The sequence below is a fragment of the Rheinheimera aquimaris genome (assembly GCF_020531985.1).
Lineage (GTDB): Bacteria > Pseudomonadota > Gammaproteobacteria > Enterobacterales > Alteromonadaceae > Alishewanella > Alishewanella aquimaris.
This window is the reverse complement of the sequence record NZ_JAJAVQ010000007.1, coordinates 57,672-115,342: the sequence shown is the minus strand read 5'-3', so window position 1 is coordinate 115,342 and position 57,671 is coordinate 57,672. Positions and strand designations below refer to the sequence as shown.

The 57,671-nt window shown below is 50.9% G+C and carries 52 protein-coding genes (2 of these 52 cut by a window edge); 25 read left to right on the top strand and 27 right to left on the bottom strand.

Annotated features, from left to right (window positions below; translation table 11 throughout):
• The 4 genes from LHL18_RS18845 to LHL18_RS18830 all read left to right on the top strand — a co-directional run.
• Window positions 1–54, top strand: partial view of a heme biosynthesis HemY N-terminal domain-containing protein gene (locus tag LHL18_RS18845; protein WP_226768243.1) — the final stretch only. 1,026 nt of this gene lie to the left of the window's left edge; 54 of the gene's 1,080 nt are visible here — the last part of the coding sequence; the start codon falls outside the window, past its left edge; its stop codon occupies window positions 52–54.
• Complete coding sequence (locus tag LHL18_RS18840) at window positions 35–559, top strand: DNA-deoxyinosine glycosylase (protein ID WP_134058901.1); 525 nt, start codon at window positions 35–37, stop codon at window positions 557–559. Before LHL18_RS18845 ends, LHL18_RS18840 begins: the two co-directional genes overlap by 20 nt.
• A gap of 340 nt (window positions 560–899) precedes the next feature.
• Window positions 900–2,294, top strand: a complete 1,395-nt coding sequence (locus tag LHL18_RS18835; protein ID WP_226768242.1) for a pre-peptidase C-terminal domain-containing protein — start codon at window positions 900–902, stop codon at window positions 2,292–2,294.
• Window positions 2,295–2,392: 98 nt separating this feature from the next.
• Window positions 2,393–3,100, top strand: coding sequence for a hypothetical protein (locus LHL18_RS18830; RefSeq protein ID WP_134058895.1), 708 nt, complete (start codon window positions 2,393–2,395; stop codon window positions 3,098–3,100).
• On the opposite strand, the gene LHL18_RS18825 is transcribed toward LHL18_RS18830, so the two are convergent.
• Window positions 3,101–3,511 (bottom strand): acyl-CoA thioesterase, encoded by a 411-nt coding sequence (locus LHL18_RS18825; protein ID WP_230819667.1) that lies wholly within the window; start codon window positions 3,509–3,511, stop codon window positions 3,101–3,103.
• Window positions 3,512–3,674: 163 nt separating this feature from the next.
• On the opposite strand from LHL18_RS18825, the gene LHL18_RS18820 reads away from it, so the two are divergent.
• The gene (locus tag LHL18_RS18820; protein ID WP_226768240.1) at window positions 3,675–5,006 is read left to right on the top strand and encodes a TonB family protein; all 1,332 of its coding nucleotides are present in this window, start codon (window positions 3,675–3,677) and stop codon (window positions 5,004–5,006) included.
• Window positions 5,007–5,112: 106 nt separating this feature from the next.
• Complete coding sequence (locus LHL18_RS18815) at window positions 5,113–6,465, top strand: TonB family protein (protein WP_226768239.1); 1,353 nt, start codon at window positions 5,113–5,115, stop codon at window positions 6,463–6,465.
• 15 nt (window positions 6,466–6,480) lie between these two features.
• Here LHL18_RS18815 and fre read toward each other — a convergent pair whose 3' ends face one another.
• From fre to ubiD, 3 genes are read right to left on the bottom strand one after another with little or no spacing between them, the layout of a single operon-like run.
• On the bottom strand, window positions 6,481–7,188 hold the full coding sequence (gene fre / locus LHL18_RS18810) for an NAD(P)H-flavin reductase (RefSeq protein WP_226768238.1): 708 nt from the start codon (window positions 7,186–7,188) through the stop codon (window positions 6,481–6,483).
• Between the two features lie 27 nt (window positions 7,189–7,215).
• Window positions 7,216–7,494 carry a 2Fe-2S iron-sulfur cluster-binding protein gene (locus tag LHL18_RS18805; protein ID WP_134058883.1) on the bottom strand — a complete coding sequence of 93 codons (279 nt, stop codon included), beginning with the start codon at window positions 7,492–7,494 and terminating at the stop codon, window positions 7,216–7,218.
• Window positions 7,491–8,981: a 4-hydroxy-3-polyprenylbenzoate decarboxylase gene (gene ubiD, locus LHL18_RS18800; protein ID WP_226768237.1), complete on the bottom strand. Its 1,491-nt coding sequence runs from the start codon at window positions 8,979–8,981 to the stop codon at window positions 7,491–7,493. Before ubiD ends, LHL18_RS18805 begins: the two co-directional genes overlap by 4 nt.
• 141 nt (window positions 8,982–9,122) lie before the next feature.
• Here ubiD and LHL18_RS18795 point away from each other — a divergent pair, with 141 nt between their 5' ends.
• From LHL18_RS18795 to LHL18_RS18785, 3 genes are all read left to right on the top strand, one after another.
• Window positions 9,123–9,749 carry a class II aldolase/adducin family protein gene (locus tag LHL18_RS18795; RefSeq protein WP_226768236.1) on the top strand — a complete coding sequence of 209 codons (627 nt, stop codon included), beginning with the start codon at window positions 9,123–9,125 and terminating at the stop codon, window positions 9,747–9,749.
• 148 nt (window positions 9,750–9,897) lie between these two features.
• Complete coding sequence (locus tag LHL18_RS18790; RefSeq protein WP_226768235.1) at window positions 9,898–10,608, top strand: EAL domain-containing protein; 711 nt, start codon at window positions 9,898–9,900, stop codon at window positions 10,606–10,608.
• Between the two features lie 114 nt (window positions 10,609–10,722).
• On the top strand, window positions 10,723–11,898 hold the full coding sequence (locus tag LHL18_RS18785; protein ID WP_226768234.1) for a cystathionine beta-lyase: 1,176 nt from the start codon (window positions 10,723–10,725) through the stop codon (window positions 11,896–11,898).
• 43 nt (window positions 11,899–11,941) lie between these two features.
• On the opposite strand, the gene LHL18_RS18780 is transcribed toward LHL18_RS18785, so the two are convergent.
• A complete protein-coding gene (locus LHL18_RS18780) occupies window positions 11,942–13,399 on the bottom strand; it encodes a pectate lyase family protein (RefSeq protein WP_226768233.1) in 1,458 nt (485 codons plus the stop codon).
• A gap of 305 nt (window positions 13,400–13,704) precedes the next feature.
• Between LHL18_RS18780 and LHL18_RS18775 the strand changes: the two genes are divergently transcribed.
• The 3 genes from LHL18_RS18775 (at window position 13,705) to LHL18_RS18765 (ending at window position 17,835) form a co-directional block, all read left to right on the top strand.
• A complete protein-coding gene (locus tag LHL18_RS18775) occupies window positions 13,705–14,538 on the top strand; it encodes an ion transporter (RefSeq protein ID WP_226768232.1) in 834 nt (277 codons plus the stop codon).
• 408 nt (window positions 14,539–14,946) lie between these two features.
• Window positions 14,947–16,473 carry a DUF1800 domain-containing protein gene (locus tag LHL18_RS18770; RefSeq protein ID WP_226768231.1) on the top strand — a complete coding sequence of 509 codons (1,527 nt, stop codon included), beginning with the start codon at window positions 14,947–14,949 and terminating at the stop codon, window positions 16,471–16,473.
• Window positions 16,474–16,485: 12 nt separating this feature from the next.
• Window positions 16,486–17,835, top strand: coding sequence for a DUF1501 domain-containing protein (locus tag LHL18_RS18765; RefSeq protein ID WP_226768230.1), 1,350 nt, complete (start codon window positions 16,486–16,488; stop codon window positions 17,833–17,835).
• A 5-nt stretch (window positions 17,836–17,840) separates the two neighbouring features.
• On the opposite strand, the gene LHL18_RS18760 is transcribed toward LHL18_RS18765, so the two are convergent.
• Both LHL18_RS18760 and LHL18_RS18755 read right to left on the bottom strand, forming a co-directional pair.
• Entirely contained in the window at window positions 17,841–18,551 is a 711-nt protein-coding gene (locus LHL18_RS18760) for a VC0807 family protein (protein WP_134058858.1), read from the bottom strand.
• A gap of 64 nt (window positions 18,552–18,615) precedes the next feature.
• Window positions 18,616–19,359, bottom strand: a complete 744-nt coding sequence (locus LHL18_RS18755) for a LytR/AlgR family response regulator transcription factor (protein ID WP_226768229.1) — start codon at window positions 19,357–19,359, stop codon at window positions 18,616–18,618.
• Window positions 19,360–19,667: 308 nt separating this feature from the next.
• Here LHL18_RS18755 and LHL18_RS18750 point away from each other — a divergent pair, with 308 nt between their 5' ends.
• Together LHL18_RS18750 and LHL18_RS18745 are read left to right on the top strand one after the other, a co-directional pair.
• Window positions 19,668–22,178 carry a TonB-dependent receptor plug domain-containing protein gene (locus LHL18_RS18750; protein ID WP_226768228.1) on the top strand — a complete coding sequence of 837 codons (2,511 nt, stop codon included), beginning with the start codon at window positions 19,668–19,670 and terminating at the stop codon, window positions 22,176–22,178.
• A 129-nt stretch (window positions 22,179–22,307) separates the two neighbouring features.
• Window positions 22,308–23,753, top strand: a complete 1,446-nt coding sequence (locus LHL18_RS18745) for a diguanylate cyclase (protein WP_226768227.1) — start codon at window positions 22,308–22,310, stop codon at window positions 23,751–23,753.
• Here LHL18_RS18745 and LHL18_RS18740 read toward each other — a convergent pair.
• The 3 genes from LHL18_RS18740 to LHL18_RS18730 are packed head-to-tail and all read right to left on the bottom strand — an operon-like array spanning window position 23,750 to window position 25,458.
• The gene (locus LHL18_RS18740; RefSeq protein WP_226768226.1) at window positions 23,750–24,229 is read right to left on the bottom strand and encodes a CC0125/CC1285 family lipoprotein; all 480 of its coding nucleotides are present in this window, start codon (window positions 24,227–24,229) and stop codon (window positions 23,750–23,752) included. The genes LHL18_RS18745 and LHL18_RS18740 overlap by 4 nt on opposite strands.
• Before the next feature lie 12 nt (window positions 24,230–24,241).
• A complete protein-coding gene (locus LHL18_RS18735; protein WP_226768225.1) occupies window positions 24,242–24,979 on the bottom strand; it encodes an anti-sigma factor in 738 nt (245 codons plus the stop codon).
• On the bottom strand, window positions 24,976–25,458 hold the full coding sequence (locus LHL18_RS18730) for an RNA polymerase sigma factor (protein WP_226768224.1): 483 nt from the start codon (window positions 25,456–25,458) through the stop codon (window positions 24,976–24,978). The genes LHL18_RS18735 and LHL18_RS18730 overlap by 4 nt, the downstream gene beginning before the upstream one ends.
• Before the next feature lie 127 nt (window positions 25,459–25,585).
• Here LHL18_RS18730 and LHL18_RS18725 point away from each other — a divergent pair, with 127 nt between their 5' ends.
• Window positions 25,586–26,935, top strand: a complete 1,350-nt coding sequence (locus LHL18_RS18725) for a S8 family serine peptidase (protein WP_226768223.1) — start codon at window positions 25,586–25,588, stop codon at window positions 26,933–26,935.
• On the opposite strand, the gene LHL18_RS18720 is transcribed toward LHL18_RS18725, so the two are convergent.
• Entirely contained in the window at window positions 26,915–27,850 is a 936-nt protein-coding gene (locus LHL18_RS18720) for a surface lipoprotein assembly modifier (protein WP_226768222.1), read from the bottom strand. The two genes, LHL18_RS18725 and LHL18_RS18720, sit on opposite strands and share 21 nt — an antisense overlap.
• A gap of 50 nt (window positions 27,851–27,900) precedes the next feature.
• Window positions 27,901–28,551 (bottom strand): hypothetical protein, encoded by a 651-nt coding sequence (locus tag LHL18_RS18715; protein ID WP_226768221.1) that lies wholly within the window; start codon window positions 28,549–28,551, stop codon window positions 27,901–27,903.
• Between the two features lie 193 nt (window positions 28,552–28,744).
• Between LHL18_RS18715 and ppc the strand changes: the two genes are divergently transcribed.
• Complete coding sequence (gene ppc, locus LHL18_RS18710) at window positions 28,745–31,375, top strand: phosphoenolpyruvate carboxylase (RefSeq protein WP_226768220.1); 2,631 nt, start codon at window positions 28,745–28,747, stop codon at window positions 31,373–31,375.
• Between the two features lie 178 nt (window positions 31,376–31,553).
• A complete protein-coding gene (locus LHL18_RS18705; protein ID WP_226768219.1) occupies window positions 31,554–32,471 on the top strand; it encodes a DMT family transporter in 918 nt (305 codons plus the stop codon).
• Here the strand turns inward: LHL18_RS18705 and LHL18_RS18700 are convergent.
• The 6 genes from LHL18_RS18700 to LHL18_RS18675 form a co-directional block, all read right to left on the bottom strand.
• A complete protein-coding gene (locus LHL18_RS18700) occupies window positions 32,468–33,790 on the bottom strand; it encodes a mechanosensitive ion channel family protein (protein WP_226768218.1) in 1,323 nt (440 codons plus the stop codon). The two genes, LHL18_RS18705 and LHL18_RS18700, sit on opposite strands and share 4 nt — an antisense overlap.
• A gap of 160 nt (window positions 33,791–33,950) precedes the next feature.
• Window positions 33,951–35,222, bottom strand: coding sequence for a peptide-methionine (S)-S-oxide reductase MsrA (gene msrA, locus LHL18_RS18695; RefSeq protein WP_226768217.1), 1,272 nt, complete (start codon window positions 35,220–35,222; stop codon window positions 33,951–33,953).
• A gap of 93 nt (window positions 35,223–35,315) precedes the next feature.
• Complete coding sequence (gene ltaE, locus LHL18_RS18690; RefSeq protein WP_226768216.1) at window positions 35,316–36,398, bottom strand: low-specificity L-threonine aldolase; 1,083 nt, start codon at window positions 36,396–36,398, stop codon at window positions 35,316–35,318.
• 28 nt (window positions 36,399–36,426) lie between these two features.
• Complete coding sequence (locus LHL18_RS18685) at window positions 36,427–37,521, bottom strand: acyltransferase family protein (RefSeq protein WP_226768215.1); 1,095 nt, start codon at window positions 37,519–37,521, stop codon at window positions 36,427–36,429.
• Window positions 37,497–38,144, bottom strand: a complete 648-nt coding sequence (locus LHL18_RS18680; RefSeq protein ID WP_134058833.1) for a GDSL-type esterase/lipase family protein — start codon at window positions 38,142–38,144, stop codon at window positions 37,497–37,499. The genes LHL18_RS18685 and LHL18_RS18680 overlap by 25 nt, the downstream gene beginning before the upstream one ends.
• Window positions 38,145–38,207: 63 nt before the next feature.
• Entirely contained in the window at window positions 38,208–40,451 is a 2,244-nt protein-coding gene (locus tag LHL18_RS18675; protein ID WP_226768214.1) for a TonB-dependent receptor, read from the bottom strand.
• Between the two features lie 220 nt (window positions 40,452–40,671).
• Here LHL18_RS18675 and LHL18_RS18670 point away from each other — a divergent pair, with 220 nt between their 5' ends.
• Window positions 40,672–42,738 carry a protein-disulfide reductase DsbD family protein gene (locus LHL18_RS18670; RefSeq protein ID WP_226768213.1) on the top strand — a complete coding sequence of 689 codons (2,067 nt, stop codon included), beginning with the start codon at window positions 40,672–40,674 and terminating at the stop codon, window positions 42,736–42,738.
• A 39-nt stretch (window positions 42,739–42,777) separates the two neighbouring features.
• Complete coding sequence (locus LHL18_RS18665; protein ID WP_226768212.1) at window positions 42,778–43,377, top strand: redoxin domain-containing protein; 600 nt, start codon at window positions 42,778–42,780, stop codon at window positions 43,375–43,377.
• Here LHL18_RS18665 and LHL18_RS18660 read toward each other — a convergent pair.
• The 3 genes from LHL18_RS18660 to mtnK all read right to left on the bottom strand — a co-directional run bounded on the left by LHL18_RS18660 (window position 43,374) and on the right by mtnK (window position 47,254).
• On the bottom strand, window positions 43,374–44,288 hold the full coding sequence (locus LHL18_RS18660) for an exo-alpha-sialidase (RefSeq protein WP_226768211.1): 915 nt from the start codon (window positions 44,286–44,288) through the stop codon (window positions 43,374–43,376). The genes LHL18_RS18665 and LHL18_RS18660 overlap by 4 nt on opposite strands.
• Before the next feature lie 53 nt (window positions 44,289–44,341).
• Window positions 44,342–45,895 (bottom strand): EAL domain-containing protein, encoded by a 1,554-nt coding sequence (locus LHL18_RS18655; RefSeq protein WP_226768210.1) that lies wholly within the window; start codon window positions 45,893–45,895, stop codon window positions 44,342–44,344.
• Window positions 45,896–46,054: 159 nt separating this feature from the next.
• Window positions 46,055–47,254 carry an S-methyl-5-thioribose kinase gene (mtnK, locus tag LHL18_RS18650; protein WP_134058816.1) on the bottom strand — a complete coding sequence of 400 codons (1,200 nt, stop codon included), beginning with the start codon at window positions 47,252–47,254 and terminating at the stop codon, window positions 46,055–46,057.
• An 88-nt stretch (window positions 47,255–47,342) separates the two neighbouring features.
• Here mtnK and mtnA point away from each other — a divergent pair, with 88 nt between their 5' ends.
• The gene (gene mtnA / locus LHL18_RS18645) at window positions 47,343–48,374 is read left to right on the top strand and encodes an S-methyl-5-thioribose-1-phosphate isomerase (protein WP_226768209.1); all 1,032 of its coding nucleotides are present in this window, start codon (window positions 47,343–47,345) and stop codon (window positions 48,372–48,374) included.
• A gap of 824 nt (window positions 48,375–49,198) precedes the next feature.
• Here the strand turns inward: mtnA and LHL18_RS18640 are convergent.
• The 5 genes from LHL18_RS18640 to LHL18_RS18620 all read right to left on the bottom strand — a co-directional run bounded on the left by LHL18_RS18640 (window position 49,199) and on the right by LHL18_RS18620 (window position 52,898).
• Window positions 49,199–49,726: a tetratricopeptide repeat protein gene (locus LHL18_RS18640; RefSeq protein ID WP_134058809.1), complete on the bottom strand. Its 528-nt coding sequence runs from the start codon at window positions 49,724–49,726 to the stop codon at window positions 49,199–49,201.
• Between the two features lie 140 nt (window positions 49,727–49,866).
• On the bottom strand, window positions 49,867–50,775 hold the full coding sequence (locus LHL18_RS18635; RefSeq protein WP_134058806.1) for a LysR family transcriptional regulator: 909 nt from the start codon (window positions 50,773–50,775) through the stop codon (window positions 49,867–49,869).
• A 267-nt stretch (window positions 50,776–51,042) separates the two neighbouring features.
• On the bottom strand, window positions 51,043–51,585 hold the full coding sequence (locus LHL18_RS18630; RefSeq protein ID WP_226768208.1) for a 1,2-dihydroxy-3-keto-5-methylthiopentene dioxygenase: 543 nt from the start codon (window positions 51,583–51,585) through the stop codon (window positions 51,043–51,045).
• A gap of 2 nt (window positions 51,586–51,587) precedes the next feature.
• Window positions 51,588–52,262, bottom strand: a complete 675-nt coding sequence (mtnC, locus tag LHL18_RS18625) for an acireductone synthase (protein WP_226768207.1) — start codon at window positions 52,260–52,262, stop codon at window positions 51,588–51,590.
• Between the two features lie 3 nt (window positions 52,263–52,265).
• Window positions 52,266–52,898: a methylthioribulose 1-phosphate dehydratase gene (locus tag LHL18_RS18620; protein WP_134058796.1), complete on the bottom strand. Its 633-nt coding sequence runs from the start codon at window positions 52,896–52,898 to the stop codon at window positions 52,266–52,268.
• A gap of 132 nt (window positions 52,899–53,030) precedes the next feature.
• On the opposite strand from LHL18_RS18620, the gene LHL18_RS18615 reads away from it, so the two are divergent.
• From LHL18_RS18615 to LHL18_RS18605, 3 genes are read left to right on the top strand one after another with little or no spacing between them, the layout of a single operon-like run.
• Window positions 53,031–54,149 carry a methionine aminotransferase gene (locus LHL18_RS18615; protein ID WP_343835485.1) on the top strand — a complete coding sequence of 373 codons (1,119 nt, stop codon included), beginning with the start codon at window positions 53,031–53,033 and terminating at the stop codon, window positions 54,147–54,149.
• On the top strand, window positions 54,137–54,949 hold the full coding sequence (locus LHL18_RS18610) for an amidohydrolase (protein WP_226768205.1): 813 nt from the start codon (window positions 54,137–54,139) through the stop codon (window positions 54,947–54,949). The genes LHL18_RS18615 and LHL18_RS18610 overlap by 13 nt, the downstream gene beginning before the upstream one ends.
• A complete protein-coding gene (locus LHL18_RS18605) occupies window positions 54,949–56,106 on the top strand; it encodes an MFS transporter (protein ID WP_226768204.1) in 1,158 nt (385 codons plus the stop codon). Before LHL18_RS18610 ends, LHL18_RS18605 begins: the two co-directional genes overlap by 1 nt.
• On the opposite strand, the gene LHL18_RS18600 is transcribed toward LHL18_RS18605, so the two are convergent.
• Window positions 56,065–56,568, bottom strand: a complete 504-nt coding sequence (locus LHL18_RS18600; RefSeq protein ID WP_226768203.1) for a YgjP-like metallopeptidase domain-containing protein — start codon at window positions 56,566–56,568, stop codon at window positions 56,065–56,067. The genes LHL18_RS18605 and LHL18_RS18600 overlap by 42 nt on opposite strands.
• Before the next feature lie 134 nt (window positions 56,569–56,702).
• Here LHL18_RS18600 and LHL18_RS18595 point away from each other — a divergent pair, with 134 nt between their 5' ends.
• Together LHL18_RS18595 and deoA are read left to right on the top strand one after the other, a co-directional pair.
• Window positions 56,703–57,128: a cytidine deaminase gene (locus tag LHL18_RS18595; RefSeq protein WP_134058784.1), complete on the top strand. Its 426-nt coding sequence runs from the start codon at window positions 56,703–56,705 to the stop codon at window positions 57,126–57,128.
• Window positions 57,129–57,131: 3 nt separating this feature from the next.
• On the top strand, window positions 57,132–57,671 hold the 5' portion of the coding sequence (gene deoA, locus LHL18_RS18590) for a thymidine phosphorylase (RefSeq protein WP_134058781.1). The gene runs 774 nt beyond the window's last position; only the first 540 of its 1,314 coding nucleotides appear in the window; it begins with the start codon at window positions 57,132–57,134; its stop codon lies beyond the right edge, outside the window.

Here is a 57,671-nt window from a genome sequence, read left to right as displayed (position 1 = left end):
CAGGCAGAACTGGCATGGAGTAAAGCCCGCCAGTATGAACCGCATTTTGGCTGATACCATTATTACCGGGCTGCCGCCGCTTAGTCATTGCAGAGCCCGGGTGTTGATACTGGGTAGCATGCCTGGGGCGGTTTCGCTAAGCCAGCAGCAATATTATGCCCATCCGCGCAATTTATTCTGGCCGATTATGGCAACATTAGCTGGCGTTAATCCCGATTTGCCTTACCCGGAAAAAACACAGGCGCTGATTAACAGCGGTGTCGCTTTGTGGGATGTGATTGGCAGCTGTCAACGTAGCGGCAGCCTCGATAGTGCCATTCGCGATGAGCAGGTGAATGATTTTGCGGGCTTTTTTTGTGGTCATCCGCAGCTGGCGGCCATTGGTTTTAATGGCGCCAAAGCCTGGCAGAGCTTTAAACGCTATGTATTGCCGCTGCAGATCGTACCGCAGCCTGTTCATCTTATTACCTTGCCTTCAACCAGCCCGGCGCATGCAGCAATGAGCTTTGACGCCAAACTGGCACAGTGGCAGCAGCTTAGGCCTTTCTTGTCTGATTAGTGCAGTACACACTCAGTGTTCGCTTGCGGCACTGATGACAGAAAACCATTAATTTACTTGACAGAATTGCCGTTGCCACCAATATTGATTATTCATTAACCTGTCACATGATGATGCTATGGCAACATGTTTATGCAGTGCTGAATATGCTCAGCTGTGGGTCGCCCGACCTGCGAATCTGCATGCCTGTGCCACCGATTACCACTTGTCTGAGTGGTTTGACGAGTAGAAAAACTCCCCGCGGTAGTTAACATCCGAATTTTTCGTCCGGCATTTTGCTGTCCGAGAAACCACGGCCGTTAGGCCATTTCCTATAACAATACAAAAGCAGGAAGTAAAAATGAAAGCACTAAGTCTATTAGGCGTAGTTGCGTTATTGCTATGCGGCAATGCGCAGGCCTGTTTGCAACAAGAAAGTGAAAGCAACAATAGCGAGAGCAGTGCCGATGGCCCGCTATGTAGTGGCGTAGCGGTGCAGGCGGCTATTGGCAATCGAACCGATCAGGACTGGTATTACTTCGATACCGGTGCCACCGGTAATATCAGTATCAGTTTAAGTCATGGCAGCAATGCGGACTTTGACTGGTTTTTATACCGAGCCAGTGGCAGCTATATTGCCTCTGGCCAGAGTAGCAGTAATCCGGAAACCGGCAGCTATGTTGCTTCACCGGCCGGGCCTCACTTTATTAAGGTAACCCGCTACAGTGGCACCGGTAATTATCAGTTAGCGGTTAATTTTGCCGGCTCGGACAGTGGCGGGGGTGGCACCGATCCTGATCCGGAACCCGAAAACTGTAATTATGGCCCGAGACCATCAAAGCCCGGCGGTTTGTCTGCAACGCTGGTAGGCAACAACAGTGATGTTTGTGTCAGCCTGAGCAATCCTGCCGTATTGCTGATGGGCGGTGGTACAGACGTTGACGCGGCTTTTGCTAACCGTATTAAACCGCATATCAAAGGTGGTAATGTAGTGGTGTTGCGCACCTCAGGCACCGATGCTTACAACAGCTATTTACAGGGCCTGACCAACGCCGCTTCAGTAGAAACCCTGATTGTAAACACCCGCACTAAAGCTAACAGTGACTATGTAGATTGGGCTATCCGCAGTGCCGAGTTTGTGTTTATTGCTGGTGGTGATCAGTCCGATTACCTGAACCAGTGGCAAGGAACTAAAGTGCAGGATGCGCTGATGCATGTGTACAACAAAGGTGGTGCAGTGGGCGGAACCTCGGCGGGTAACCATGTGCTGGGTCAGTTTATTTATGACCCCGATGGCGTACTGGGCGCAATCAGTTCTGAGGCTGTAACCGATTTCTGCCATGAAACGGTAAATATCAGCACGAACTTCCTCAATATACCGCTACTGAGTGGCATTATTACCGATACACACTTTAAGCAGCGTGATCGTATGGGCCGCTCAGCGGTGTTCCAGGCCAAGCTGGGCAGCACTGGCCGGGTTGTAGCAGTGTCAGAGGCAACATCATTGTTTATTACAGCAGATGGTAATGCTGTGGTCGATGGCAGCCATGAGGTTTACGTACTGCGAGCTGACAGCCAGACCCAGTACCAGCAAATCAGCTGTGGTCAGCCGGTGATTATTAATAACCTGCTGCGCTACAAGCTATTACCGGGACAAAGCTACAATCTGCTGAACAACAGCACAGCACTAAGCCCGGTCCGCTTAAGCATTGATGGGCGTAGTGGCAGTTTCTACACACCGACCAGCCCTTATTAAGTGATACCCCGGTGTTGCCAAATAGCAGCACCGGGGAATTTTTTGTCGGCCTGTGGGTCAGATACGAACTTCAGCTCCGCAGATGCAGGGACAGCGTGTTGGCCGGTGTGATTGGCAGATGTCGACTCTTTTTCCGCTTATATGGCCGTGCGCTGCTATTCGCTTCGCTGCTGCACGCTTTGGTATTGCTGGCGCTGACCCAGGTGCCGTTTAAGCAAAAGCGAGTGCAGGTTGTGTCTGAGCCAATATCCTCCTATCTATACCGGTCTGTTACGCCAGAACCGGCTGAGCCTGAGTTAGCCGTGCCTGCAAAGCTTCAGCGCTCCGAACCCTCTGCCGGCCAGTTACAGGCCACAGCTGCGCGACCAACACAGGCCGCTGTAAAGTCAGCTGATTCTAAGAATATGCCGGCGCCGAAGCCGACAATGGAGGCGGGGACTTCAACAGCGGTTCTGGATGTTGAGCCCGGCATTGCCAGCAGGGCGCTGGGCCGTGCAGCTATGGCAGATCCGTCAGCTATCGAACGCTCTGCCCAAGCCAGTTACCAGCAGTTTTTGCAGGCGCAGCAACAAGGCAAAATCACAGTAGAAGGCCGCTACCAGCAAAGTACTGACCCGGCTGGGCAGGTACTGGCACAGCTTGATGATGGCAGGCAGATTATCCGCACTAGAGATGGATGCAAAATCGCTGATCCGACAAAAGATGGCTTTGACGGGTTAATGGCCACAAGAACAGTACCTTGTGGCGATAAAGCAAGCAGCGCCGAGTTATTAAAGCAAGCGCTGGAAAAGCACAGCAAACGCTGATTAGTTTTCTGAAATATGTTGCTCTAACCGCGCTTTCAACTCGCCTTCTATTGATACCGCTTTACCCGTTTTCTGATCCAGGCAGACAAAGGTAACCTGCGCGTCAGCGGCCAGCGCATCTTTACCGGCAATGCGTACTTCCTGACTAACTACAGCGCTTTTACCACCTACTTTACTAAAGCGGGTATATACCTCCAATGTATCGCCCATAGTGGCGGCTACACGGTAGTTAATATTGATATTAACAATCACCCAGGCCAAGCCATGTTTGGCAAACCACTCAATGTCACCGCTATCTTCCAGATAGCCCCAGCGTGCTTCTTCTAAAAACTCCAGATAACGGGCGTTATTAACGTGTTGATAAATATCTAAATGGTATCCGCGGACTTTAATCAGGGTTTTATGTGTCATGTTAATCATTCTGTATTTACTCTGGTGCGGCAATTCTGGCACATAACAACTGGCCAAACCAGTAGTTGCAAATACCATGTTTGAAGCATTTTTGTTATGGTATTGTTTTGTAAATGGTTTTGTGGGTTAATTTTGCAACCAATAAAGATAAAAGGATTTTACGATGCGCTACTTGTTGATTTTGGCATTGCTTTTTTCTGTCACGTCGAAAGCCGATATGATCGAAGCTTTGCGGGCATATGAGGAAAAAGACTTCGTCAAAGCGAAAGCGGAGTTCGCCGATTTACTACCGTTGGGAAATGATATTGCAGCTTATAACTTAGCTGCTATGGCGCACCTGGGACAAGACACTGCAAGTACAGAAACAGAAGCAATTGCACTTTTTAAGTTCGCTGCTTTTCTTGGGCACCCTAACGCCGGCAAGTTGGCGGAAAAGCTCAGCTTGAAATTATCTGATGAACAGAAAACACAAGTTGAAACTAAATTTAAGCTTTTACAGGAACAGCTACAAATTGCTGTCGAACCGATAGAAGTCCCTGCAGATTTTTCATTTATAAATCCAATACCAGTCAGGGCAAGGGCTGCAGAGTATCCATTTCAAGCAAAAGAAGCTGGCTTATCTGGTTTTAATATATTGCGTTATTTAGTCGACGGCGAAGGTAAAGTCCAGGTTGTTGATGTTTTGCATAGCTATCCAAAAGAGCGGTTTGACTATGCCAGTGTAAAAGCGCTCAGAAAATGGCGATACGAGGCGACAGGTGAAACAAGAATAATGCATATGCAGTTTATTTATATTTTGGATGACGGCGCTTCATTTAATAAGGCTATAAGGCTTATGGATGAAGGCAAAATTTGGGATTACGCTATGCTGGGATCTGCCGACCATCAGCAGGCGATGGGAAGCTTGTTGTACATAATGCACAATCAGAGTGATTACAAGTTTCTGATAGAAAGAGGTGGTGACTTGGCTCTGCAGCGCCCTGATTTTTCATATATTGAACCACGTATGACGCCCCAGTTTAGATTAAAAGCACTGAGAGGCATAGCTATAGTGCGAACTGACGATCAGGGAGTAATACATGAGATTGTTCAGGGCAGTGAACTTATATCACCGAAAGCCAATGAACTGCTGAAAATGCAAATAGAGAAAGTCGATAGGGCTGGTTTGTTTTTTATTGGCCGTTTGCCTGATGCTCCCGATTACGAAAAAATCGTCGTAACGCCAGTCGCCAAAATACCTCAGAACTACACAGCTAGTTATTGGTGGAATCTTGCTGCGAGGTCTGGAGATGAAAAAGCACAAAGATTCTTAGCAGCTTTTGATGATAAATGGCGAGAGTATATGGTTTCAAAAGGTGACGTTTCGTCGATGACTTGGCAAGGTGCAAGTTACATCATCGACGGTAATATCAAAGAGGGCAATAGGCTGCTGAATAAAGCTGCAGAAACTGGATACCGTTCTGCTCAGGAGCTGAAAGCATTTTTCCAGCCCTGAATCATCACCTTTAAATGTTAAAACAATCAGGTTTCTTTATTTATACATATTTTTAATATATTGTTTTGGGTAAATCTAGTAACAGGTTACTGAGCAAGGACAAAGCATGAGAAACTGGATGTTGTTAGCATTATTTGGCTGTGCAACGGTGCAGGCAGATATGCTTGATGCACTAAAAGCCTATGAACAGCAAAATTACACCGAAGCCAGGCAGCAGTTTGAGGTTTTACTACCGCTTGGCAACGAGCTGGCTGCATTTAACTTAGGTGCTATGGCATATCAGGGCGAGGGCCAGGACAAAGATCTGGTTAAAGCAATAGCGCATTTTATGCTTGCTGCTGAGTTACAGCATCCTCAGGCGAAAGACTTGCTGGCAACACTAGCTGCTAAAGCAAACGAGTCGCAGCTGGAGCAGGCGACACATCATTATGAGCAGCTACAGCAGCTGCTGGTGATTAAAGAGCTTGCTGCGGGCACAGATAATGATACCGAAATGCCTGAACCGGTTAAGCGGGTGGCTCCGGAATATCCCAAAAATGCGTTAGCTAACGGTGTTTTCGGTTATGTTAAAGTTCGTTTTCTTGTAAACGAGCAAGGTGAGGTGACAGCTGTCGATACGCTTGATGCCTACCCTGAACATATCTTCGAGCAAGCAACGATTCGGGCAGTCAAGCGTTGGCGCTATGAGCCCAGCGACAAGAAGCATTTGCAGCATGTGCGGCTGGATTATTCCATGAATGGCGGCGTTAAGCTTTCTGCTGTTGAAAACGTTATGGAAAAGCACAAACTTTGGGAGTATGCGGTAGCAGGGGCGCCTCAGTATCAGTTTGTGTTAGGTACTCTACTATCTTTGATTGATGTACAAAGCGCTAACAGCTTTTGGTACGACCCTGAGTTGCCCTTGGCTGCACAGCCTGATTTCAGCATTTATAAAGATCGGGCCCGTTTGAGAGCGAATTTTAATGGATTTTGGGGCAGTGCCGTTGTCCGGGTAGCTAAGGACGGCACCATAACCGAGCAAATCAATGCTCAAGTTGAGCAAAAAAGCGAGATAGCTGACCTGACCGGACTTACGTTAAAAGGCAAAGTTGAAGCAGATGTGTACCGTATAGAGCGAATATCTGTTAACGGAGTGTCCAAAGTGTTTGCTACGCCATCCATTCAAACATCGCGTTCAATGTCTGGTATGTTCTGGTGGGAGCAGGCAGCGAAAAATGGCAACCTGGATGCGCAGCGTGTAATGGCGGCCTATGACCCGCAATGGGAGAGTTACCTGCTAACTCAACAAGATGCTGAGGTAATGGCCTGGACCGGCACCCGCATGATGCTGGAAGGTCAACATGAACAAGGTATGCAGTTTTTGGAACAGGCTATTGCCAAACACTACGAGCCAGCCGAAATGCTGAAAAAGCAATTCAACTGGCATAAAACCCGGAAGACACCAGACGAGCGCCCTTAACGGGCGCTGTCATTTTCAGATGTAGGCAAATGCATCACCGAACAGCTGTTCGCGGTGCGCGCCTTGTTCAATAAACGCATCCCGCACTACGCCGGCCATAGCAAAAGGTCCTGCGACATAGATGTCGTAAGCTTCAAGCGAAACAAAATCGTCCAGTACTGCCTGATGCACCATACCGCTGCGGCCATGCCAGTTATCATCCGGATGTTGTACTACCGGGATAAAGCGGTATTTGGCATTTTGCGCTGCCCATTGCTGCATTACGCTGGCGTGATATAACGCATTTTGCTCACGTACACCCCAGTAAACAAATACCGGGCGGTCAAGTGCGGCAGCAGCAATACTTTGTGCAATGCTGTAGATGTATGAAAAGCCGGTACCACCTGCCAGCAGAATAACCGGTTTGGTACTGTCTGCCCTGAAATGGGCATTGCCTAAGCCTACCTCTGCTTTCACTGGTTGTTTTAACTGGTATTGCTGCATCAGGTGCGCAATAGCCTGGCTGGCATATTGATCGGCAACAGCGCCGCCGATATGCAGTTCGATTTGTTTATCGCCCGGCATACTGGCTATCGAAAATGGTCTTTTGTCGCTGTCGCTCAGGCAAAGCTGCAAGTACTGACCGCTGGCATAGCTAACCGGCTGCTGCGGCGTCAGCAGTATCCGGTTTACTGTAGGGGTTAAGGCTTCAATTAAATCAACGGTACAGGAAGTTATTGTCATAATGCTCTCAGCGATGGCTGTTTCGGGTTAGCCACGGATAAAAGGATGGTGTAACACCAGATCAGTACAAGGATAGGCAAGACAACAGTAAGTAAACTGCTGTTGCTTGTCCAGTTCAGTTAACGGTTGTGGATCATCATAACGGACTTCACCACTTTTCAGTTTGCAGACACAACTGGTACAAACGCCCTGCCGGCAGCGGTTGGGGAAGTCAATGCCACAACGCAGCGCGGCCTGCAGAATAGTTTCGCCCTCGTGTACAGCGAAGCTAAGCTGTGCCGGCGCTATGGTCACTAAATGGCTCACGGCTGCTGTTCCTTCAATGGCAGTGTAATACCAAGGCTATCCCAAATATTGTCTACACGGGCTTTTACTGCGGGCTCCATTACTATCGGTTCGCCCCATTCGCGGCTGGTTTCACCCGGCCATTTGTTGGTAGCGTCCATGCCCATTTTTGAGCCAAGGCCGGACACCGGAGAGGCAAAGTCCAGATAATCGATCGGTGTGTTTTCGATCAGTGTGGTATCACGTGCCGGGTCCATACGTGTGGTAATGGCCCAGATCACATCTTTCCAGTCACGGGCATTGACGTCGTCATCGCACACAATCACGAACTTGGTGTACATAAACTGGCGTAGAAACGACCATACCCCCATCATTACCCGTTTGGCATGGCCAGGGTACTGCTTTTTCATGGTCACGACAGCCAGACGATACGAGCAACCTTCCGGCGGCAGATAAAAGTCGATAATTTCCGGAAACTGCTTTTGCAGGATCGGCACAAAGACCTCATTCAATGCTACACCCAGAATCGCTGGCTCATCTGGCGGCCGGCCGGTGTAGGTACTGTGATAAATCGGTGCTTTGCGCATCGTAATGTGGGTCACCGTAAAGACCGGAAAGTTATCCACTTCGTTGTAATAACCTGTATGGTCACCGTAGGGGCCTTCGGGTGCCATCTCACCGGGCGCGATATAACCTTCCAGCACAATTTCGGCACTTGCCGGTACTTGCAGATCGTTACTGATACATTTGACTACTTCGGTATTATCACCGCGTAGCAAACCGGCAAACGCATACTCAGATAAGGTATCCGGCACCGGTGTCACAGCGCCCAAAATGGTTGCCGGATCAGCGCCCAGCGCTACTGAGACAGGATAATTTTGTCCCGGATTAGCTTTTTGAAACTCAAGAAAATCCAGCGCACCGCCGCGATGTGACAGCCAGCGCATAATCAGTTTGTTTTTGCCCAGCAACTGCTGGCGGTAAATACCTAAATTTTGCCGTTCTTTATGTGGCCCCCGGGTGACCGTTAAACCCCAGGTTATCAGGGGGGCGGCATCGCCAGGCCAGCAGGTCATAATGGGCAGTGTGGTTAAATCGACGTCATCGCCGCTTAATACAATCTCCTGACAAGGCGCTTTTTTCACCTGTTTGGGTGACATATTCAGTACCTGCTTGAAAATAGGCAGTTTGCTAAAGGCGTCTTTTAAGCCTTTTGGCGGTTCTGGTTCTTTTAAAAAAGCCAGTAGCTTACCTACTTCGCGCAGTGCCGATACATCTTCCTGCCCCATACCCAACGCGACGCGCTGCGGTGTGCCAAACAGGTTGGCCAGTATTGGCATAGTGTGGCCTTTGACGTTTTCAAACAGCAACGCCGGGCCACCGGCACGTAAGGTGCGATCAGCAATTTCGGTGATCTCCAGCACCGGGTCCACTTCAGCTTTCACCCGGACCAGATCACCACGCTGCTCTAACTGGGCAATAAAATCGCGTAAATCGTTATATTTCATGCTTGCCATCAGGCCTTGTCAGTTAATGCCGGCTATTATACAGCTCTGTGCCGCCCTTACCAGTTTTGGCCTGCTAAGCGGCTGGGGTGCGGTGTCATAGCGTTTTATACTATTGGAGTTTTACTTACAGCAGGTTATACGATGACAGAGCAGGAAGGGGTCATAAAATTTCAGCTGGATTTCACCCGGCAATCGGTACTGCAACCGTCTGACACAGTAGAAATTAGCAGCTGGCGCACCGTGATGTTGCAACTTGGTATGCTTGGTCAGACGCCCCTGCGTTACGACAATTACGGCTTTGGTAATATCAGTCAGCGCTGTGGCAGCGGCAATCAGTTTATTATCAGCGGTACCCAGACCGGTGGCATTCAGGCGATGACAGCATCGGACTATGCTTTGGTAACCAGCTGTGAACCTACCCGTAACTATATTGCTGCAGTCGGCGAAACCAAACCGTCGTCAGAGGCGATGACACATGGTCAGCTGTATCAGATCGACAGAAGTATTAACTTCGTCATCCATGCCCATTGTCCGCAAATATGGCAACAGGCCAGCAGCTTACTGCTGCCTCAGACCAGCGCTGAAGTACCTTATGGTACTGTCGCTATGGCCGGGGAGGTAGCGCGCTTATTTCGGGAAACCGACGTATTACAACAGGGCGTATTCACTATGGCAGGCCATGAAGATGGTGTGGTGGCTTTCGGTGCAAGTGCGTCAGAAGCTGCGGGACGGGTGATTAACTGTTATGCCAGAGCGCTTAGCAGATAAAAGCGTTAATTGAGCGGCAAAAAGCTGGTATCTATTGAATATCATCGCTAAAGTCAGTCACATGTTTGGTTTAAAGTGACAGGCCCAGATGCATTTCCCTGAGACGATAAAACAGCAAACTTGTAGTGATTGTTTAAGCGGACAGTCCTTGGGTTTTCAGATCCGTATGGCGTTTCAGCCAATCATCGACTGGCTGGACAAAAGTATTTACGCCTACGAAGCCTTGGTGCGCGGGCCGCAAGGCGAGGGCGCCGGCTGGGTATTTCAGCATATTAATGAAGGTAATAAGTACTACTTTGATCAGGCTTGCCGGGTAAAAGCGATACAAACAGCTGCGCGGCTCGGCTGCAATAGCTTTTTAAGTATAAATTTCTTACCCAACGCAGTGTATAACCCCGAAACCTGCATCAAAGCCACGATTGAAGCTGCCGATCTGTATGGTTTTGATTTGACCAAGCTGATTTTTGAAGTAACCGAAGGCGAGCAGATCCCAGATAAAGCGCATTTAAACCGCATTTTCCAAAGTTACTCTAAACGGGGTTTTCAAACCGCGATCGATGATTATGGGTCTGGCTTTGCTACTCTGGACTGGCTGATTGAATTAAAACCAGACATTCTCAAGCTTGATATGCAGCTTATCCGTGATATTGATCAGCACCCGGCAAAACAGTTTATTGTTGAGCAAACCGTGGCTCAGTGCGAATTGCAGGGTACCAAAGTGCTGGCAGAGGGCATCGAAACGCGTGCAGAGCTCGATTATCTTACATCAGTAGGTATTCGCTATCTGCAGGGCTACTATTTTGCAAAACCTCAATTGGAAACATTGGCCCAGACAGCCGAACTTAGTGGCCTGCAATAAACTGCATCAACGCCAGCGTGAATATTAGTGCTGGTAACACAGCACAAGCTTGATGTAGTATGGATGTCCAGATGTCTATTGTCCATGACGTATTCTTGTTAATGTGGAAACCAGATGAAAAAAGATACCCGGCTTATCCACGCTGGTCGCGCAAAAAAATATACTGGTACAGCTGTTAATCCTCCGCTGGTACGCGCATCAACCATAGTGTTTGATACCTTTGCCGAGCTAAAACATGCCACCCTGAACCGCGGTAACCGGGTGCCGTTTTATGGCCGGCGTGGCACCGATACGCACTTTGCGTTGCAGGAAGCAATGTGTGAGCTGGAAGGGGGCGCTGGTTGCGCGTTGTACCCTTGCGGGGCGGCCGCGGTGAGTGGTGCTTTACTGACATTTTTAAAACAAGGTGATCACCTGTTGATGGTTGACAGTGTGTATGAACCTACCCGGGCGCTGTGCGATAAAGTGCTGGCGGGTTACGGTATAGAAACGACCTATTATGATCCGCAAATCGGAGCCGCTATTGCAGGGTTAATTAGGCCGAACACCAAAGTCATTTTTCTTGAATCCCCCGGCTCTCTAAGCTTTGAAATGCAGGATATCCCCGCCATTACCTCAGTGGCCCAGCAACATAATATTGTTACTATTTTAGATAATACCTGGGCGTCACCCATTTTATGCCAGCCGTTTGCTTTGGGGGTGGATGTGTCCATTCAGGCGGCGACGAAGTACATTGTCGGCCATTCCGATGTGATGCTGGGTACGGCAACGGCTAATGAAAAGCACTGGCCCGCGCTTCGTGAACACAGTTATTTAATGGGGTACTGCACCTCGGCGGATGATGCCTACGCGGCGCTGCGAGGCCTGCGAACCTTGGCTGTGAGGTTGAAGCAGCACGAGCAGAGTGCACTGACGGTCGCACACTGGCTGGCTAAGCGGCCCGAGGTTGAAACTGTGCTGCACCCGGCCTTACCACAACACCCGGGACACGATATTTTTAAGCGCGATTTTTCCGGTAGCAACGGTTTGTTTTCGTTTGTATTAAAGCAGGGCAGCCAGCGGCAGGTTGAGGCCCTTATTGAAGGGATGACGCATTTTAAAATGGGCTTTTCCTGGGGTGGCTACGAGAGCTTAATTACCGCTACCATGAAGCTGCAAAACCTGCGTAGTGCCACAGCCTGGCCCTACAGCGGGCCGCTGATACGGCTGCATATTGGTCTGGAAGATGTAGAGGACTTAATTGACGATTTGGATGCAGCTTTTGTTCGTTTTGCTAATGCTGCAGACTAGCGGATCATGCCGTTAGCCTGCAGTTTTGTGCTTGCTATACAGATCAGAAACTACACTTATTCGCACCGGCATTTGCCAGTACATGGGCTTTTACCTCTGCGGTTGGTAGCAGGCTGAAACTGTAAGGTAAATTTAACACCGCCGTTGGCTGTACATTCGGCCCGGCGATAACACCATCGCTGGGGTAGTCCTGCCAGGTGATGTTGCTGAAGCTATTGCCACGGGTATCCCAGTAGCCAATAGCGCTGGAGTAAAACGACACTATTGGATTTTTTGCATTTTCAAACACGTTATTTTCAATGCGGATAACAGCACCCATACGGCTGTTGATGCCGGTATCCTGAATCTCGTTGTAGTAATTGTTGTAAATATGCCCCTGACCGAACCGGAACAGCGGCAAGCGCGAATTTACCCTGTACCAGTGGTTATGGTGAAAGGTAATACGGCGATCATAGTTGTCAGAATCGCTGTTACCCCACAGTGATGTTTTCCAACTGTCGTGCAGATAGTTATAAGAGACCGTGACGTTATCAATATCCTTCTTACCGCTTATCAGTTCGTCGTAGTAATCTTTGCCAACATTGAGGCTGTTATAGACCTCATTATGATCAATCCAGATATTGCTGGCAGGGCCTTCAATGGTAATGGCGTCTTTGTCACCGGTATTAACATAGCGCAATGTCAGATTACGGATGATCACATTGTTAGCGCGGAAAATTTTAATACCGATACCGTCAAACAAAGCATTACCGCCGACACCAATAATGCTGACGTTATCCATGTCTTTGATATCAAACTTACTGACTCCACCTGAGTTAGCTGGTGTAATAGTACCGTTTACCCGGATGGTCAACGGCCGGTTTAAATCGCGGTTCTGCAATGCTGACACCAGCTGGGCGCCCGTCGTTACTGTGACGGTAACGGCATTGTTGCCAGCACCGCCTGTGGTACCGCCGTTTAATGAAGCGTAACCTTGTGGTGATGCGGCACATGACGTTACGGGCCCCGGTTCAACGGGGTCGACCGGGTCGGTTGGATCCGGAGGAGTATTGCCTCCGTCCTGGTAAACTTCAAATTCAGCAATTCTGGCGGCGCTGCTGGCGCTGACGATATTCAGATTAAGTTTGCTGGTGTTTACTGTGGCAAAATCGATGGTTTTAACGCTGCCCAGGGCATTGCCGCTGGCCAGTACTGCACCATTGTCATTATTAACCAGCTGCCAGCTGTTCACGGCATTTCCCAGTTCCCTAACCACCACCCGGCTGGCATTTACCGGGCTGCTCCATTTTACTGACACACGTTGGCCATTATTGGCTGGCGCCTGCCAGTAACTTTGCATGTCGGCATCTCTAACATTGCCATAGCTTGTGCCGCTGGCTTTGCCTGAACCATCAGCGCCGGCGCCGGGCCCGGTAATAGCCAGATTATCAGCCTGTGCCTGAATGCTAAACGCTATTGCGGCAGCGAGCACTGAGTAACATAAAGTATTGCGATATTGCATTTGCCTTATCCTCTGTTGATTTATTTGTTGTACTGGCCCGCTCATTGCGGGCAAGGGTAAGGCTGCTACATCGTCAGGCGACAGGCTATTCCATATCTGGAAGTGACAGCGGATATCAGGTTTTTCTGAGTTGACGTTTCTATCGTATTGAAAGTAATGCTTAAATTCATACGGATAAATGATATGTAATAAATTTATCAGCTGTCTTTGTGTGACGAAATCGCGGCGCAGAGCATTGATCTGTTATCTGGCTGGCTTACAATAGCGGCCGCATATCGTAGTAGGGCGACAGTTCTGAGGCCAGTATGAATAGTGACACCATTGTAACAGCAGTGCCTGTGCGGCAACGTTTACAGCAGTTTATTGAACACGGCACGGTGCAGCGTATGCTGCTGGCGTTAATCCTGCTTAATGCGTTTACGTTGGGCCTGGAAACATCAAACGCAGTAATGTCGCTGGCCGGAACAGCTATTCATCTGCTGGACAAAGCCATTCTGGCCATTTTTGTGCTGGAAATACTGGTACGGCTTTATGTGCACCGGCTGGCTTTTTTCAAAGATGCCTGGAGCGTATTTGATTTTGTGGTGGTGGGTATAGCTTTGCTGCCAGCCAGTGGACCATTCTCGGTATTGCGGGCACTCAGGGTACTGCGTGTGCTGCGGGTGCTTACTTTTGTTCCTTCGATGAAGAAAATTGTCGGTGCACTGATGCAATCGCTAAACGGCATGCTATCGATAGCCATGGTGCTGGGTCTGGTGTATTACGTGGCAGCCGTCATGGTGACTAAGTTGTTTGGCGCGGCTTTCCCTGAATGGTTTGGCAGTTTGGGGGCGTCGCTGTATACATTATTCCAGATCATGACGCTGGAAAGTTGGTCAATGGGCATAGCCCGCCCGGTCATGGAGCAGTTCCCCTACGCCTGGCTGTTTTTCGTACCTTTTATTCTGATCGCTACTTTCACCATGCTGAATTTATTTATTGCAGTTATTGTGAATGCCGTACAGAGCATGCATGACGCCGAGCATAAAACTGAGCAGGATGCCGAAAAAGCCACACAGCTGCAGCTTTTGCAGCAAATGCAACAACTTAAACAGCAACTGTCAGAGGTGCAGCAGCAGCTGCGTGACAGAAGTAATTAACACTATATTTATATTCCAAAAAATTATAAAAAAAATAGGTGAATACGCGGTTGTTTTTGTTCAATTATTTTTATCCACACTGTTGTGGTCTATTTTTGCTCTTTTTGTCTAAAATTTATTCAGTATACTTGCCGCCCACCCCGAACCGGCCCTGCAGTCCGAGCTGGTTCGGGATGTCGTTTTTCATTAAAGATGGAGGCAGATCCTGTGATAAGAGGCTTGCTGCTGACTGCAGTACTTTTGTTAACAGCTTGCGGTGGTTCCGACACTGCCGCACCTACCAGTGTGACACCACCTCCGGCGTCTCCCGCTCCTGTTGAGCCGGCGCCTACGGAGCCGGTAGACCCTGTCCAACCGCCACCTGAAACACCGCCGCCCGCGCCGCAGCCACCGTTGCCTGAAGGCAGTATGTCAGCTCAGCAAGCCGCGCGGCTGCTGCAACAGGCCACTTTTGGCCCGACAATGGCAGATATCAATTACGCAACAGGTCTGACGGTGCGGCAGTGGTTAGATAAACAATTGGCGCTGCCAGCAACACTGCATATGCCGAATGTGCCTGACGTGATAGAAAAGAGCCACCCGTCGCATTACACGCGGGTCGAAGCCTGGCTGCAAATTGCACTGACCAAACCGGATCAGCTGCGTCAGCGCGTCGCCTTTGCGCTCAGTGAAATTCTGGTGACTTCTATGCATCATCCAAACCTCGATACAGAGCCGCTGGAGCTGGCCAATTACTACGATATCCTGGTGCGTAATGCTTTTGGCAATTACCGTGACATGCTTGAAGAAGTGGCAAAATCGCCGGTGATGGGGGTTTACCTTAGCCATATGAGCAATGAAAAACCTGACCCGGCACGCAATATCCGTTCTGATGAGAATTTTGCCCGTGAAGTGTTGCAATTATTCACTATTGGCCTGGTGCAGCTAAATGAAGATGGTACAGAAATACTGGACAAACAGGGTAACACCATTCCCAGTTATGACCAGAATACTATTGAAGCCTTTGCCCGCGTATTTACCGGCTGGAGCAGTCCGGGTGAATACTGGAACCGCAAAAAAAAGGACCTGCTCAATCCTATGCAGGCGTTTGAAGAGTATCACGACACAGCACCGAAAAAATTACTTAATAATGTGGTGTTACCCGCTAACCAGACTGCACAGCAAGACCTGACTGCAGCGCTGGATAACATCTTCCAGCATCAGAATGTAGCGCCGTTTATCAGCAAACAGTTAATTCAGCGGTTGGTGACGTCAAACCCGTCAACTGAATATGTCGCGCGGGTCAGCCGGGTGTTTAATGATAACGGCCAGGGTGTAAAAGGCGATCTGGCCGCCGTGGTGAGCGCGATTTTGCTGGATGATGAAGCCCGTTACAGCCGGCCTTATCAGCAGGCTAATTTTGGTAAATTACGTGAGCCACTGCTGAAAACGACGCACTTGTGGCGTGCACTGGGCGCAGATTCAAGCAGCGGCCGCATCCGTACAGTAACAGTTGAAGATACGCATGGTCAGGCACCGCAGCAAGCGCCATCAGTATTTAACTTTTTCCGGCCCGACTACTCACCAAGCGGTGACTTGCAGCAACGAGGGCTTAGCGCGCCTGAAGCGCAGTTACTGACGGATGATTTGCTGCTGGAAACACAAAACCTGTTTCATTCTGCAATTAACCTCAGTATCAAAGAACAGGTAACGGAGCCGGATGAAAGACATATGTTGCTGGCTTTTAGCGACCTGGCGCAGCTGCTTACAGCAGAGGGGACAGAGGCATTGTTGGATCGCTACAGTCTGTTATTTTTCGCCGGTGACATGCCAATGCAGTTGCGGGACTTGCTGCGGGAGTCAGAAGCGCAATTGCAGCAGCTTAGCGCTGTGCAGCGTGCGGCAGCCTTATTATACCTGGTATTTATTTCACCAGACTACGCAGTACAGTTATAGAGGAGAAGTAGTATGACTTTAAAGACCAGACGTCAGTTTCTCTCCCTGTGTTTACGCGGTTGCCTTGGTGCCGCATCGTTATCGGCGCTACAGATGCGGTTTATGCAGTCTGTGCTGGCAGCTGAGCAGCAGCCCTTTGCCGACTACAAAGCGCTGGTATGCGTGTTTCTGGTTGGCGGCAATGACTCGCTGAACATGCTGATCCCAATGGGCGGAGACAGTCTGCAGTTTTATCAGCAGGCCCGGCAGGATTTAGCTGTCGCAGATGCGTTGCCACTTAGACCCTTACGCGAGGTGGAAGATGGCATTGGCTTGCACCCGTCAATGTCTGCGCTGCTGCCTCTCTTTGAGCAGCGCAAGCTTGCTGTTGTGTCTGCTGTGGGATCACTGGTGCAGCCTACCACTAAGGCTGAGTATTTGTCGGGCAGTATTATCAAGCCGCAGCATTTGTTTTCGCACAATGACCAGCAGGATACCTGGATGCGGGGCCGTGAACCGCAGATCATCAGCCGTGGCTGGGGTGCGCAAATGCTGGAGCTGCTGTATCAGCAACCTGACTTCGCCAGTTGTATCAGCCTGGCGGGCAGCAATCTGTGGCAAAGCGGCGAGCTGATTAGCCCGTTTGGCCTGACGCATGGCGGCGTGCCTGAGCTGCAGGCTACGCGGCGCAGTGATGTCAGGTCAAACGTATTACGTCAGGCCACTCAGGCATTGCTGACAGGACAGACACACCCTTTAGGCTCGCACTATGCGCAGCTGAACAATAATGCTATTGAACGCAGTGCCATTATGCGTCAGGCGCTGAAGCTGGCGCCGGATTTCAGTGATGTATTCCCATCAGGCAATACACTCGCGGCGCAGCTGAGGAAAGTGGCGCAAATTATCAGCGCCCGGGATAGTCTGAATGTTGGCCGGCAAGTGTTTTTTGTCCGTATGGGTGGTTTTGATACCCATGGTGACCAGCAGCGCTTACACCCGATTTTACTCGGCCGGGTGGCTGAGGCTATGGCCGCGTTTCAGCAGGCGATGGATGACAGTGGCAACAGCAACAATGTGACCAGTTTTACCATGTCGGATTTTGGCCGTACCTTGAGCACCAATGGCGATGGTACCGATCACGGTTGGGCCGGGCATCAACTGGTGATGGGCGGGGCAGTCAAAGGCGGTGATATTTTCGGTGCTGTACCGCAGCAAAAACTGGGCGGTGAACGTGATGTCGGTGCCGGTCGGATTATTCCGGAATTTGCCAACGAGCAATATTTCGCTACGTTGGCGCAGTGGTTTGGTTTATCAGCAGCGCAATGCCTGCAGTTATTCCCTAACCTGAAAAACTTTAATCAGGCAAATCTGCAATTTGTCTGATTAACTTACTGCAACATGAAGTCTTCCAGCGACTGACCGGTCAGCTTACCTATCTGACGGAACATATAGATAATAGCGCCAAACAGCATCACCATACTGGGCAGCACTATGACCGGGTAACTTAACCAGGTCATTCTGCCCAGTTCTTCGGCATAAGCTGTAGTACCCGGTGGGCTGACCACAATGGCTTTGGCCAGTATATAGTTCAGCGCAGATGACAGGAAAAATGACGCTGCAACAATGTAGCCGGCGCGGGCCATTCGTTGCTCAAAGGCCGTGCTGTTATTCCTGTCTGCCAACACCTGGTACAGTTTATCGGTATCCAGTAATTCGGGGTTTATCAGCAGCTTTTTTACAAACGGAAAGGGCGTGTACTGGCTTACCAGTACTATGATACCTATCAGGCCGGGAATTAACGCCTCTTTGATGGCGATATAGGCCGGATCCAGCTGCAACAGGCTGATGCCGCCGGTCAGCAGTACACTGACAATACCCAATATTGAGAAAAAGTTTACCTTGCCTGATTGCAGCAGCTCCCACAGCCCAAACAACAGCGGGAACGCCAGCGCGACCACTACCGCCCATACCGGCCCCAGTGCGTCGGGGCCGCTGAAGCGGCTTAGAATAACAGCAGGAATAATAACATTTAACAGCAGGTTGCTGATAAAGCCTGATTTTTTGGGTTTGGCTGCTGTGCTTGCCTGCTGCTGTGTCATACTGTTTCTACCTCTGCATCGATGCTGGCAGTATATCAAACATATTGGCTATTGCGCTGCACTGTCAGGCGAGATGACCAAACAAGTCGGCTAGCGCATTACGGTTGCGCCGCGACATCGTCAGCACAGTACCACATTTGAGAATCACTTCGGCATCGCCTTTGTCTCCGGGCCTGAGCTCTACAATATCGCTTTTACGCACTATGCTTGAGCGGTGGATACGGGCAAACAGTGCCGGATCCAGTTTTTTCTCAATTGCCGCCATAGTATCGCGCAGCAAATAACTTTTACGCTGTGAATAAACATGGATATCAATATAGTTACCCGCGCTTTCAATCCAACTGATGTCATTAACTTCAACAATACGCAGCCGGCCCGGATCGCGAATGGTCAGCCGGTCAATATAGCTAGGGGTTTCTGCCGGTTTGCTTGAACCGCGGTTAAGTTTGTCGATAATTTTGCCGCAGGCTTTAAATAACGCCTGCTGAAACCGCTCTGCACTAAAAGGCTTTAACAGGTAATCCACCGCGCTAAGCTCAAAGGCTGCAACAGCATGTTCCGCATAAGCACTACAGAAAATCACAGCCGGCTTATTCGCCAGCTGCTTAAACACATTTAAGCCATCTAAACCCGGCATCTGAATGTCGAGAAAAATAATGTCTGGCTGATGCAGCTCTGCCAGGCGCAGCGCATCGGTGCCGTTATCGGCTTCAGCTGCAATTTCAAACTGATTTTGCTGATTAAGTAAATGTCTGATGCCAGCCCTGGCTAACGGTTCGTCGTCCACTATTAAACAACTTAGTTTCATATCCGACTCTAAAAACAATGCAGAGCAACTCTGACTTCATAGGATGCATTAAGGTTCCCGCGGCAGCCAAAGCCGTTTCGGGGCGCGCATTCTAACAAAGTCGGACGAAAGCCGTTAGCGTTTTGCCGACAGATAACAAATTAGTACAGTTTAAGCGCTAATAGCGCAAATCCCCCGCTTTGTCACAGTAAAGGTCTATCTGGCGTATTTGGACTGGATTTGGCAACAGAACAGCAGTAGCGTCAGCGCCGGAAAAACCACCACTATAACAACGGCGGCCGTAAACAAAGGCTTCCAGGGGGAATAACATGCAAAACTCTTTCGTAAGCAAAGCGGTACGCTTTGCACTGCTGGCGGCACCTGTTTCTGTCGCTGGTTTCAGTTCTGTAGCAATGGCGCAGGAAGAAGCCGCTAAAGTGGAGCGCATTGAAGTAACTGGCTCACGCATTCAACGCCAGGATATGGAAACGGCTTCTCCGGTCACGGTGATCGATGCTGCTGCCATCCGTGTTGAAGGCTTCACGTCAGTTGACCAGCTGCTGCAAGCGCAAACTTCTATGGCTGGCGCAGCGGTAGGTTCAACGACAAACAACGGCGCTGACGGTGTGGCGCAGGTTGATTTGCGTGGTATGGGCGCTCAGCGCACTCTGGTGTTATTAAATGGTCGTCGTATGGTGAACTCAGGTTCAGGTGCTGACAGCGCGGTAGACTTAAATGCTATCCCTGTAGCGATGATTGCCCGGGTAGAAATTCTGAAAGACGGCGCATCTGCGGTATACGGTTCAGACGCTATTGCCGGTGTAGTGAACATCATCACCAAGAAAGACTTCGAAGGTGTGCAACTGGACTTAAATGGCAGCAGCACTGATAAAGGTGACGGTGAAACCGGTGAATTAAGTGCGCTGTATGGTTTTAGCACTGACCGCGGCAACTACACGTTTGGTGCATCATTTTCTAAGCGTGAAGGTGTAATTCAGGCTGACCGTGACTGGACAGAGCCAGGCAGCAGCTCGTTTATCCCTACCGGCTCTTTAGGTGGCAAAGTACAAAATGCTCAAGGTGAATGGGTTGACCGTTCTACCGGTTACGATTTCACCAAAGACAGCTGGTATCAAACGCCAAGTAAGCGTTACAGCCTGTTCGCTAATGCTACTCAGGAATTTGCTGACGAGCTGATTTTCACCGCCGATGTACTTTATACCAAGCGTAAATCAGACCAGCAGCTGGCTGCACAGCCTGGCGACATTATGCTGGACGTTTGCGGCGCGCCGGGTGCTGATCTGGTGAACTGTATTACCTTAACACCAGGTATGATTGCAGGTGGCATTGAAGCTGATGACACCGGTCGTGTGAACTACCGCCGCCGTACTACCGATGTCGGCCCGCGTATTTATGCACAAGATACTGATACGTTGCGTTTATCTGCTGGTTTAGCCGGCACGTTGGACGTACACACCGGCATGAGCTGGGATCTGTCTTACACTTTCGGTAAGAATGAAGCCGATACTTCAGTGGCAAACTCTATCAATGCCGTGAAGATGGAAAATTCTGTTTATGCTAATCAGGCAGCCTGGTTCAGCGGTGCGCCACTGACACAAGCGATCATTGACGATGTTGGCTACTTTGAACAAGCCACTGGCGGTAACAAGCAGCATATCGTTGCCGGTGTATTAAGTGGCGACCTGTTTGATTTAGAAGCCGGTGCAGTTGGCTTTGCTATTGGTGCAGAATACCGCCGTGACAGTGGTTACTATAACCCGGATCCGGTAATTGTTGCCGGCGAAGGCACTGCAGCGCAGCAAGATCCAACCAATGGTAGCTATGATGTTGTGTCGTTCTATCAGGAAGTCAGTGTACCGTTCAGTGAAAAACTGACCGGTGAATTTGCCCTGCGTTTTGATGACTACTCAACCTTCGGTAAAGCCAGCACCTGGAAAATTGGTTTAACCTACGAAGCAACTGACGAGCTGATGTTACGGGCTGTAGCCGCAACGGGTTTCCGTGCGCCAAACGTTAGTGAATTATACGGTGGTAACACAGGTTCTTACGATTACCTGGACGACCCATGGGGCAACGAGCAAGACCCGCAAATTCTGGTGAATTACACGTCAGATTCAAATATTCAACCGGAAGAGTCAGAGTCTTTCACTGCTGGTTTTGTATTGTCTCCATCACAGATCGAAGGTCTGTCGATGACGGTTGATTACTGGCGTTTCAAAGTATCTAACGCTATTACACGTTTAGATGCGCAGGCTGGTTTAAATAACTGTTTCGCCGGTGATGTTACATCTTGTGAAACCTTCAGCATTACATTAGACGGTGACTTGTCAAACTTCACTAACCCGCTGACTAACGTGGGTAATCAGGATACCAGTGGTATCGACGGTAACATCAGCTACCGCTTTGACGGCCTGGGTTTAACCTGGAAAATCAACAACGATATCACCTGGTTACTGAAGTTCAAACAGGACGGTATCGAGTACACCAACACTATCGATGGTAACTTTGGCGGCTATGCTGAACTGCGTAATAACTTCAGTATTCAGGCGGGTATGGACGACTGGAATGTAACCTATTTCAACCGTTACATCGGCGAAAGTGAATACCTGGCTGACGGTTCTAAAATTGACTCAGTGCTGTATCACAACATCTCTGCCAGCTACTTCATTACCGACGGTTTAAGCGTATCGCTGGGCGTGAAAAACCTGACAGACGAAGAGCCATCACGCGTTGCGAACGGCAGCGATGGCGGCACTGTACCGGAAGTGTTTGACACTATCGGTCGCCAGTTCTTCGGTGGTATCAGCTACAAGTTCTAATCTGTTTGTCGAACGTTGACAAAACCCGCCTTGATGGCGGGTTTTTTTGCCGCCCCTGTCAGCCTGACAAAATGCCTGCGGTGTACTACACCTAATAGATACCAGTAGTTAAACACGGATGTAGCACCAGTGAAGCGGGGAGATTCTGCAGCGTCTGAGCTGAGTAATATTGACTTCGCCCGGTTAATCGATTCTGCCGGCATAGGCGTTATTGTGCATAACTGGGATACCGCAGTAGTGTATGCCAACCCTACCGCACTGCAAATGCTGAACCTGACCTATGACCAACTGATTGGTTCTACTGCGATGGACCCGCGTTGGCACTTATTAGATGAGCATCACCGCAAACTGCATATTTCAGAATTTCCGGTCAACAAAGTTAAACAAAGTGGTGAGTCTTTGTATGGCTATATTGTGGGTGCTATCGACTTTGATCATGAAGAGACGCACTGGTTTAAAGTGAATGCTGTTATTGAAAAAGCCGATGATTCTGAGCTGGCATTTATCGTTGTAACACTGTTTAAGCTGGAGGATGCAGTTGCTCTGTTCTCTTTTGAGCAAATTGTCAAAAACGCTGAAGATATTGTCATTGTGACCGAGGCGGATCAGCTGAGCGAACCTTACGGCCCGAAAATTGTGTACGTGAATAAAGCCTTTGAGCGCCTTACCGGCTACAGCGCACAGGAAGTCATGGGTGAGACGCCGCGTATTCTGCAGGGAAAATTTACTGATCAGGCAACCAAAGAGCGGATCAAGGCGGCATTGATGCAACAGCAACCGGTGCGGGAAATTCTGTTGAACTATTCAAAAGCCGGTAAACCCTATTTTCTTGATATGAATATTATTCCGCTGAAAAACCGTGATGGTGTTGTAACACATTTTGCCGCCATCGAACGCGATGTTACCGAGCAAACCTTTTATGCCGAGCAGCTGGAAAAACGCAACCGGGATTTAAAGCAACTGAAAGAAAACCTGCAGGATGTGGTGCGCCAGCGTACGCTGGAGCTCAAAACGGCTAATACCAAATTACAGCGGCTGGCATACTTCGACGCCCTGACCGATATTCCCAACCGGCGTTACTTTATGGAAATGAGTCACTCTTTACTGAGTATGGTGCGCCGCAACGGCAAGTGTCTGGCGGTAGCGATGCTGGATGTTGATGACTTTAAACAGATAAATGATCAGCACGGCCATGCGGTGGGTGATCAGGCCTTAAATGTGCTGGCCAGTTGTATGAAGGGCTTTTTCCGGGCCGAGGATATTATCGGCCGGATCGGCGGTGAAGAGTTTGGCCTGACCATGTTATTTGATAAGGCCCGGGATGTAGAGCATACGCTGCAGCGTTTTCAGCAAAAACTGGCGACTATGCTACAAGAGCCGATGACATTAAACGGGGAGGCGCTGATCTGCCTGCAATTTACCGTCAGCATCGGTGTATGTATTGCTGAGGCTGAGCAGGAACTGGCGCTGGAGCAGTTGCTAAAGTGTGCCGATAAAGCCTTGTATCAGGTAAAGCACAACGGCAAAAATGCCGTTGTTGCTGTTTCTGCTCAGGTTGACGGTAAAGCGGGTTAGCGCTGTGCCGGGTAGCTGGCTACCCCTTCCGGCCGGATGCCTTTACCCAGGCGGATCTGCAACACCACTTCAACCCGTGATGAAGACATAGTCGTGCCAGCATGGCTTTCTGGTTGCATTACCGTGCGGCTGCGACAGCTCAGTAAACCACAATCCGTCACCTGGGTCTGGCTGTAACTGCCTGCAATGGTTGTCGATGGGGTTTCCCGCTCAGTGAGAGTTTCTGTGTCTGTTACCACGAACCAGTCATAACCGCGCTCGGCAGTTAGCTCCGCCGCGCGGCGCATCGCAAAATCCCGGGCAGCCTCGCTATCATTGCCTCTGGCAGCGAAGCTGACTTTGTACCGGGTATCGTTTAACTGCTGCTCCTGATAACCAAAACCACTGCCACTGGCGGCCTGGTATGGATCCTGGCTGACGCAGGCGCCCAATAACAGCAGCGTTGTCAAAAGTAATAAGGTGCTAAGGTGTCGCAAGGTAACCTCCGCTTATTGTTGCGAACTTGGTGTAAGGTATTGCTGTTCAGCTGTCGGTGACAGCGGCGCTGATGTCATTAGCTGGTCCAGTTTGTCATCCAGTACCCGGCCGCCACTGGCTGTCTGATAGCCGCTGCTATCGGTAACGGTTGGGCCCGTATCAGCACTGGCCTCAAGCTGCCACTGGTTCTGGCTGCGACAGGCAATATGCTCACTGCCGGCACCATTTTGCTGCAGGCCATACTGGCGGCAAAACTGACCATTTTTACTGATAAAGCTCAAGCGCGGTGTTACGGTGGCATCGGCGACGACATAGTCTTTACCGCTGGGTTGTCGCTGTAATACGTCGCTGACTCGTTGCCAGGCATCGGTGCCCGCCTGCAAGCTGTCTGTCGCCTGGCGGTTGGTCAGGCTGAATACGGTGATCAGCGACATCAGAGCCACAGCCGCGGCCTGCAATTGCCACTGACGGGCGGCCTGTTTTATCCGGCGAAATGGCACCACGTTATCGGTGCTGCTATGTTGCTGAGCCAGTGCCTGCAGTTCTGCCGGCAGCGGCTGGTTATCAATTTGCCGGTAGCACTGTTCAACCAACGTATCAACCATCGCCAGCTCGGCCAGCCGGTTAACCAGGGTGTCATCTTCTGTCAGCGCCTGACGAATCAGCTCCATATCAGGCTCTGGCAGTGCGGCATCGAGAAACGCCGATAACTGGATGTCGCTAAACGTTAAGTGTTGCTGTGCACTCATGCCAGTACTCCTGAATATTTCAAAGCGTCAACCATTGCCACCCGCGCCCGGGCCAACCGGCTCATGATAGTGCCCTGGGGTATTGCCAAGACGCCGGCGGCCTCACTGTAACTCATACCCTGCACGGCAACCAGCGATAGCACCTCGCGCTGCTCGCCAGGCAGGTTATTCATCGCCTGGTTTACTTCTGTCAGCGTGATCTCATTAATTGCCACCTGCTCACCGTCTTCACCGGATAATTCAGCGGCTTCGTCCAGCGCAGTATGTTGCCGCACTTTTTTGGCGCGGTAATCGTCTATCCACAGATTACGGCACACCCGGAATGACCATTGCAGTAGCGGTACATCAGCTGCCGGCGGCGAGTCGAGCAATTTTACTACCGTGCTCTGCAGCAAATCATCGGCATCTGCCATATTGCCGGTCAGCGAATAGGCAAAGCGGCGCAATGCCGGTAAAAGTAATGTCAGTTCTGTCGTCATGGTTCAGTTATACTCCTGTTTAACCTGATAACGGCTGAGCCGCGAAATTTATTCCAGCTGATGGAATTTTTTTTTCGCATGGTCGTTGTACTGCATAACAGTAACTGACGATTTCGCAGGTAGGTAGATGAGAGCACTAACCTTTTTATGTCTGACATTGGTTTTTGGCAAGTTATCGGCCCAGGTTATTCCTGAACCGGTAAAACCGATCCTGCCACCCGCGGTGCAAACCTTGCCTGAGCTTCGGCCATTGCCCAAACTTACTGAACCATTACCGGCAGTCGTGCAGCAAACTACCGGCCAACTGGCAGAGCTGAGTAATGCCTTACCGCCGCTACTTGCTATTACTACTGCCGACGGGCAGCTGCTCTGGCGTGAAGTGGAAGTAGAACAAGGCTACCGCGCTATTGAACGCGAATGGCTGTTGTTGCTTGAGCCGGCACAGTGGCAAAGCTGGCAGCAGCGCTGGCCCCAGTTAACGCTGTGGCTTATGTCGACCGAAACGCTGGATGCTATCGGTCTGACAATGTACCGTTTGCGCGTCCCCCCGCAAGCCGATTCCGTGGCTGAACTTAGCACGCTGTTTGATGCTACGCTTGCCAGTTCGGCCGGGCGTAACCACCTGTATCAGCCACAAGCCGCCAAAAGCACTACCGCTGCGACCACGGTATCATTGCCTCTGCCGGCGATGTGTGAAGAGCCTGTTCGTTTGGGCATGGTGGATACCGCCATTGCTGAGCAGCACCCGGCGTTTATTACATCTGCTGCTGGCCGGTTACAGATCACGCAACAGCGATTTTTGCCGGAGGGGATCGGCCTTAGTGTGGTACACGGCACGGCGGTGGCGGGGGTACTTGCTGCCCGGCAGGACGGCCTGCAACCGTTATTACCTGAGCTGACGTTGTATAATGCGGCCGCCTTTTATCCCAGTAGCCCGTACCTGCAGTCTGCCACGCTGGCGCATATTATACAGGCACTGAACTGGCTGGCGCTTCAAAAGGTCGATGTGATTAATATGAGCCTGACCGGGCCGGATAACCCGGTGCTGGCTGCGGTAATTGCCCGTTTGACTGAACAGCAGCACCTGCTGGTTGCGGCAGCAGGAAATGAAGGGCCGGCGGGCGCTGCGCGGTATCCGGCGGCTTATCCGCAGGTGATAGCGGCAACGGCCGTGGACAGCGACTCGCAGCTTTACCGCTGGGCCAATCAGGCTGAATATGTTGATTTTGCCGCGTTGGGCGTAAATGTGGCGACCTTGCATCCCGATGGTACCCTGGTAACACAAAGTGGCACTTCACTGGCTACACCTGTGGTGAGTGCGGCAGTAGCCTGCCTCAGAGCCCGTCAGCCAGGCCTCAGCAAAGATCAGATCATCGCACTTTTAAGCCAGCAGGCCCGCGACGCCGGACAACCGGGGCGGGATCTGCAGTTTGGCATCGGGGTACTGTGGCCGCCGTTAAAAGCTCAGCGCCAATAGCACTGAAGCACGGGAGTCTCGGTAGTCTGCTGTCTGCAGTGTGGAGTCAAAGTCGCCATGCTCCAGCTTGGTGTGCAACGCAAAATGGTCGTTAAAATGCCACTGCCAGACGGCTTCCAGTTGCAGCTGATTGTCCTGACGCTCAGTGTCAGTGTTAACCGGCAGCGCGCTGCTGCTGTGTTCGTAGTCGCGGCGGTTGTAGCGTAACGCCAGCTGAAACTGTTGTTTGTCATGCCAGAATTGGTATTGTCCTGACCATTTTAAGCGGATCCCGGCTGCCTTATAGCGGTACTGTACATCATCACTGCGCTCTTGCTCGGCCAATAGCCCCGCTGAAATAAAGCGCCCGCTGCCATCATAAAACCAGAAACTGTCTACGGCAGCGTTCAGCGAGGTGCTGTTGCGGGCGCTGAATTGTGTAAAGCGCTTTTCGCCAATGGTCAATGCAGGTCGCAGCACCAGCTGGCTTTGCAGCGTATGCATACTGTACAGGCTGGCCTGGCGCAAAGATAAGAAATCGGCATCGTCTAAACGGGCATTGGCATAGTAAAGGTTTACACCCGCGGTATGAGCACCAAAGCGGTAACTGCTGTCGGCATATAACAAATGTAGCTGGCTGCTGTAGCTATCGGCCTGACGATAGGCAGTATCACTAAAAGAATAACCGCCCTCAAGCTGCCATTGGCTGGTGGCGGCCCAGCGTGTTTTGACTTCTGCTTCCAGCACGCGGGCACTGTCACCACGGCCGCTGGCCTGCTCAAGCTGAGTATTGTTGACATTACTGTGATAGGCCGCTCCGGCGCGCACAGCACCGGACAACTCCGGTGTGCTGTTGTTGGCAGCATCTGTGGCTGGGGTAAGCAATAACATCGCTATTGCTGTCGGATAAAACTGTTGGCGAATAAATTTACACATCGCAGAACTCCTGTTAAACCGCGCGCCGGAATCTCCGGCGCGCACTTCAATCACAAACCGCCTGACAGCACCAGTGTTTGCCGCACTGTGTCACTTACGCTGGCACTGACCGTGTCATTCACCGTCTGGCTCAGCTGTGCTGACACCGTCTGCTGTACGGTCTGACTGGCGGCGGCATTAAGCTGCTGCTGCACCAGCTGGCCTGATACGGCGTTCAAAGAAGCGGATAACTCGTTGCTGGCAGCCCGACTGGTTTGCAGCGCTGTAGTCAGTGACGCATTGCCAAGCTGTTGCAGCGAGACGGTTGTACTACCGGCCACTTCGCTGGCTGAAGTCACTGCACCCGATAGCATGGCATTGGCAGGTGACGCCGTGCCCGTTACAGTGGTGGTTGCAGAGGTTGCGCTGGCAGTTGCGGTGTCAGCGCCGGCCATAGCTTCGCTGTCATTGCTTGCTGCTGTGGTCGTTCCGGCATCTGTTGCCGTATCAGAGCCAGAGGCTGATTGTGGTGCTTGCAGCGTTACTGCCGCTGAGGCTGAGCTCTGGCTGCTGGCGCTGGCTTCAGTTTGCGCTGTACCCGGCTTTAGCGTTACAGCATAAGCACTACTATTCTCTGCGGAGGCATTAACATCTGCCGCCTGAGCATAGTGTGGAATGAAGCTACCTAACATAATGATTGCAGGGGTAATAATGGTTTTCATGCTGATTTCCTCGTATTGTCATCATTGACATACAGCTAACGGCGCAGCAGATCGCTTTATTCCCGGCAAGATGAAATTTTTTCTGGTAATTTGGTTTTACCAATTTCGTTGCCCGTTTTGTAATCAATCAATGTTGAGTACTAACAGATAACGCGCTAGGGTGGTGCAAAATCCAGTAAACGAGGCAACGGAAATGGATCATTACGCAGCATTAAAGTCGAATGTTGGCTTATTGGGTACTAAGTTGGGCGACACTATCCGCAGTCAGTTAGGGGATGCAGTGCTGGAGCGGGTAGAGCAAATCCGGCTGTTGTCCAAAGCAGCACGTCAGGGTGAAGAGTTGCAGGCTGACAAACTAAAGCAGGTACTGCATAGTCTTAGTGACGATGAACTGTTACCGGTAGCGCGGGCTTTTGCCCAGTTTCTTAATTTGGCTAACCTGGCCGAGCAGCACCACACTATCAGCCGTATTGGCCATGCCAGCATTGAAAAGCCCGAGCCGCTACAAGAGCTGTTCAGTTTGCTTGAAGACAAAAAACTCGACAATGCCAAAGTGGATCAGGCCGTGGCAAGTTTATCCATTGAGTTGGTGCTGACGGCACACCCGACAGAAGTGTCCCGCCGTACTTTGATCCATAAACTGACCGAAATCGCAGCCTGCTTAACTGAACTGGAATATGAACTTAGCCCCGCCCGACAAGAGGCAGTTGAGCTGCGCTTAAGTGAACTGATTGCCCAGGCCTGGTACACGAATGAAATTCGTGAGCAGCGGCCGACGCCGGTAGATGAGGCGAAGTCAGGTTTTGCAGTAATTGAAAGCTCGTTGTGGCAGGCGGTGCCAGACTTCCTGCGTGAACTGGACGCCAAACTGCTAAATGCGACTGGTAAAGGCCTGGCGCTGGATGCTGCACCGGTGAAGTTTGCGTCCTGGATGGGGGGAGATCGCGATGGTAACCCTTTTGTTACATCGAAAGTGACCCGCCAGGTATTGTTGCTGAGTCGCTGGAAAGCGGCTGATCTGTTTTCGCAGGATTTGGATTTACTCAGCAGCGAATTATCAATGTTTCAGGCCAGCCTGGCATTACGTGACATTGCAGGCGACAGCAGTGAGCCGTACCGGCAGGTACTGAACACGTTGCGCAGCGGCTTGTTGCGCACCCGCGACTGGCTGACTGAAGCATTAAAGCATGACCGGTTGCAGCGGCCACAGGACCTGATTTGGCATAACGCCCAGTTACTGGAACCTTTGCTGCTGTGCTATCAGTCGCTGCTCGATTGTGGTATGGCGGTTATTGCCAATGGTAAGCTGCTTGATACGTTACGCCGGGCCTATGCTTTTGGTTTAACTCTACTAAAACTGGATATTCGTCAGGATGCCGGCCGGCATGCGCAGGTATTCAGCGAGCTGACACAGCATCTTGGCCTTGGAGACTATGGTGCTTGGGATGAAAGCGCCCGTCAGGCATTTCTGCTAGCCGAGTTGGCAAACCGCCGGCCGTTATTTCCCAAAAGCTGGCAACCATCAGCCGATGTACAGGAGGTTCTGGATACCTGTGACATCGTTGCCCGCCATGGTAACGAAGCGCTGAGTACCTATGTGATCTCTATGGCGGGTAAACCGTCTGATGTGCTGGCGGTACAGCTGCTGTTAAAAGAAGCGGGCATCAGCTTCCCGATGCCGGTTGCGCCGCTGTTTGAAACCTTGAGTGATTTACAAAACGCACCTGACTGCATGCGCCGGCTGCTTAGCATTGACTGGTATCGCGGCTATATTAATGGCAAACAGGAGGTGATGATTGGTTACTCTGACTCGGCCAAAGATGCTGGTGTGTTCGCTGCTGCCTGGGCGCAATACAGTGCGCAGGAAGCGTTGGTGGCGATTTGTCAGCAGGCTAAAGTACAACTGACACTGTTTCATGGCCGCGGCGGCACTATTGGCCGTGGCGGTGGCCCGGCTCATGCGGCTATCTTATCCCAGCCACCAGGCTCACTGGCCGGCGGCCTGCGCGTAACTGAGCAAGGCGAGATGATCCGCTTTAAGTTTGGTTTACCGAAACTAGCTGAGCGCAGCCTGGCACTGTACGCCAGCGCAGTACTTGAGGGCATGTTGCTGCCGCCACCGGTGCCAAAACAAAGCTGGCGTAACCTGATGCAGCAGCTGGCAGACGACTCCTGCGAGGCTTACCGGGCGATTGTCCGGCACAATAAAGACTTCGTGCCTTACTTCCGCGCTGCTACACCGGAACAGGAACTGGGGCAGTTACCATTAGGCAGCCGGCCAGCGAAACGCAACCCCAGTGGGGGGGTAGAAAGCCTGCGCGCTATTCCATGGATCTTCGCCTGGTCGCAAAACCGCTTAATGCTGCCAGCCTGGCTTGGCGCCGGTTCAGCACTGGCTAAAGCTGCGAAAGCCGATAACGCTAAGCTGCTCGAAGAAATGCAGCAACAATGGCCGTTCTTCGCAACCCGCATGTCGATGCTGGAAATGGTGTTTCTCAAAGCAGACAGCGATATTGCCGCCTATTACGATAAGGTGCTGGTGCCGGACGAGCTGAAACATCTGGGCGAGAGCCTGCGCAACCAGCTGGCTGCTGACCGTGACTTGCTGTTAGAGCTTATTCACAGCGACACATTAATGGCAAAAGAGAGCTGGATCCGTGAATCCATTATGCTGCGTAACACTTATGTTGACCCCTTGCATATTCTGCAAGCCGAGTTGCTGCACCGCGTGCGGCATCAGCCGGAGCGGGTCAACCCGATGATTAGCCGGGCACTGATGGTGACCATTGCCGGTATTGCCGCCGGTATGCGAAATTCCGGTTAGGTCATCTCGTTTATTAACGGCATAACCAGCATAATGTAAGCCGGAATTCAGGCGAGGGATTGGGTTACTCTAAGCCGACCGTTGACGGCATGGATGCCGGAATCGAGCCTACAGGGATGTATTTACGGCGTGTCGGTGTGAGTACCCCAATCCTGATGACGCAGGATAAGCGGATATTATGCTCACTTATGTATTACTGGCGCTGGTATCGGCAGTGGCGATGGCCAGCAGTGGCATTATTGCCCGCTTTAGCGGGTTGTCGGCTGCCGAGCTGACCTTCTATCGGCTGGCGGTCGGCGCTTTATGTCTGCTGGTGTTTGTTGCCTGTACCGGCCGTATCAAAACGTTGAAAGGTAAACCCGATTGGCGTATGGCGGTAAACGGTGTGCTGCTGGTTGGCTTTATGCTGACGTTCTTGAGCGCCATTGAATATATCAGCCTGGCGAATGCCATCATGCTGGTTTATCTGGCGCCGCCATTGTCTGCCTTTGTTGCACACTGGCTGTTGGATGAACGGCTGGACTTACCTGACAGCAGCCTGATTGCGTTGTCATTTTTCGGCTTTGCGATGCTACAGCAATTTAAATTCGATCTGGTGCTACATGCCGACCAATTTCCGGGTTTAGTGTTTGGCCTGATGTCCTTACTGGCTTACAGCGGCTTTTTACTGCTGAACAGGCGCTCGTTGCCGGCACACTCACAATTGCAGCGCACCTTTTATCAGTTGGTGATCGGTGCCTGCTGCATGCTGCCTGTTCTGGGAGCCATACCGGTGCCGGACCAGCAGACGCTTATCTGGGTAGCGCTGGCGGGGCTCTTCCCCGGCTTTATGGCTATTTACTGCGCCATAGTGGCACTGCAGCATCTGCCAACACGGGTATATGCTACGTTGGCCTATATGGAGCCGGTAACGGTAATTATTGCCGGTTGGTGGTTATTTCACGAAGCGCTAACGTTATTGCAGCTGGCCGGCGTGGTACTGATTATGCTCACCGGCCTGGCGCTGGCGGCACGGCATAAACCGGCCAGAGCCGTGCAGCAGCTGCTTGAGGGAAAAACACAGCCGCTAATCAAAACAGCAGATCCCGATATTTAGCTCTTACTATTGCTGTGCTTGGTTAGTAAATTCTCCTCATCTGAGGTTCGCAGCTCAGTCTGCAATTGCTGTTGCATAGTGTCGTCGGTGGTGACGTCCACGTCTTGCCGTGCCGCCTGCTGAGAAGACGTTGTAGCCTCAGTGGGCGCAGGTGGTTCGGCATTGTTCATATCTGCCATATGAATACGGTAGATAGGTTCTGGCATTTCAATACCGGCGTCGTCAAATGCCGATTTAACCAGGCGGATGGCTTCGCTGCGGGCTTTTAAAAAATCGGTATTGCGCTGATCTATCCAGCCAAAAAACTTCAACGCTACCGCACTGTCGCCTAACTCGTTAATCAGGCAACGTGGTGGAGGGTCGGCCAGAATACCGGGCATGTTGGTCAGCGTGGCAATACCCAGTTGACGTACCTGTACTAAGTCCAATGTAACTGATACCCCGACATCAAACTGAAACCGCCGCAACGGATTACGGGAAAAGTTGGTCATTGCCAGCGTAATAATATCGCTGTTAGGAATGCGCAGGTGATTGCCGTCGTACGTCATCAACACTGTATCACGCGAGGTTAAGCGTACAACGCTGCCGGTGAACTCACCCACCTGAATTTGATCGCCAATGGCAAAAGGGTTGCGCGTGCTGAGCAGCACGCCAGCCAGGTAGTTTTCGACAATATTACGAAACGCAAACCCCAGTGCAATACCGATCACACCAGCAACGCCCAGTGCCGCGCTAACCAAAGCAGTTGCATCCAATAGCTCCAGAGCAATCAATACACCTATACCCGTAACCAGTACCCGGATAAAACGCACACCAAGATTTGAGGCCAGCTCGGTAAGGCCGAACCGCCGCAGCCAGGTACTATGACGCGCCAACCAGCCGCCAAGCCAGGAAAAACACAGTACTGCCAGCAGTGCCAACACCAAAAGCGGTAGCATTTGCACGGCCTTGGTCAGCATCTGCTCAAACTTCTCTGCCGCAGGTGCTAATCTGGAGCGCACTGCCAGTTGTTCCTGCAGCATGTCCTGCACATACACCACGCCGTCTAACCGGCGGGCGATAGCGAGCGCTTCGTCTTTAAGTTGGGCATTGGCAACTTCACCACGCAGCGTTAATACTCCCGCCTCAGTGCTTGCAGTGATTTGTTCCATACCGGAAATAGCAGACGTGATGGCCAGCAGCCTGGCAGTTATGGCTTTGTCGCCTGTGGTGCCTTCGACTTTTATCGGCGTATCTTCTGGCACATTATCTTGTGCGGGAACCAGTTGGCCATAAGCAGGCAGGCATATCAGCAGGGCAACAATTAACAGCAGCTTCATTCAATCTCCGGCGTCACATCAATTAACGGCCAGTTAACTATAGCAGCCATGCAATTATCACTACACATCAGTTGTCTGCATTACCACCTGACGTCATTAATGAGTTGAAATATTGCCATAAAACAAAGCCGCCTTCTATCGGCGGCTTTGTTTTATACGACTAGCTGCGTGGCACAAAGTCCAGCACAGTGGCATTGATGCAGTAACGTGGTTTACCGTTTGGGCCGTCGTTAAACACATGGCCTAAATGAATACCGGATACTTTAGCGCGGATTTCAGTGCGGCGCATGCCGTAGCGGTTGTCGGGTTTTTCAATCACGGCGCCGTCAACCGGCTTGGTAAACGACAGCCAGCCCGTGCCCGAGTCAAAACGGTCGCGCGTGTCAAACAGTGCGGCGCCACTGAGTTTATCGACAAAGGTACCATCAGGTGTGTTTTTAAATATTTCGTACTGCTTGCAAAAACGGCCGTCGGTGCCTTCATCAAAGGCGACATTAAAGGCTTCGCTGTTGCCCAGCTTAAACTTACCCAGCAGCAGATAAAATTCGTCCGGGCTTAAATAGCCCTGACGGCCATACACTTCTTTGCCGTCCTGCAGCAGAATAATAGTTGGTGTGGCCCAGGTTGGGGTTTTCACTGTCAGGCCATCAAGATTACTGGCATAACGAAAATGCAGCGGTATATCGCCGCTGTATTTACTGGCAACATCGGCTTTGAATTTTTCGCAGTAGGGACAATAGTTTTCCGAATCAATCACTAAAATGTGCTGGCCGTTAAGCAGGACACTGTTGTCGGTAGCGGCGGTTTTCGTGGCGCTGTCACTGGCAAAGCGTACACCGGTGGAATGGTCTGGGCAATAGCCGTTAGGGTTTTTCGCAATATAGTCCTGATGGTAGTTCTCAGCCGGGAAGAACTGGCGCAAAGGTTTTATCACTGTGGTAATTTTACCAAAACCCGCCTTAGTCAGTAGCGGCTGATAAGCTGCCAGTACCTGCTGTGCGGTGTCATACTGCGCCTGACTATTCGTCAGGATAGTTGATCGGTACTGGGTGCCGATATCATTGCCCTGGCGGTTAAGCTGAGTCGGGTCGTGCATTTCAAAGTAGCGTTTCAGCAGCATATCAAGGCTGATTACGGCCGGGTTAAAACTGATTTTAACCACTTCGGCATGGTTATCCGGGTTATGTTTGTTGCGATACTGCGTAATGGCGCGGTAAGTTGGCTCCACACCATTACCGTCGGCATAACCTGAAACGGCATCTATCACACCCGGCATGGCTTCGAAGCGTTTTTCGACACCCCAGAAGCAGCCTGCGCCTACCACTATGCTGTCAAGATGTGAGGTAGCAGGCATGGTTTCTGCCTGCAGGGATAAAGTGCTGCCGGCAAGTAACAGCGATAAGTAAAATGTTTTTAACCAGGATCTTGTCATAACGGCCTCCGGTTGTCTGTGGTATGGGTATACTCTTATCAGACAGGCAAAAGGCCATTTTGCTTTCAGCGATGCTGCCTTATGTTCTAAGGATCATTGCTGGTGGGCAAATTCACTAACATGCTGCAGCGTTTTATCAATGTCAGCACTGCTGATATCTAAGTGACATACCCAGCGCACCCGCTTAATCGCACCGTTGGCATTTTGGTAGTTGCTGGCAGTGAGCGAAATACCGCGCTCGGCCAGATATGGCAGTAACTGAGCGGCCAGTTCAATTTCAATATCGGTGAACAGAATATTAGTCTGCACCGGCAGCGGTGTCAGTTTACCCTGTAGTGCGGGTAACTGCGCTGCCAATACCGTTAAACCGTCAGCCAGGCGCTGGCAATTGGCATGATCCTGTGCCAGCCGGTCGATATTGTTTTCCAGTGCATATAAGCCTGCGGCTGCCAGAATGCCGGTCTGGCGCATGCCGCCACCTAACATTTTGCGTACCCGCCGGGCCCGGGCAATAAACGCATCTGAGCCCAGCAACAAAGAGCCAACCGGGCAGCCAAGGCCTTTGGATAAACACAGGGATACCGAGTCATAGCCCTGACACAGCTCGCGTGCCATTTGCTGTGGCGTGGTATTGTGCCGTGGTGCCAGTGCAACAGCGGCATTCATCAGCCTGGCGCCATCAATATGGCAGGCCAGGCCTTGTTTTTTTGCCAGTTCAGACACTGAGCGCATATATTCAAGCGGCAGCACTTTACCGCCAACAGTGTTTTCAATAACGATAAGACGGGTGTGGGCAAAGTGTGGGTCATCCGGTTTAATGGCAGCTGCAATATCACTTAGCAGCAAAGTGCCGTCGCTTTGCGGCTCCAGCGGTTGCGGCTGGATAGACCCTAGCACGGCCATGCCGCCCGCTTCCCATTTATAGGTATGCCATTGCTGGCCGACTATCGCTTCATCACCACGCTGGCAGTGGCTCATCATCGCAATCAGGTTGGTCTGGGTGCCGCTTGGTGCAAACAAAGCCGCTTCAAAACCGAGTAAGTTCGCGGCATAACGCTGCAGTTGCAGTGTGGTCGGGTCGTCATTAAAGACGTCGTCTCCCAAAGGCGCATTAAACATTCGCTCTTTCATTGCCAGCGAGGGCTGGGTGACAGTATCGCTACGAAAATCGGCCATAAAAAATCCTTAACATCAAAACAGGCTGTTACTTGCCATTAAATAACAGTCTGAGAATTTTATTAGGTGCAATCAAATATTTGTGTATCGCCAGTGTCAGAGCCAGTGTTAGGCCGACAATCAGACAAAATCCAACTAAAGGGGGCAAGCCAGCATTGATCAGCAGCAGCCCTAAGCCAATAACAATTACATGATGAAACAGATAAACACTGTAAGACGCTTCTGACAGGAAACGCCAGTATTGATGGCTGCGTGTTACAGCAAGATTAAACAGGCTGAAACATAAAGCTACACATATCCAGCGGATCAATAAATCGCTGTAAAGTGTCAGAACCTGCCAGATACTTCCGGTGCCTTGCCGGGTCATATAATTGGCAATGCACAGCAAAATCAGTACTGCAGTGTCATAAATCAGGTTCAGGTTGCTAAACTGCCTGAGCCAGCCCGCGTTGCTGTATAACATCAGGCCAAACACAAAGAATGGCAAGTTATACAGCACCTCATACAAATCGGTGATCCCCAGCCAGCTGTGATACATCGGCAGGCCAAGCCTGTTAAGTGTTACCAGTACCAGACCGTACAGCGGCAGCAACGCAATAAATAGCGGTAAAGGCAACCACTTTACGGCAGCGTTATTCAGGTATCGGCCCAGTTGTCGCACAGGCGCAATGCTGTACGCGAGGCTTAGCAAAACAACAAAAATAAATAAATCGAGTAAAAACCAAAGATGCTGCACCCAGCCGCCGCTTAGCAGGTAGCTTGTTACATCTTCAGTGATCCAGCCAAAATGGTGCAGCAATATTGCTTGCAACACGTTGAGGCTGAGCGCGCAGACCAGCAGTGGCAGCAGTATCCGCTTAACACGTGAGCGCAGAAAATACGCATTGCCGTAGCGGATAACGAACATGGCACAGAAAAAACCGGATACCACCAAAAATGCCGGCATGCGGAAAGTGGAAATTGCCTTGATTAGATAATTAAAAAACGGGTGATGTTCCGGTGCATATACCAGCCATACCTGGCTGGGGTTGTACAAATGTGCGGTGTGAAGCACTATGCCCAACATCATCAGTACTGAACGCATCACATCGAGATAATCTATCCGTTTGTTGCTGCCTTGCATTGTAAAATCACTCCATGAAGAAAACGCCGGTACCCTTCGCCGGTCAGATGTATACCGTCTGCGCTGAAATCCACCCGCTGCAGGTTATCAGCGTAATAGTGCAGCTGTGGCTGCAATGTAGCATAAGCCTGTAATTTTGCATTAACTTCGTCAAATGCAAGCCAGTACTGTTGCCGCGCCGGGCTGTGTTTTATCGCCAGGATATGAATGTGCGCAGCAGGGTACTGCAGCATTAATTGCTTAAGCAGTGCCATATACTCAGCCGAAACCTGCTGTGCTTCCTTAGATTGCGCTAAGTCGTTTTCGCCGGCATAAAGCAAAATATGCTGTGGATTATGCTGTACCGGCGTCCAGCTAAGGTAGCGCACGATATCGGCCAACTGACTGTTACCGATAGCGCGGTTAAGCCAGTTGCCACAGTGGTTAAATGTGGTGGTATCCAGCCGCGCCAGTGTTGAGCTGCCCAGTAGCAGATTGGCAGAGGTTGCGCCGGCAATTTGCATATCATCGGCGATATGCAGCAGTACAAGCCGGGTGGGGCGGTTCAGGCTATGCCAAGTGATAAAGGTTGCCACCAGCAGCAAGACGGTGCCAGCTAAAGTGCGTAGTAACGGTTTTCTCATAGCAACACATAAAAAACAAAAGGGCAGTGTAACCTGCCCTTATGATGACTTCAGTAGGTCTGATTAATAAAAACTGATTTTGAAATCAACACCGAAGGTACGGGGTTCGTTAACAAAACCGGTCAGGTTACTGAAATCGATAGCGCCTTTCAGGTTGTCTTCATCCGTGATGTTACGGCCAAACACACCCACCTCGTAGTTATTCTCATAATTGATATAAGCTACACGCAAGCCGGCTTCGTAATTGTTGTTTGACTTAAATTCAGCCGATTCGTACAGGAACAGGTTTGTTTTACCCTGCAACTGATAGTCACCGTAAACATAGATTTCACCACTGTCGATAGGGAAATCGTAACGGGCGTTCAGTGTCAGAATAGTTTCTGGTGCCTGTGGGAACGGGTTACCGTCAATCAACGCTAAGTTTTGTGCGTTGCGTGGGTCCAGAACAGTACACAAGCCAGAACCACAAGGTGCAACCGTCAGGTTATCATCCTGCAATTCGGTTTTGTTGTAACTGAAACCACCACCGACACTCAGGTTCGCCAGTACACGGTAATCAAAGTCGAACTCGAAACCGTAACCCACGCCTTTGTCAGCATTGATCAGCTGGTTGCCCTGCGTTTCACCACCGATTGCTGATAACTGAATATCGTCAATAACGTAGTAGAATACAGCGCCATTTAACCGTAGCGTATTATCCAGCAGGTCAGACTTAGCACCAATTTCATACGACATGATAGTTTCTGAGTCAGCTACGGACGGTGGCGCTTCAAACGCGACATCGCGGCCCTGGATAGACTGGGCGCGGAAACCGTCAGCTACCCGGGCAAACAGGCTGGTTTTGTCTGTCAGGCGGTAGTTCGCGCTTAACTCCCAGCTGATGTTGTCATCTGTGACTTTGATCGGCTCATAGTTCTGGATCTGGGCAACGCCAATCACCAGCGCAAAACCGTCTACGTTCTGCTGACCCACAGAGAAGGTTTTTTCATCGTCGGTATAACGGATACCGGCGGTAACATCCAGCTTATCACTCAGCTTATAAGATGTTTGGCCAAACAGCGCCCAACTGGTATTACCGTGGAATACTTCAGTGGCACCGAAGAAACCATCAATACTGTTTACACCGAAGGCGGAATCAAAGTAAAAACCACCTACCTGCCAGCTTAACGGGCCGCTGGTATCACTGGCTAAACGGATTTCCTGTGTCAGTTGCTCCAGATCGCGCAGTTGGTCTTCTGTTACGGCGTTATCCGGGTTTGCCGGGCCCGCTTCTGCCGGGTTACCCCCATCGATATCACCGATACCGCCACCGTCTGCCCGCTCAATAGCTGAAATACTGGTCAGCGTCATGCCATCCAGAGCAAAGTCAAACTTCAGTGACGCACCCCAGGAGTCATAGCTTTGCTTGTTACGGCCTGGTGCATCATAGGCCACCGTATCGCGGTCGTAGTTGTCGTTCAGGTTGTCGCTACCCGGCGTTAAGATATTCTTACGGAACAAACTGGAAGTGCCGTCATAGTTACGTGAATGCACATTCAGTAATACATCAACGTCGGTGGTCTCGTATAAAAATTGCAAGCGGCCAGCACGTTCGTTGTAGCCACCCATCACATCGCTTTCGCCGGTAAAGCTGTTATCTACCCAGTCGCTTCTGTGCTGTGACAGTAATGATACCCGTGCCGACAACTCATCGGTTAAACCACCCCCAACAGCGCCTTCAAAGTTCAGCATACCCAGGGTGCCGGCGGTAGATTTTATATAGGCATCAAAATCCTGACGTGGTTTTACACTGTCAAACTTGATAATACCCGCAGTCGTGTTACGGCCGAACAGTGTGCCTTGTGGGCCGCGGATCACTTCAACCTGTTGCACGTCAAATAACGGCGTGCTTTTTAGAATCACGTTTTCCATTACCACGTCATCCATCACGATGGACACTGGCTGTGATGCCGCTAAGTCAAAGTCGGTGTTGCCCAGGCCTCGGATATAAAACCGCGGTGCGGCGCGGCCGTTAGAGGTTTCCGCGTATAAACCCGGCACCTTTATCGCCAGTGCTGTAATGTCGTCACCGGAAGAAAAAATCGCATCAAATTTCTCGCCGGATAAGGTGGCAATAGAAATAGGGACTTCCTGAATACTCTGGCTGCGCTTTTGCGCGGTAACGGTAATGGTTTCCAGTTCCTGCTGCTTTGCATTCTGATCTTTGTCACTTTCCTGCGCTAGCAGCACCGGAGAAAGACCAATAGCCGCACTAAACAGGCTGGCCTGAACAGCCACTGACAACGCTGACTTGGTAAATGGTTTCATTAAGGTGAACCTTTCATTGATAATTTACGAGGGTGTATGTGTTATGTAACGGTTAGTTTGCTGGAGTGACCACAGCAAACCGTTACGGATTAACGTTGGCTAATATAGCAGTTCGTCGCGAAAAATGCTCAACTTAGCGTAGTTTTGCGGTTAGTTTGTCAGCAGGGTGAGCCAAAGCAGTGTAGGCTCGTATGCACAAATTTAAAATAACGGGAGCCCTATGCGTAGTGTGATGTTACTGCTGTTCTGTTTCAGTTGCTTTGCGCCGCTTTGGGCTGCGACAACCGGCTGGCAGACGGCGAAACATTTGCAGGCTGAATTGGTCAGTGAATACCAACAGGTACAGCCCGGACAAACGCTGCAGCTGGCGCTGCACTTTGTGCCCGACGAGCACTGGCACACCTACTGGCAAAACCCCGGTGATTCTGGTTTACCGACACAGTTAAGCTGGACATTACCGGAAGGGGTTAGCGCCGGTGCAATTAAGTGGCCCACTCCACAGGCGATTGCAGTACCGCCTTTGGTGAATTACGGTTTCGAAGGCCAGACCATTTTACTGTCAGATCTGACTGTTGCTTCCGACTATCAGGCCGACACGTTGCCGATAAGCTTAAAAGTGGATTGGCTGGTATGCGAAGAGGTATGTATTCCGGCTGAAGCAGAGTTTAGCCTGGTATTGCCGGTAGCTGCCAAGGCTGTGTTGGCTGAAGACGCTGTCAGTTTGTTTCAGCAGGCGCAGCAGCAATTGCCGTATCCGATTAATGTGTCAGGGCAGTTTGACGTATCTGGCGGCGCCTTTTCAGCGGTGCTGGATATACCAACAATACAGCCCATTAGTGCTTTTTTCGTCGCCGCGACCGAATTGGTAGACCATGCCGCACCACAGCAGGTTACGCTGAACGGCGAGCAGTTACTGCTGCAGCAGCCGCTAAATACCTATTTTTCTGTCGCGCCACAGCAACTGGACATCGTACTGATAACTACCGCTAACAAGGCCTATAGCGTGCAACTGCAGCAGACACGCAGTGCTGGTACAGAAATTCTGATCACCCAGGGGCAGCAAGACCCGACAGCCTTGTGGCTAATACTTCTGCTGGCTGGCGCCGGCGGCGTTTTACTAAACTTAATGCCTTGCGTGTTCCCGGTGTTGTCGTTAAAGGCGCTCAGTATTGCGGGTCATGGTCAGGTACGCCGGCAACAACAGCTGCAGGCGTTATGGTACAGCCTGGGTGTGGTGATGAGCTTTGTCATGCTGGCAATACTGTTAATTGTACTGCGCAGTGCCGGTGCCGCAGTGGGTTGGGGTTTTCAGCTGCAAAACCCGTATCTGGTGGCATTGCTGGTATACCTGTTGTTTGCGCTGGGGCTAAGTTTATCGGGTGTGGTGCAGTTTGGCCTTGGTCTGATGAACACCGGTAGTGCTGTGGCAGACAGCGGTGGTAGCAGAGGCGCATTTTTTACCGGTGTACTGGCAGTGGTTGTGGCAAGCCCGTGTACAGCGCCTTTTATGGGCACGGCACTAGGCTATGCCGTCAGCCAGGAAGCGGCTATAGCATTGCTGATATTTGCTGCACTGGGTTTTGGTATGGCATTACCGTTTCTGTTGTTGGCATTGGTACCGGGGTTTTCCCGTGTGCTGCCTAAGCCCGGTGTCTGGATGGATACGCTGAAGCAATGGCTGGCGTACCCGCTGTATTTAAGTGCGGTCTGGCTGCTTTGGGTATATGGCCGTCAAAGTGGTGTTGATGCTCAGGCGATGTTGCTGATTGGCGTAGTATGCATTGCGGCGGCATGCTGGTTGTGGGGGCGGCGCCAGTTATCCCTGGCCGGTAATGGCAGTGTCATGCTGGCAGCGGTATTGCTGCTGTTGGCCTTAGCGCTGCCGGGGTTCGCCCCGTATCAGCAGCGCAACCCGACTGATACTGCCACAGCAGACCAGTCCTGGCAAAGCTGGTCTGCTGATACGCTGAGCGAACTGCGTCAGCAAGGTAAACCGGTACTGGTGAATATGACGGCCGACTGGTGTATCACCTGTCTGGTAAATGAGCGGGTAGCACTGAGCAGCGACAGCACCAAAGCGGCGCTGGCGCTTTACGATGTAACTTATCTGAAAGGCGACTGGACGTTGCGTGATGCAGCTATTACCGAATATCTGCGTTTGTATCAGCGCGATGGTGTACCGCTGTACGTACTGTATTGGCCAGGGCAGCAGCCTGAAGTGCTGCCGCAAATTTTAACCCCTGATACGGTACCGCAAACGCTGGCGCGGTTAAGCCGGCAACCCTGAACCTTAGTAAAAATTGACAGCTTACAGGAGACAAAAAAGATGAAATTACGTCATTTGGTACTAGCCGCTTCGGCTGCTGTGTTGTCGCTGGGCTTGACGGCTGCGCCGCAGATTGGAGCGCCGGCACCGGATTTTACGGTGGTTGATTCCAAAGGCAGTAGCCATAGTTTGCGCGACTTTGCCGGTAAAACGGTGGTGCTGGAATGGACCAATCACGATTGTCCGTTTGTGAAAAAGCACTATCAGGGCAATATGCAGGCGCTGCAACAAGAGATGACGGCGCAGGATGTGGTCTGGCTCAGTGTGATCTCGTCTGCGCCCGGTAAGCAGGGCCACGTTTCACCCTCAGAAGCTGACGATCTGACAGCCAGCCGCAATGCTGCACCAACAGCTGTAGTGTTTGATGAGTCTGGTGTGGTAGGGCAAGCATACGCTGCAAAAACCACACCGCATATGTATGTGATAGATAAAGCCGGCGTACTGCAATATATGGGGGGTATCGACAGCATACCCTCGGCGAAGGTCGAGGATATTGCTACCGCTACGCCCCTGTTTGCCAATGCAGCTAAAGCGGTGCTTGCTGGCGAGGCGCCTAATCCTGCAATCAGCAAACCCTATGGTTGCAGCGTGAAGTACTAAATACCAGTCGCGAGTGACACAACAGCAAGGTATATCGCTGTTGTGTCTTCATGCGATGAATAATAACTGATATACAGCGTATCACCCCGCAGCACCATACCGGCATAGCTGCAGTCACCGCCGGACGGTAATACCAGCGCTTGCGTTAGCTGGCCGGTTTTTCTGTCTAACCAGCACAGGCTGGTGCGGACCTCGTTATCGTATAACCTGACACAACACAGTAGCCGGCCATCAGGCAACTGCAGCCACTGCGGCCCGCCGATACGGCAACCAATGTCCTGCCAATGCCAATCGGTATAAGGCGGCTGGCTCTGGCCGAACAAGCCATGCTCCGGGTCGCGCCGCAGCAGACACAGCATAGTGCCAGAGCTGTTAAACAACAGGCCGCTCTCATTGGCATAGCTACCGCTGTAAATATCGGCCACAGCACTGAAGTTGCATTGGTCTGCACTATGGTACAGCCGGACAAAGTGAGGTTTGCCGATTTTATAGCCCAGTGCATAAAGGTTTTTGTGTTGCCATGCCATACGCCACAGCCAGATATTGTGCTCACCTACCGCTGTCGCAGCAGACCAATTAACGCCATCTTCTGACTGCCATATATAAGATTGATGGCTGTAACGGCTGCGGTCATGCAGGGCGCCTGCCCCCAGCAATAACAGCTTGCTGTCTGGTGTCTGGCTAAATTTTGCATCCCGCAAATCGGCGGCATTGTCTTGTATCAGGGCCACACTGTGCCAGTTAATGGCATCTGCCGAGCGCAGAATACGTAGTGCACCATCGCCGGATACATGAGTGCTGCCCTCGCGACAGACACACCATAAGGCGCCTTTGAAGTCGATCAGATCAGTAAAAGCGTTATGCGGGGCTTGTTGCCAGATGCGGTTTACTTGTTGTAATTGCAGCATCATTGTCTCCGGTTTGCCTGAGCAGACTACAACCATAGCTTGCCCGGCTTGCTATTTCAGCTGCTCCTGCGCTGCCGGCAGGAAAATTGGCGTAAATAATCGGCAAATTCTGTCAGCGGCATTGCCCTGGCAAAATGCCAGCCCTGGCCCAGCTCAATACCCAGCGAACGGAGCAGGCTGGCCTGCGCCAGATTTTCAATGCCTTCTGCAACGATGCGATAGTTCAGTAACCTAGCGATATCACGGATCTTTGGTATTAATGTGGATTTAATGCTGTCGGCTTCCATGTCCTGAATAAAGCTTTTATCAATTTTCAGATAGTCAGCATTTAATGAACGTAGTCCGGCCAGGTTGGAATAGCCGGTGCCAAAGTCATCAATCGACAGCAGTAAGCCTGCCGCTTTCAGTGAAGCCAGGTGTAGCTTAGAGCTGTTAAAGCTCAGTTCTTGCTGCTCGGTAATTTCCAATACCAGTTTGATCTTACGCTGCTGCACTTCAGGCAATTGCAACAACTGCAGGATCCTGCCACTGGCAATATCCTGCGGATAAACGTTCAGTGACAAATAAAATTGCTCAGATAAGCCCGGTACTGTGCTCAAACCGCTAAGTGCCTGCTGCGCGATAAAGCAGGTAAACTGGCTGCTCAGACCAAGCTTACTCAGCATCGGAATAAACTGCAGGGGGCTCAGTTGACCAAGTGGGTCCTGATAGCGGGCCAGTACTTCACAGCCGGTAACCTGATTTTGCTCTAAATCGATAATAGGTTGAAATACCACTGAAAAATGGCCGTGCTTTAAGCCCTTGCTTACCCGGTAGCGCAGGCTATGACGGCGCACGGCCAGCTGACGCCAGCCAAACCAGGCCAGAACACTCAGGGCCAGCAGTGCCAGCATGACAACAGTGCTTTGCAGCGGATAGTTTCGCAGTAACAAAATAAAGCTGAATTGCTGCGCCAGACAAAAGCGGGAATAGGCAGAGCACTGGTGGTAGTAATAATACGGCCACTGCAGGGCCGCAAAGGTTTCTGGTTTGGCGCTCTGATAAATCCCGCGGTTGCCACTGGTATGAGCCACGGCTATACCGGCAATATTAACCAACTGCCAGCGCACATCCTGTCTCGGTGGCAGGGTGTCGATATCGCTGACGATGCTGACGCTGTAATGGTGCTGGCGTACGACGGTGCCGGTGATTCGCTGGCTGATATCGCCCAGTGGCTGGTGCAGCCAGATACTGCTGTTACGCACAGAATAAAAGCTTGGGTCTTCACTTACCGGGTATTGGCTGAGCTTGCCGGCGCTGGCCGAGCAGATAGCATCATTGCCGTTGTAGTAGGTAATATCGCGGATATAACGTGTCCCTAGCAGCAATTGCCGCATTGCGGCCAGATCGGCCGCACTGCAACGCTGTGCTGGCATAGCATTTAGCTGATCCAGGGTGTGCTGGGTTTCTGTGGCGATGTCGTCGACGCGGCGTAAGTATTCCTGTGCACTTTGTTGCAGACTAAAATGCACCGAACTGCTAACGGCTAAACTTAACAAAGCTGCGAGTATACAGGCAGTTAGCACCGCCACAGCAGCAGCGAAATATTTGTGATAAACCCAGAGCGCCAAATGTACCTCTATAACCAACGGCAGCCATGCCTTTGCAGCCTACAGCGCGCAGCAGCGTGGGTACAGCACGAAAGTGTAACCAACTGTTCACAGTCGCTTTAACTGTGCGCATTGTCCATCAGTGGGTAAAGCGACACTCTGTTGCAGTTTCTTTAATTTTTATTTCAGGTGGCGCAGTAACGTCAGTACCTGGTCAATATTGCTTAGCTCACGGCGTTGTATAATCAGTTCACGGCCGAGCTGTAACGCTTTACGCTCACTTTTGGCGCGCAGGTCGCTGTCACTGATGCTGTCAAGGTCAGCCACATGAGCCAGGCCGACTGTGCGGCGGATCAGTTCGCAGCCAGCATAGCCTAAAGCATCGGCAAATATCTGTTGTAAAAAATGTTGCTGATAGCGACTATTTTGCAGGCTGGGCTCGCGGCATTCAGTCTCCATCAGCTGTTTAAACTGCTGCGAAAACTGTTGCCACAGCAGGCTGATTTGCTGCTGTAGATAGTCCTGATGTTGCTGGCGTGTATCGTCATCAGCCGTTAAGCCAAAGTGGCCTAGGTAGTTGAGCAACAAATTGCCCACCAGGCTGCCAACGTCGAAGCCAATAGGGCCGTAAAAACCAAACTCAGCGTCAATCAGCTTACAGTTTTCGTCATTGATAAAAATACTGCCACTGTGCACATCGCCATGCAGTAATGCCTGTGGTTTAGATAAAAAATCGGCTTTTAATTGCGCGACTTCTGCCTGCAGTGCTTCGTCATGCCACAGCTGCTGGGCATCGCTGTTAATCGCGGTGTGAATGTTATTGCGCTCGTGGTTGCAGTACGGATCAGTAAAAAACAGATCTTCAGTAATCAGGCAAAGTTCTGGGTTTAAAAAGCGGCCAACCTGCTGCTTTTTATTCGGCCCGGTCAGCGCGAAATCACTGGTGAAATACAGTGTCTGTGCCAGATAACTGGCCAACTGCGGAGCCAGATGCGCAAACTGCTTGCCGCTTATCAGCTCGGTGCGCAAAATGCGGTAATCTTTTAAGTCTTCCATCAGAATAGCAGCCTGCTCAGCGTCATAGTGCAGCACTTCTACGGTGTGATCCGGGCACAGTTTACGGTGTTTTAGCAATACTTCGGCTTCAATCCGGGCGCGATCTATCGTCAACGGCCAGCTTTCACCGACACAGCGGGCGTAAGGCAGAGCCTGCTTGACAATCAGACTGGTGCCTTTGTCGTTACTGACCCGGAAGACCAGATTCAGGTTACCGTCGCCAAACTCCTCGCAACTTAACTTGCTGTGATCGCCAAATAAGCCACTATGCTCGTCGGCAAAGCGCATAGCGTCATCAGTGGTGAAGGTGCGGTATTCGGCCATAGCGTCGGTTCCATACTTGTGTTGAAAAAAGCAGGGCTGCATAATCGCAAACCTTATAGACGTCTGCAACGCCAAACAGGAATAAGCTATGAAAAACTTAACCTCTCTCAGCCTGAAAACCGTGCAGGGCGAATTATTTGTACTGGATCAAACCTTATTACCGCAGCGCCAGCTGTGGTTACTGTGTCAAACCGTACCTGCTATGGTGGCGATGATTAAAGCGCTGCAACTGCGCGGTGCCCCCGCCATTGGCATAGGTGCTTGCCTGTTACTGGCATACCGGGCCAGTGTTGGCGACAGCCGCGAACAGCTGTTGCTGGATGCTGAGGTGCTGCGTGCTGCGCGGCCAACCGCCGTTAATCTGATGAACAATCTCGATACTATGATAGCTGCGCTGGCGCAGGATGATTACAAAGCGGCTGCTATCGCCTGTGCTGAACAGTTATTCGCTGAAGATGTAGCACTATGTCAGCGTATGGCTGAACATGGCGCGGCGCTGGTACAACAGGGCGAGCAGCTGCTGACACACTGTAATACCGGCGGCCTGGCAACAGCCGGGGTTGGTACGGCACTAGGTGTGATTAATCTGGCGCATCAGCAGGGCAAAAATATCCGCCTGTGGGTGGATGAAACCCGGCCGCTATTGCAGGGAGGGCGGCTAACTGCCTGGGAATGCCAGCAGTTAGGCATTCCGTACCAGCTTATTTGCGACAATATGGCCGCTATGCTGATGGCTCGTGGCCAGGTCGACCGTATTTTTGTTGGCTCTGACCGCATTGCTGCCAATGGTGACTTTGCCAATAAAGTGGGCACTTATTCATTGGCGGTGTTGGCGCATTATCATCAGGTACCTTTTTACGTGGTCGCGCCGCATACCACGGTTGATTTAGCCTGTGCCGACGGCAGTGCTATCCCGATTGAACAGCGCGATGCCAATGAAGTGCGCGGTGTCAGCGGTGCCTTTGGCAGTGCCATCTGGGCGCCGGAGCAGGCTAGTGTATTTAACCCGGCATTTGATGTCACACCAGCAGAATTAGTGACCGGTTGGGTGCTGGATACCGGCGTTTACTCGCAAGCAGATATTGCAATGGGGATATTACAGCGGGTTATCCGCAAGTAAGTGCTTTAAGCGGTGTATGGTATCAACACCGCAGACATGATTTTTTCAGCCTCAAGTGCTGTCAAATCTGACAGTTATTTTTGAAAGCCTCACTTCATACAATCAACTTGCTATGTACGCTTCTTATTTTGAGTTGAACAGGCTGTTAGTGTGGGCATGGCACCGCATAGACACATAGGTAGAATTGAGATGTTGAAGTCAAAGGTATGGAGTGCAGAAAGAGAACAAGGTCTTGTTTGGTTCTGTATTAAAAAAGGCGTGCTGTCGTGGGGACTACTCCTATTTTGTAGCGTTTTTCTGGGCAGGCACATCGTAGATATAGTTCTTTATGAGGTTGACTGGTCTAAATTGGTTTCTGACTTGAAGCTTGGACTTCCTTTATGTTCAGTGCTTGGTTTCACATTTGGTTACTTGTTATGGAAGAAAAATGAAAAAGATTTCTCAAAACCATAGGAATAATCCTCCTTGCTGAGTTTTTATCGCTTTAGTTTTTATTGCTAATACTGAAGATTAATTATAGAAATTCAGTTGGGTGTAACAGAATAAGTATTGGCTTTCATACTTTATCGTCGGTTTAGAGAGATGTCCTAGTATGGCTGCCAGTTGAGGGATGTAGCTTCATCTGACAATAGCTTACAAAGTAATATTGAGATGTGTATAAAAAAACAGAGTTACACCGGGGAGTAGTAACTCTGTGATACACACGGGGGAGTGTAATAGTCGAAGCAGTGAACAGGCGCTTACTCTGTTTACTACCGGGTACTGCTATCAGACAAGGTGCAGGCGCTTACTCTGCACTAAGCTGATTTCAGTATCAGCAGTGCTTATTCTGCCGATACCATAGCTACATCTAAACCGCTGTTTGCTTTGTTCAGAGCTAACTCTAAACGCTGCAGGTTGTGCAGGTTAACATCGCTGCGGTTTAATTCCGCTGCGCGGCTGAAATCGGCCAGGGCAGCAAGGTTGTTGTTCTGCAGTAAACGCAGAACGCCACGGTTAGTCAGGGCATAGGCACGCATTTCACGTTTTTCGCCGCTGCTGACGTAATGAAACTGCTGTGCAGCTGAAACGGCACTGTCACAGGCTGTTTCTGCTTGTTGCAGTTTGCCGCTTTTAGTGAAGCCAACGCACAGGCTCATCTGGCGTGAGAAGTTATCTACTTCTGCACTGTTGCTGGCTAAGGTTTCAGTAATACCCTGGTCGAACTGGCCGGCCTGTAAAGCCGCTACGCCAGGTGTATCTTCAATTAGTACCATTTTATAGCCATTGGTGTTGGCTGATGCGAGAAATGAACCCGAGGCCATCAGCATCAACGCCAAAGAACTGCCTAACTTAATTGATCTCGCTTTCATAGTGTGTTGCTCCCAATTTCCCATCCAAGCAGCCGCTGTCGGTCTGCAGGAGTAATTTTGAGCAAAAGCACTAGAACTGACAAACGATAAAAAAAAACCTGACAAGTGAAAAAAATTCACCTGTCAGGCGCTACAGTTTGTCATGCAAGTGTCGCTAAGGGGTTGCTGCTCTTTAGCAAGAAGCTTTGCAGCACCCAGTCGATCAGCAATTGTATCTCGTCCCGGGCCGGGTCATTGTCGTGGCGCACCAGATAGTAACGGTCGCGGCTGAGCAGTTCCTGCTCGAACAGGCGTTGCAGGCTACCGTTGGTAAACCAGCCATTGCTGATCGGCAGCGGGATTAGTGCTACGCCGAGACCCTGCTGGGCAGCGCGGGCAACACTGAACATACTGTCCAACTGGATAATTTGCTTCGGCTGAAAATTATGGTAACCAACATGCTCTGCCCATTGGTGCCAGGCATGAGGTCTGGCTTGATGCAGGATCAACGGCACCTGTTCCAGTACGCGGTAGCCTTTGCTGTGCCATTTATGGTACTGCTGCGTATTGCAAGCGGGCACATAGCTGATAGGGAACAAATCGTATGCAACGATTTCAGTCGGTGTTTTGCCGGATAAGATAATCGATAAATCAGTATATTTTGGACTTTCACGCCGCGATTTTACTGTTTCCAGCTTCAGGTTAATGTTCGGGTATTGCTCTGACCAGCCAATTAAGCGCGGGACAAACAGCTCGCTGGCAAAAAACTCCGGCATGGAAATACTGACTTCCAGCATGCGCTGTGCCTGACTGAACTCGCCGATAGTCATCGCCAGCTGGTGCATCAAGGGTTCTATCGCCTGATAAAACCTTTTACCGGTTTCTGTCAGAACAATAGCGCGGGTTTGGCGTTCAAATAACTGCAGGTTGAGGTTATCCTCCAGCTGTTTTATCTGGTGACTGACTGCTGAAGGTGTCAGGTACAGCCTTTTCGCAGTTTCTTTGAAACTTAAACAGTCCGCTGCGACGCAAAAACAACGCAGGCCGCGCATGGGTGTATGCATTGGCATTATATAGCACTCAGTCTCATGTATTAGCCGCTGGTTTTAGTCGACAAATATTGCATTATCATTAACAACGCTGAATTGATGCTTAACACTTTATAAATGAAGCAGCTGCATAAAATGCACCAAAGCTGATATGGCTATAAGCTTGCGGCTTATAGCAGGCTTATCATCAGCGATTGCATCATTTTGGCGCAGACATGCCTTAAAAAGTATCAGTTAAGGCGGATTTTGCCAGTTAACAGCGATGTTGCGGGTATGGATGGCATTGTTTCAGGCCAGCAACGGAAAACGGCTGGCGATGCTGCTGCCGGTAAAGTCAGCTACCCAACCTGCCGGATCATTAAACAGGCGGATAGCGGTAAATTCCGGCTCGCTGCCCATATCGAACCAGTGTGTGGTGCCGGCCGGCACGCTGATCAGGTCGTTCTGCTGACACAGTACCTGATACACCTTACCGTTAATATGCAGGCAGAATAAGCCCTGGCCACGGACAAAAAACCGCACTTCATCTTCACTGTGGGTATGTTCTGCCAGAAATCTCTGTCGCAGTGCGGCTTTTTCCGGATGGCTGCTACTGAGCGATACCACATCAACGGTGACATAGCCGCGCTCGGTTTTCAGTTTATCGATATCGCTGGCATACGCCTGTAAAATTTGCTCCTGGCTGCTTTGTGCATCAATCGGTGCTGTTGCCTGCCAGCGTTCAAAGCGGATACCAGCCTGCTGCAACTGTTGCACAATGGCTGCGACATCGCTGCTGGCAAACAGCGGTTGAGACGGCTCATCAGCGCTGAATATAGTTAAATAACTCATCTTTACTCCGCAACCTGGTAAAAATCGGCGGCCGTTTTATGCTTTGCAGCCGGTTGCCGTTCCCGGATCAACTGTACTGTGTCAATACCCAGCTGTGCTGCAGCATCAAGCTCGGCGGTAACATCAGATAAAAACAGCACTTGCTTTGGCGGCAGCTGTAACTTTTGCAAAATGGCCGCGTAAGAGGAAATATCGCGTTTTGCACCGATACGGGTGTCAAAATAGCCACTGAATAATGGCGTTAAATCACCGGCATCACTGTACTGAAACAACAGTTGTTGTGCCTGAACAGAGCCGGAACTGTACACGTAGAGTTTAACCCCCTTACTGTGCCAGTGCTGCAGCTGCCTGACGGCATCATCGTATACGTGGCCGGTAAAGGCACCTGTCTGGTAGCCATGTTGCCATACCATGCCCTGCAGTGCTTTGAGTGGTGTGACTTTCTCGTCAGCGGCTATCCATTGTAATAATTGGTGACTGATCTGCTCTATACTGGCATCACTTTGTTGCATCAGCGTACGGCATGCCTGCAGCTGAGCGGCGACGTCCGGATTATGCTGCTGTGTCTGGATAAACGCCGGCAATTCGCGTGCTGCATAAGGAAACAACACCTCGGTGACAAAACTGATACGGCTGGTGGTGCCTTCAATATCGGTAACAATAGCGGAATACTTCACGGTTTACCTTGCTAGTTTTAACCTTTCCAGTTCGCAGTTTATAAGAAATTCCCAGCCTTCTAAATGCCTTTTTGCCTCGTCGAGGCTGCGCCCCCAGACATAGAGGCCATGACCTCGTACCAGCAAGCCCCAGTTCAGTGGTTGTTGCTGCCAGCGCTGGCGAACCTGAGCTGCCAGAGTAGGAATGTGTTGCGTATTGTCAAACACAGCCAAAGGGCAGGGGCAATCGTGGCTAGTGTTGCCACTGATGGCTTTTTGCATTTCATAGCCGTTGAACAGGTAGCTATCTTCGGCTATCAGCCGTGAAAATACCGTAGCTTGTGCAGAGTGGGTATGCAATACGGCCTTAATTTGGCCATCTAACTGGTAAAGCTGCGCATGTAACGCTGTTTCGGCTGATGGCTTGCCGGGGCAGCTAAGCTCTCCGCCTTGCCAGCTGACTGGCAGCAAATCCTGTGGGCTAAGCTCACCTTTATCTTTACCCGATGCGGTAACCAAAGCACTGTGCTCTGAGCTTCTTATAGAAAAGTTTCCGCCGGTGGCTGGTACCCAATGACGGCTGGCGATCCAGCGACCTAAAGCGCACAGCGCTATAGCGTTAGGATTAAGCTGATGCAGCTGGGCTGTATTATTCATGTTATCTGAACCTGGTTGCTAAACGTTTAAGCGTTTAGATGTCTATACATAAAACGGGCTAAATGATAGCATTCAAGCCGGTTTTCGCAACTTTTTCTTGCCGCTATGACATTGCACAGCAAACTGCCAAAGGTGGGTACCACCATTTTTAGCCAGATATCTCAATTGGCTGCCAGGCACCAGGCCATTAACTTATCTCAGGGTTTTCCGGATTTTCCGGCAGATGCACTGCTACTGGATAAACTGGCTGAATATAGCCGGCAGGGTCTGAACCAGTACGCGCCTATGCCTGGTATTGCTGAGCTGCGTGAACAAATCGCCATGCTGATACAGCGCTGCTACCAGCGCGATGTCAGTGCGGAGCTGGATGTCACCGTTACCAGTGGCGCAACGGAAGCACTGTTTGTTGCCATCAGCGCTGTGGTGCAAGCCGGAGATGAAGTGATTGTGTTTGACCCGGCATATGACAGCTATGAGCCGGCAATTAACCTGTGCGGCGCTACCGCTGTGCACATTGCGCTGCAGGCGCCGGGCTATCGTATCGACTGGCAGCAGGTGGCAAAATCGATCACTGCACGTACTAAACTCATTATTGTTAACAGCCCGCATAATCCAACCGGCATGGTGTTTAGCCAAGCCGACTGGCTGGCGCTGCAACAGCTGGTGCTGCAGCATAATTTGTATTGCATCAGCGATGAAGTGTACGAGCATATGGTATTTGACGGTGCAGCTCAGCTCAGCGCGCATTGCCTGCCTGAGTTGGCGCAGCGTAGTTTTATCGTATCGTCTTTTGGTAAAACCTTTCATGTCACCGGCTGGAAACTTGGTTACTGTGTCGCGCCGGCGGCTTTAACTGCAGAGTTTCGTAAACTGCATCAGTATGTAACGTTTTCCAGTTTTACGCCTGCACAGTACGCTGTGGCGGCGATGCTTAAGCAGCGACCACAGCAGGTCGTTGGGCTGGGCGCATTTTATCAGCGTAAGCGTGACAGTTTCGCCGGGCTACTGCAGCACAGCCGTTTTAAGCTGTTACCTTGTCAGGGTACCTACTTTCTACTGGCAGATTACAGCGCTATCAGTGACATGGATGATGTGCAGTTTTGTCAGTGGCTGACCACAGAACACAAAGTGGCCGCTATTCCGCTGTCAGTGTTTTATCAGTCGCCGCCAAATGCCCGGATTATCCGGTTTTGTTTTGCTAAACAAGACAGCACACTGCAGGCTGCTGCGGAGCTGTTATGTCAGATTTAAACAATACAGCGCAGGTGATGCCATTGCGGGTTGCCCTCATACAAACTGAGCTGGTGTGGCAGGATGCACCGGCAAACCGACAGCAGCTGGCCGCAAGGATTGCGGCTTGTGCTGGCGCCGGCCTGATTGTGCTGCCGGAGATGTTTACCACAGGTTTTTCTATGCAAAGCGATGCAATCGCGGAACCGGAAGGCGATACTCTGGCGTGGCTGATACAACAGGCGGCATTGAGCGGTGCGGCGCTATGCGGGTCTGTGGCAACTCGCAGTGGTGATGATTGTGTAAACCGCTGCTATTTTGTGACGCCACAGGGGCAGGTGAGTCGCTATGACAAAAAGCATTTATTTCGGATGGCGGGCGAGCATCAGGCATACCGCGCCGGCACTGAACGTGTTGTCGTGCATTATCTTGGCTGGCGGATATTACTGCAGGTTTGTTACGACCTGCGTTTCCCGGTATTCAGCCGCAGCCGCAATGATTATGACATAGCGCTCTATGTGGCAAACTGGCCAGCAGCCCGCTCGCATGCGTGGCGCACGTTATTGCAGGCAAGAGCGATAGAAAATCAGGCCTTTGTGCTGGGCTGCAACCGGGTAGGTACTGATGGCAATGCGGTAGCTTATAGCGGCGACAGCCTGATTGTTGATTATCTGGGGCAGCCTGTTGCGGATGTTAGCCGTGGTGAGGACAGTGTGCTGCGCGCTGAGCTGGACTATGTAAAGCTGCTACAATACCGGCAGCAGTTTCCGGCTATGCTGGATGCTGATGCCTTTATACTGCCTGCTCCTGAGGATTGTTAATGTCGCGTTTTCAACCAACTGCAGCTATTTTCAGTGGTTTCTTCTTACTGGGTAACCTGATTATTTTATGGGGCATGCTGCTGCCTGATATGGCGCAGTCGTTGCAGATGGCGCCGGTGATCAGTGGTATGTTCTTCAGCCTGATGTCTGCAGGTACTATCGTCGGTGCTGTTATCGGTGGTAAATATGTACAGAAGTTTAACTTTCTGCATTTATTCGCCAGCCTGGCGCTGGCGGAAGCAGTGCTGCTGGGTTTGTTATCTTTTGTCAGCCATTGGCAGCTGTTACTGCCGCTGATTGTGTTGGTTGGCATGACATATTCTGTGATGTTCACGATCGGCCACACGCTGATCGCCCGCCTATATGCAGACAGGCGGGCGGCGATGATGGGCCTGATGGATTTTATGTTTAGCCTGGGTACGCTAACGGCGCCACTGTGGGTAGTCGTGTTGTACTGGTATGTCGCCGACTGGCGCTGGCCGGTTAGGCTGATTGCCCTGGCAATGGTGTTAATGGCAGCGTACAGCTGGCGGCTGGGTGCACACAAAGTGGTGCAGCATCATGCCGCCGGCAGCAAAGGTAAAAGCCTGTCATACACTGCAGTGCTCAGAAAGCCGGTGTTTGTTATTCTGCTGCTGGCGATGATTGGGTACGGCGCAGCAGAGTGGGGCCAGGGCAACTGGTTTGTCAGTTACGCGGTAAATGGCGCCGGTTATAGCACAGAAGATGCACGTTTACTGCTGGCCTGGTTTACCGGCGGTATGGTGCTGAGCCGTTTGGGGTTTGCCCTGTTATTGCGCTGGCTGAGTGCACCGGCGTTAATGCGCATTTTGTCCGGTTGTGCGCTGGGCGGCGCCCTGATGTTGATTCTGGCACACAGTTATCCGGCGCTGGTGCTCGGCAACTTTGCGCTTGGTATCGGTATTGGTGGCTTGTTTCCGCTGTTATTGTCTACAGCAATGGATCTGGATGCCGACAATGGCCCTGTATTGTCCGGGCTGGCTAATATTGGAACCTCAGTGGGCTTTCAGTTTGCCGGCTTGGTTACCGGTTTTTGGGCGCAGCAGGCAGGCATTTTGCAAGCCTTCATGATGGTGCCACTGGCCTGTGGCTGGTTACTGGTGATGATTTGGCTGTTCGCGGCAAAGCAACCATAACCGGGTATCGAGCTCCAACTGATGATAAGCTGGTTCCATATGCTGACACAGCTGATAAAACGCTTTGTTATGTTGTTTCTCTTTAAAATGTGCCAGTTCATGCACCACTATCATCCGCAGAAAGTCAGCTGGTGCCTGCTTAAACAGCGCAGCGATGCTGATGCTGTTATGGGCTTTTAATTTGTTGCCCTGCACCCGGGACTGAAAGGTATGCATACCCAGCGCCTGCTGCAACACATTCAGTTTGCTGTCATACCTTACCGACGCCAGCTGTGCCGAATGGCGCATAAACTGATTTTTCAGCTCGCAAATGTAGCTGTACAAGGCTTTGTCACTTTGCACCTGATGTAGCTGAGGATATTTCTGGCGGATATAATTCTCGAGCTGGCCAGTTTGCAGTAGAGTCTCTGCCTGTTGCTGAATGGCGGCTGGGTATCCGGCCAGATATTTTACCGACTGCATGCAAAGGTCCTCATTAATATTAAGCCAGCATTATACGATGCCCGATGGATAACGTCATACTACCTGCTGCCGGGCTTGACCCGGAAGCTATTCGCAGTAACACTACACTCCCATAACTAACACGAGTTTAACCAGTGAGCGAAATAAACTGGACTGCCCTGCAACAGGCAGCAAAAGACGCCGCGGCGCAGGCTTATGCGCCTTACAGTAAATTCCCGGTCGGTGTTGCTGTGCTTGCTGCCAGCGGTAAGGTTTATACCGGCTGCAATGTTGAAAACGCCTCTTATGGCGGCACCATTTGTGCTGAACGCAATGCTATTGCCGCTGCAGTAGTTGCCGGTGAGCGTAAGTTTGAGGCGCTTGTGGTATATACGCCCCAAACCATGTTAACGCCACCATGTGGTATTTGCCGCCAGGTGATTGCAGAGTTTTTCAGCCCGGATGCACCGGTGGCCAGTTGTAATCATATGCAGCAACAGCAGCAGTGGACCCTGGGCGAGTTGTTACCTGCCGCTTTTACCCCAACCTATCTTGCCAATAGCACTAAAGTTGGAGCTTAATGCATGATTCCACAGGAAATTATTAAAGCAAAACGTAATGGTGGCAGTTTAAGTCAGGCTGAAATTAAGCAATTTGTAAAAGGCTTAACCGACGACAGTTTTAGCGAAGGGCAAGTGGCCGCACTGGCAATGGCCATTTACCTCAATGGTATGAGTGTCGATGAAATTGTTATGCTAACCCTGGCGATGCGGGACAGCGGCACCGTACTGAACTGGCAGGGTAAATTAAATGGCCCTGTGGTGGACAAGCACAGCACAGGTGGTGTCGGTGATAAGGTGACACTGATGCTGGCACCTATGGTGGCCGCTTGCGGTGCTTTCATGCCAAGTATCGCCGGCCGGGGCTTAGGTCATACCGGCGGCACAGTCGACAAGCTGGAAACAATACCGGGTTACAGCTGTACACAAAGTCTGGAAAAAATCAGTCAGTTGTTGCCCAAGCTTGGCTGCGTCATCGTTGGCCAAAGTAGCCAGCTGGCTCCGGCAGACCGGCGTTTATATGCCATCCGTGATGTTACGGCTACCGTGGAGTCTATTCCGCTT

Excerpts from the sequence above, each read along its gene's own strand:
- mtnA (WP_226768209.1), top strand. The coding sequence starts at position 47,343 with ATGAAAAACTTAACCTCTCTCAGCCTGAAAACCGTGCAGGGCGAATTA.
- LHL18_RS18730 (WP_226768224.1), bottom strand. The coding sequence starts at position 25,458 with ATGACGACAGAACTGACATTACTTTTACCGGCATTGCGCCGCTTTGCC.
- LHL18_RS18635 (WP_134058806.1), bottom strand. The coding sequence starts at position 50,775 with ATGCCAATGCATACACCCATGCGCGGCCTGCGTTGTTTTTGCGTCGCA.
- LHL18_RS18715 (WP_226768221.1), bottom strand. The coding sequence starts at position 28,551 with ATGAAAACCATTATTACCCCTGCAATCATTATGTTAGGTAGCTTCATT.
- ltaE (WP_226768216.1), bottom strand. The coding sequence starts at position 36,398 with ATGGCCGATTTTCGTAGCGATACTGTCACCCAGCCCTCGCTGGCAATG.
- LHL18_RS18755 (WP_226768229.1), bottom strand. The coding sequence starts at position 19,359 with ATGAAACTAAGTTGTTTAATAGTGGACGACGAACCGTTAGCCAGGGCT.
- LHL18_RS18820 (WP_226768240.1), top strand. The coding sequence starts at position 3,675 with ATGCGCTACTTGTTGATTTTGGCATTGCTTTTTTCTGTCACGTCGAAA.
- LHL18_RS18670 (WP_226768213.1), top strand. The coding sequence starts at position 40,672 with ATGCGTAGTGTGATGTTACTGCTGTTCTGTTTCAGTTGCTTTGCGCCG.
- LHL18_RS18725 (WP_226768223.1), top strand. The coding sequence starts at position 25,586 with ATGAGAGCACTAACCTTTTTATGTCTGACATTGGTTTTTGGCAAGTTA.
- LHL18_RS18605 (WP_226768204.1), top strand. The coding sequence starts at position 54,949 with ATGTCGCGTTTTCAACCAACTGCAGCTATTTTCAGTGGTTTCTTCTTA.
- LHL18_RS18840 (WP_134058901.1), top strand. The coding sequence starts at position 35 with ATGAACCGCATTTTGGCTGATACCATTATTACCGGGCTGCCGCCGCTT.
- LHL18_RS18600 (WP_226768203.1), bottom strand. The coding sequence starts at position 56,568 with ATGCAGTCGGTAAAATATCTGGCCGGATACCCAGCCGCCATTCAGCAA.
- fre (WP_226768238.1), bottom strand. The coding sequence starts at position 7,188 with ATGACAATAACTTCCTGTACCGTTGATTTAATTGAAGCCTTAACCCCT.
- LHL18_RS18640 (WP_134058809.1), bottom strand. The coding sequence starts at position 49,726 with ATGAAAGCGAGATCAATTAAGTTAGGCAGTTCTTTGGCGTTGATGCTG.
- LHL18_RS18660 (WP_226768211.1), bottom strand. The coding sequence starts at position 44,288 with ATGATGCTGCAATTACAACAAGTAAACCGCATCTGGCAACAAGCCCCG.
- LHL18_RS18685 (WP_226768215.1), bottom strand. The coding sequence starts at position 37,521 with ATGCAAGGCAGCAACAAACGGATAGATTATCTCGATGTGATGCGTTCA.
- LHL18_RS18735 (WP_226768225.1), bottom strand. The coding sequence starts at position 24,979 with ATGAGTGCACAGCAACACTTAACGTTTAGCGACATCCAGTTATCGGCG.
- ppc (WP_226768220.1), top strand. The coding sequence starts at position 28,745 with ATGGATCATTACGCAGCATTAAAGTCGAATGTTGGCTTATTGGGTACT.
- LHL18_RS18665 (WP_226768212.1), top strand. The coding sequence starts at position 42,778 with ATGAAATTACGTCATTTGGTACTAGCCGCTTCGGCTGCTGTGTTGTCG.
- LHL18_RS18720 (WP_226768222.1), bottom strand. The coding sequence starts at position 27,850 with ATGTGTAAATTTATTCGCCAACAGTTTTATCCGACAGCAATAGCGATG.
- LHL18_RS18765 (WP_226768230.1), top strand. The coding sequence starts at position 16,486 with ATGACTTTAAAGACCAGACGTCAGTTTCTCTCCCTGTGTTTACGCGGT.
- LHL18_RS18680 (WP_134058833.1), bottom strand. The coding sequence starts at position 38,144 with ATGAGAAAACCGTTACTACGCACTTTAGCTGGCACCGTCTTGCTGCTG.
- LHL18_RS18785 (WP_226768234.1), top strand. The coding sequence starts at position 10,723 with ATGAAAAAAGATACCCGGCTTATCCACGCTGGTCGCGCAAAAAAATAT.
- ubiD (WP_226768237.1), bottom strand. The coding sequence starts at position 8,981 with ATGAAATATAACGATTTACGCGATTTTATTGCCCAGTTAGAGCAGCGT.
- LHL18_RS18760 (WP_134058858.1), bottom strand. The coding sequence starts at position 18,551 with ATGACACAGCAGCAGGCAAGCACAGCAGCCAAACCCAAAAAATCAGGC.
- msrA (WP_226768217.1), bottom strand. The coding sequence starts at position 35,222 with ATGACAAGATCCTGGTTAAAAACATTTTACTTATCGCTGTTACTTGCC.
- LHL18_RS18675 (WP_226768214.1), bottom strand. The coding sequence starts at position 40,451 with ATGAAACCATTTACCAAGTCAGCGTTGTCAGTGGCTGTTCAGGCCAGC.
- LHL18_RS18835 (WP_226768242.1), top strand. The coding sequence starts at position 900 with ATGAAAGCACTAAGTCTATTAGGCGTAGTTGCGTTATTGCTATGCGGC.
- LHL18_RS18825 (WP_230819667.1), bottom strand. The coding sequence starts at position 3,511 with ATGACACATAAAACCCTGATTAAAGTCCGCGGATACCATTTAGATATT.
- LHL18_RS18620 (WP_134058796.1), bottom strand. The coding sequence starts at position 52,898 with ATGAATAATACAGCCCAGCTGCATCAGCTTAATCCTAACGCTATAGCG.
- mtnK (WP_134058816.1), bottom strand. The coding sequence starts at position 47,254 with ATGGCCGAATACCGCACCTTCACCACTGATGACGCTATGCGCTTTGCC.
- LHL18_RS18775 (WP_226768232.1), top strand. The coding sequence starts at position 13,705 with ATGAATAGTGACACCATTGTAACAGCAGTGCCTGTGCGGCAACGTTTA.
- LHL18_RS18815 (WP_226768239.1), top strand. The coding sequence starts at position 5,113 with ATGAGAAACTGGATGTTGTTAGCATTATTTGGCTGTGCAACGGTGCAG.
- LHL18_RS18610 (WP_226768205.1), top strand. The coding sequence starts at position 54,137 with ATGTCAGATTTAAACAATACAGCGCAGGTGATGCCATTGCGGGTTGCC.
- LHL18_RS18700 (WP_226768218.1), bottom strand. The coding sequence starts at position 33,790 with ATGAAGCTGCTGTTAATTGTTGCCCTGCTGATATGCCTGCCTGCTTAT.
- LHL18_RS18705 (WP_226768219.1), top strand. The coding sequence starts at position 31,554 with ATGCTCACTTATGTATTACTGGCGCTGGTATCGGCAGTGGCGATGGCC.
- LHL18_RS18750 (WP_226768228.1), top strand. The coding sequence starts at position 19,668 with ATGCAAAACTCTTTCGTAAGCAAAGCGGTACGCTTTGCACTGCTGGCG.
- LHL18_RS18770 (WP_226768231.1), top strand. The coding sequence starts at position 14,947 with ATGTCAGCTCAGCAAGCCGCGCGGCTGCTGCAACAGGCCACTTTTGGC.
- LHL18_RS18795 (WP_226768236.1), top strand. The coding sequence starts at position 9,123 with ATGACAGAGCAGGAAGGGGTCATAAAATTTCAGCTGGATTTCACCCGG.
- LHL18_RS18780 (WP_226768233.1), bottom strand. The coding sequence starts at position 13,399 with ATGCAATATCGCAATACTTTATGTTACTCAGTGCTCGCTGCCGCAATA.
- LHL18_RS18630 (WP_226768208.1), bottom strand. The coding sequence starts at position 51,585 with ATGAGTTATTTAACTATATTCAGCGCTGATGAGCCGTCTCAACCGCTG.